General features: G+C 52.4%; 46 protein-coding genes and 1 riboswitch (2 of these 47 cut by a window edge). Of the genes, 13 read left to right on the forward strand and 33 right to left on the reverse strand.

The features are described from left to right. Positions 1-45 carry the 3' end of an AraC family transcriptional regulator gene (locus tag MKY59_RS24050; RefSeq protein WP_236415567.1) on the forward strand. It extends 732 nt beyond the left edge of the window, so the window shows 45 of its 777 coding nt (coding positions 733-777); its start codon lies beyond the left edge, outside the window; its stop codon occupies positions 43-45. A gap of 84 nt (positions 46-129) precedes the next feature. Here MKY59_RS24050 and MKY59_RS24055 read toward each other — a convergent pair whose 3' ends face one another. From MKY59_RS24055 to MKY59_RS24070, 4 genes are all read right to left on the reverse strand, one after another. After that, positions 130-1,242 (reverse strand): Ger(x)C family spore germination protein, encoded by a 1,113-nt coding sequence (locus MKY59_RS24055; protein ID WP_339274162.1) that lies wholly within the window; start codon positions 1,240-1,242, stop codon positions 130-132. Between the two features lie 5 nt (positions 1,243-1,247). Beyond that, positions 1,248-2,756 carry a spore germination protein gene (locus MKY59_RS24060; protein WP_339274164.1) on the reverse strand — a complete coding sequence of 503 codons (1,509 nt, stop codon included), beginning with the start codon at positions 2,754-2,756 and terminating at the stop codon, positions 1,248-1,250. After that, positions 2,753-3,895 (reverse strand): GerAB/ArcD/ProY family transporter, encoded by a 1,143-nt coding sequence (locus tag MKY59_RS24065; protein ID WP_339274165.1) that lies wholly within the window; start codon positions 3,893-3,895, stop codon positions 2,753-2,755. Before MKY59_RS24065 ends, MKY59_RS24060 begins: the two co-directional genes overlap by 4 nt. Before the next feature lie 190 nt (positions 3,896-4,085). Continuing rightward, the gene (locus MKY59_RS24070) at positions 4,086-5,519 is read right to left on the reverse strand and encodes a glycoside hydrolase family 1 protein (protein ID WP_339274167.1); all 1,434 of its coding nucleotides are present in this window, start codon (positions 5,517-5,519) and stop codon (positions 4,086-4,088) included. A gap of 88 nt (positions 5,520-5,607) precedes the next feature. On the opposite strand from MKY59_RS24070, the gene MKY59_RS24075 reads away from it, so the two are divergent. The 3 genes from MKY59_RS24075 to MKY59_RS24085 all read left to right on the forward strand — a co-directional run bounded on the left by MKY59_RS24075 (position 5,608) and on the right by MKY59_RS24085 (position 8,109). Then, positions 5,608-6,549 carry a YafY family protein gene (locus tag MKY59_RS24075; RefSeq protein WP_339274169.1) on the forward strand — a complete coding sequence of 314 codons (942 nt, stop codon included), beginning with the start codon at positions 5,608-5,610 and terminating at the stop codon, positions 6,547-6,549. Positions 6,550-6,612: 63 nt separating this feature from the next. Continuing rightward, complete coding sequence (locus tag MKY59_RS24080; protein WP_339274170.1) at positions 6,613-7,431, forward strand: class I SAM-dependent methyltransferase; 819 nt, start codon at positions 6,613-6,615, stop codon at positions 7,429-7,431. Between the two features lie 48 nt (positions 7,432-7,479). Beyond that, positions 7,480-8,109: a hypothetical protein gene (locus MKY59_RS24085; protein WP_339274172.1), complete on the forward strand. Its 630-nt coding sequence runs from the start codon at positions 7,480-7,482 to the stop codon at positions 8,107-8,109. 49 nt (positions 8,110-8,158) lie between these two features. Here the strand turns inward: MKY59_RS24085 and MKY59_RS24090 are convergent, their stop codons facing one another. The 3 genes from MKY59_RS24090 to MKY59_RS24100 form a co-directional block, all read right to left on the reverse strand. Further along, on the reverse strand, positions 8,159-8,953 hold the full coding sequence (locus MKY59_RS24090) for a hypothetical protein (RefSeq protein WP_339274173.1): 795 nt from the start codon (positions 8,951-8,953) through the stop codon (positions 8,159-8,161). Between the two features lie 84 nt (positions 8,954-9,037). Next, on the reverse strand, positions 9,038-9,457 hold the full coding sequence (locus MKY59_RS24095) for a hypothetical protein (RefSeq protein WP_236415558.1): 420 nt from the start codon (positions 9,455-9,457) through the stop codon (positions 9,038-9,040). Positions 9,458-9,905: 448 nt separating this feature from the next. After that, on the reverse strand, positions 9,906-11,186 hold the full coding sequence (locus tag MKY59_RS24100) for an XRE family transcriptional regulator (RefSeq protein ID WP_339274177.1): 1,281 nt from the start codon (positions 11,184-11,186) through the stop codon (positions 9,906-9,908). 177 nt (positions 11,187-11,363) lie between these two features. Between MKY59_RS24100 and fabV the strand changes: the two genes are divergently transcribed. Continuing rightward, positions 11,364-12,554, forward strand: coding sequence for an enoyl-ACP reductase FabV (gene fabV / locus MKY59_RS24105; RefSeq protein ID WP_236415556.1), 1,191 nt, complete (start codon positions 11,364-11,366; stop codon positions 12,552-12,554). 139 nt (positions 12,555-12,693) lie between these two features. Here fabV and MKY59_RS24110 read toward each other — a convergent pair whose 3' ends face one another. Together MKY59_RS24110 and MKY59_RS24115 are read right to left on the reverse strand one after the other, a co-directional pair. After that, on the reverse strand, positions 12,694-13,950 hold the full coding sequence (locus tag MKY59_RS24110; RefSeq protein ID WP_339274178.1) for a crosslink repair DNA glycosylase YcaQ family protein: 1,257 nt from the start codon (positions 13,948-13,950) through the stop codon (positions 12,694-12,696). Positions 13,951-14,464: 514 nt separating this feature from the next. Continuing rightward, on the reverse strand, positions 14,465-15,067 hold the full coding sequence (locus MKY59_RS24115; RefSeq protein ID WP_236415553.1) for a restriction endonuclease: 603 nt from the start codon (positions 15,065-15,067) through the stop codon (positions 14,465-14,467). A 259-nt stretch (positions 15,068-15,326) separates the two neighbouring features. Between MKY59_RS24115 and MKY59_RS24120 the strand changes: the two genes are divergently transcribed. After that, positions 15,327-16,586: a hypothetical protein gene (locus tag MKY59_RS24120; protein WP_339274180.1), complete on the forward strand. Its 1,260-nt coding sequence runs from the start codon at positions 15,327-15,329 to the stop codon at positions 16,584-16,586. A 423-nt stretch (positions 16,587-17,009) separates the two neighbouring features. Beyond that, entirely contained in the window at positions 17,010-17,873 is an 864-nt protein-coding gene (locus MKY59_RS24125) for a putative RNA methyltransferase (RefSeq protein ID WP_339274181.1), read from the forward strand. An 81-nt stretch (positions 17,874-17,954) separates the two neighbouring features. Here MKY59_RS24125 and msrA read toward each other — a convergent pair whose 3' ends face one another. The 5 genes from msrA to MKY59_RS24150 all read right to left on the reverse strand — a co-directional run bounded on the left by msrA (position 17,955) and on the right by MKY59_RS24150 (position 23,322). After that, positions 17,955-18,470 (reverse strand): peptide-methionine (S)-S-oxide reductase MsrA, encoded by a 516-nt coding sequence (gene msrA / locus MKY59_RS24130; protein WP_236415548.1) that lies wholly within the window; start codon positions 18,468-18,470, stop codon positions 17,955-17,957. Positions 18,471-18,720: 250 nt separating this feature from the next. Next, on the reverse strand, positions 18,721-18,978 hold the full coding sequence (locus MKY59_RS24135; protein WP_236415546.1) for a GlsB/YeaQ/YmgE family stress response membrane protein: 258 nt from the start codon (positions 18,976-18,978) through the stop codon (positions 18,721-18,723). Positions 18,979-19,154: 176 nt separating this feature from the next. Further along, positions 19,155-20,468, reverse strand: a complete 1,314-nt coding sequence (locus MKY59_RS24140) for an AAA family ATPase (protein WP_339274184.1) — start codon at positions 20,466-20,468, stop codon at positions 19,155-19,157. Next, positions 20,469-21,911 (reverse strand): RtcB family protein, encoded by a 1,443-nt coding sequence (locus tag MKY59_RS24145; protein WP_339278467.1) that lies wholly within the window; start codon positions 21,909-21,911, stop codon positions 20,469-20,471. It abuts the gene before it with no gap. Between the two features lie 592 nt (positions 21,912-22,503). Continuing rightward, positions 22,504-23,322 (reverse strand): TerC family protein, encoded by an 819-nt coding sequence (locus tag MKY59_RS24150; protein WP_236415542.1) that lies wholly within the window; start codon positions 23,320-23,322, stop codon positions 22,504-22,506. A 465-nt stretch (positions 23,323-23,787) separates the two neighbouring features. On the opposite strand from MKY59_RS24150, the gene MKY59_RS24155 reads away from it, so the two are divergent. Next, positions 23,788-24,888: a glycosyltransferase family 4 protein gene (locus MKY59_RS24155; protein WP_236415540.1), complete on the forward strand. Its 1,101-nt coding sequence runs from the start codon at positions 23,788-23,790 to the stop codon at positions 24,886-24,888. Between the two features lie 38 nt (positions 24,889-24,926). Here the strand turns inward: MKY59_RS24155 and MKY59_RS24160 are convergent, their stop codons facing one another. The 11 genes from MKY59_RS24160 to MKY59_RS24210 all read right to left on the reverse strand — a co-directional run bounded on the left by MKY59_RS24160 (position 24,927) and on the right by MKY59_RS24210 (position 40,399). Then, a complete protein-coding gene (locus tag MKY59_RS24160) occupies positions 24,927-25,310 on the reverse strand; it encodes an HIRAN domain-containing protein (RefSeq protein WP_339274187.1) in 384 nt (127 codons plus the stop codon). Positions 25,311-25,360: 50 nt separating this feature from the next. Then, positions 25,361-26,326 (reverse strand): transcriptional regulator, encoded by a 966-nt coding sequence (locus MKY59_RS24165; RefSeq protein ID WP_339274189.1) that lies wholly within the window; start codon positions 26,324-26,326, stop codon positions 25,361-25,363. A 395-nt stretch (positions 26,327-26,721) separates the two neighbouring features. Continuing rightward, positions 26,722-27,117, reverse strand: a complete 396-nt coding sequence (locus MKY59_RS24170) for a hypothetical protein (RefSeq protein ID WP_339274191.1) — start codon at positions 27,115-27,117, stop codon at positions 26,722-26,724. A gap of 278 nt (positions 27,118-27,395) precedes the next feature. Further along, the gene (locus MKY59_RS24175; RefSeq protein ID WP_339274193.1) at positions 27,396-28,031 is read right to left on the reverse strand and encodes a 50S ribosomal protein L25; all 636 of its coding nucleotides are present in this window, start codon (positions 28,029-28,031) and stop codon (positions 27,396-27,398) included. A 263-nt stretch (positions 28,032-28,294) separates the two neighbouring features. Beyond that, positions 28,295-31,195: a type I pullulanase gene (gene pulA / locus MKY59_RS24180; protein WP_339274194.1), complete on the reverse strand. Its 2,901-nt coding sequence runs from the start codon at positions 31,193-31,195 to the stop codon at positions 28,295-28,297. Between the two features lie 330 nt (positions 31,196-31,525). Beyond that, positions 31,526-33,037 (reverse strand): extracellular solute-binding protein, encoded by a 1,512-nt coding sequence (locus MKY59_RS24185; protein WP_339274196.1) that lies wholly within the window; start codon positions 33,035-33,037, stop codon positions 31,526-31,528. A 70-nt stretch (positions 33,038-33,107) separates the two neighbouring features. Beyond that, a complete protein-coding gene (locus MKY59_RS24190) occupies positions 33,108-34,211 on the reverse strand; it encodes a glycoside hydrolase family 88 protein (RefSeq protein ID WP_339274198.1) in 1,104 nt (367 codons plus the stop codon). A 23-nt stretch (positions 34,212-34,234) separates the two neighbouring features. Then, a complete protein-coding gene (locus MKY59_RS24195; RefSeq protein WP_236415525.1) occupies positions 34,235-35,737 on the reverse strand; it encodes an extracellular solute-binding protein in 1,503 nt (500 codons plus the stop codon). Positions 35,738-35,793: 56 nt separating this feature from the next. Then, positions 35,794-36,666 (reverse strand): carbohydrate ABC transporter permease, encoded by an 873-nt coding sequence (locus MKY59_RS24200; RefSeq protein WP_236415524.1) that lies wholly within the window; start codon positions 36,664-36,666, stop codon positions 35,794-35,796. Between the two features lie 45 nt (positions 36,667-36,711). Continuing rightward, the gene (locus MKY59_RS24205) at positions 36,712-37,665 is read right to left on the reverse strand and encodes an ABC transporter permease subunit (protein WP_236415522.1); all 954 of its coding nucleotides are present in this window, start codon (positions 37,663-37,665) and stop codon (positions 36,712-36,714) included. A gap of 394 nt (positions 37,666-38,059) precedes the next feature. Further along, positions 38,060-40,399, reverse strand: a complete 2,340-nt coding sequence (locus tag MKY59_RS24210; protein ID WP_236415520.1) for a helix-turn-helix domain-containing protein — start codon at positions 40,397-40,399, stop codon at positions 38,060-38,062. Positions 40,400-41,043: 644 nt separating this feature from the next. Here MKY59_RS24210 and MKY59_RS24215 point away from each other — a divergent pair. Both MKY59_RS24215 and MKY59_RS24220 read left to right on the forward strand, forming a co-directional pair. Beyond that, positions 41,044-43,170 carry a DNA mismatch repair protein MutS gene (locus tag MKY59_RS24215; protein WP_339274200.1) on the forward strand — a complete coding sequence of 709 codons (2,127 nt, stop codon included), beginning with the start codon at positions 41,044-41,046 and terminating at the stop codon, positions 43,168-43,170. A 53-nt stretch (positions 43,171-43,223) separates the two neighbouring features. After that, positions 43,224-43,463, forward strand: coding sequence for a cysteine-rich CWC family protein (locus MKY59_RS24220; protein WP_236415517.1), 240 nt, complete (start codon positions 43,224-43,226; stop codon positions 43,461-43,463). Positions 43,464-43,637: 174 nt separating this feature from the next. Here MKY59_RS24220 and MKY59_RS24225 read toward each other — a convergent pair whose 3' ends face one another. The 5 genes from MKY59_RS24225 to gcvH form a co-directional block, all read right to left on the reverse strand. Then, positions 43,638-44,783 (reverse strand): mannitol-1-phosphate 5-dehydrogenase, encoded by a 1,146-nt coding sequence (locus MKY59_RS24225; protein ID WP_339274201.1) that lies wholly within the window; start codon positions 44,781-44,783, stop codon positions 43,638-43,640. Further along, positions 44,780-45,214: a PTS sugar transporter subunit IIA gene (locus MKY59_RS24230; RefSeq protein ID WP_236415513.1), complete on the reverse strand. Its 435-nt coding sequence runs from the start codon at positions 45,212-45,214 to the stop codon at positions 44,780-44,782. Before MKY59_RS24230 ends, MKY59_RS24225 begins: the two co-directional genes overlap by 4 nt. Further along, complete coding sequence (locus tag MKY59_RS24235) at positions 45,211-47,292, reverse strand: BglG family transcription antiterminator (protein ID WP_339274203.1); 2,082 nt, start codon at positions 47,290-47,292, stop codon at positions 45,211-45,213. Before MKY59_RS24235 ends, MKY59_RS24230 begins: the two co-directional genes overlap by 4 nt. Before the next feature lie 14 nt (positions 47,293-47,306). Then, positions 47,307-48,770 (reverse strand): PTS mannitol transporter subunit IICBA, encoded by a 1,464-nt coding sequence (locus MKY59_RS24240; RefSeq protein ID WP_339274205.1) that lies wholly within the window; start codon positions 48,768-48,770, stop codon positions 47,307-47,309. Between the two features lie 449 nt (positions 48,771-49,219). After that, complete coding sequence (gene gcvH / locus MKY59_RS24245) at positions 49,220-49,612, reverse strand: glycine cleavage system protein GcvH (protein WP_236415507.1); 393 nt, start codon at positions 49,610-49,612, stop codon at positions 49,220-49,222. 333 nt (positions 49,613-49,945) lie between these two features. Next, positions 49,946-50,065, forward strand: a riboswitch (glycine riboswitch). A gap of 289 nt (positions 50,066-50,354) precedes the next feature. Between gcvH and gcvT the strand changes: the two genes are divergently transcribed. From gcvT to gcvPB, 3 genes are all read left to right on the forward strand, one after another. Beyond that, a complete protein-coding gene (gene gcvT / locus MKY59_RS24250; RefSeq protein ID WP_339274206.1) occupies positions 50,355-51,509 on the forward strand; it encodes a glycine cleavage system aminomethyltransferase GcvT in 1,155 nt (384 codons plus the stop codon). Then, positions 51,506-52,861, forward strand: coding sequence for an aminomethyl-transferring glycine dehydrogenase subunit GcvPA (gcvPA, locus tag MKY59_RS24255; protein WP_236415506.1), 1,356 nt, complete (start codon positions 51,506-51,508; stop codon positions 52,859-52,861). Before gcvT ends, gcvPA begins: the two co-directional genes overlap by 4 nt. 95 nt (positions 52,862-52,956) lie before the next feature. Continuing rightward, positions 52,957-54,432 (forward strand): aminomethyl-transferring glycine dehydrogenase subunit GcvPB, encoded by a 1,476-nt coding sequence (gene gcvPB / locus MKY59_RS24260; protein WP_339278468.1) that lies wholly within the window; start codon positions 52,957-52,959, stop codon positions 54,430-54,432. Between the two features lie 197 nt (positions 54,433-54,629). Here gcvPB and ptsP read toward each other — a convergent pair whose 3' ends face one another. The 3 genes from ptsP to ptsG form a co-directional block, all read right to left on the reverse strand. After that, complete coding sequence (ptsP, locus tag MKY59_RS24265; protein WP_339274208.1) at positions 54,630-56,336, reverse strand: phosphoenolpyruvate--protein phosphotransferase; 1,707 nt, start codon at positions 56,334-56,336, stop codon at positions 54,630-54,632. Then, positions 56,329-56,604, reverse strand: coding sequence for an HPr family phosphocarrier protein (locus MKY59_RS24270; RefSeq protein WP_236415504.1), 276 nt, complete (start codon positions 56,602-56,604; stop codon positions 56,329-56,331). Before MKY59_RS24270 ends, ptsP begins: the two co-directional genes overlap by 8 nt. 78 nt (positions 56,605-56,682) lie before the next feature. Continuing rightward, positions 56,683-57,671, reverse strand: the 3' portion of a protein-coding gene (gene ptsG / locus MKY59_RS24275) for a glucose-specific PTS transporter subunit IIBC (protein ID WP_339274210.1). The gene runs 1,066 nt beyond the window's last position; only the last 989 of its 2,055 coding nucleotides appear in the window; its start codon lies beyond the right edge, outside the window; the stop codon is at positions 56,683-56,685.

The raw sequence follows: 57,671 nt of genomic DNA on the forward strand, positions 1-57,671 counted from the left end.
TTCGGCATTACGCCCCATGAATACATGCTGCAATTGAATGCGTAACAAGACGGTCGCGCCTGTCCCAAGCAGCTTCACGGCTTCGCCAGCCGAAGCATTTTTCAAGGAAAGATTTTCAGAACAGCGATGTCATTCCACAATGCCATCCTGAATGAGATGCAAATCGACATGGACCCGAATGTCCATAGAACCGTAATGTGCATAAAATTTCTCGCTGTTCCAATGCGGAGTGCAGCTTCGCACATATTCGCCATAAGCGACGGGGTCAACATTGGCTTGTTGAAATTTGCGCACCAGTTGATTGATTTTGGTTTCGAGATGTTTCTTCATTTCGGTTTCGCGGGCTTTCATGTCCCGGCCGGAAAGCAGAAACTCGTTGCGCGCCGCTTTGATGACGGAAGCATGGATTTGCACGGAGGTTTCTATCGCAGGTGCGGCCGAATGGCCGCCCAACAAACGATGCTTCACCGACGAAGACGTTATTTTCAGCAGCGCGTAATCATCCCCGGGCGGAGTGGTCTGCCGGTTCTTCGCCGAATCGCCGATCGGGGCCAGAAACTTGCCGTTTTTCGCGTTTTCCGTTAGCAGCTTCAGGCAGAGCCCTTCTTCTTCATTGATCTGCAACGCAGCTTTGTCCCCTTTGAAAACGACCACCCCGTCCACGGCGATGCGGTCCTCTCCGATCGGCCTGAGCCGAGGCAGGTATACGTCCTGTCCCTTGCTGAAATATTGGAACAATGCCTGGTGCAGGCTAAAATGGGGACTGTTTTGAGCATTGGAATTTTGCTCGATCAGCTTTAACAGGAACAGCGGATCGTTGAATTTCATCGACTTTTTGATCAGCTCCAGCGCTTCCCCCTCGGCCACGGCCATTTGCATTCTTCGGGACACCCGGGTGTTATGGGCCAGCACCTGCAGAATGTCCGCGATTCCCCGCTCGACATATGCCTCGCCCAGCACCATGACTCTCAGTTGACCGTATTCGATCGGCTCTTTCGCCTGTGCATTCATGCGCGGCATTACGTCGAAGCTGTTGGTCGAATCGATCTCCAGCAGGTCTACCCCGCTCTTGTCCTTGTCCGTATATTCGCCGATCAGCACGCCATTGTGGATCTGGTTGTCTTTCAGGTCGTACGCGGAGGTCAGCACCAGACTGATCTCGTTAATGATGCTGGTATCCCTGCACGAACTGAGAAGCATCAGGGTGAAGGACAGCAGCAGTATTTTGCATGCACGAACCATACGTGTCACTCCTCGTCGAGTCGATTCGTTTGGCGGGATGTCCTCGGATTGTAGCGCCTCATGGACAAAGGCTTGAGATAACTCGGTCTGGTATCGGTCACCTCATAGGACGCGCGAATCAAACTGTCTGTGAGATCCTTGAAACGCAGCGGAAAGAAGGGGGCCATATACGGAGAACCCAGCGAGCGCAGCCTGGAAAGGTGCACCAGCAAAAAGCAAAGCCCGATCGCGATGCCGAGCGCACCCCAGATGGCTGCCAGCAAAATGATGGGAAAACGCAAAAAGCGGATGGCATTGGACATTTTATAGATCGGGGTCACGAAAGAAGCGAGTGCGGACAGCGAAACGATAATGATCAGCACGTTGCTGGTTAAGGCCGCCTCTACGGCCGCCTGGCCAAGAATGATGCCCCCCACCACGCCCAGCGTCTGTCCGATCCGGTTCGGCAATCTCGCTCCTGCCTCCCGCAGAAATTCAATCGTAATTTCAAGAAAAATGGCTTCGATAAAGGGAGGGAACGGCACGTTCTGCCGGGACGCAATCAGCTTGCCAAGCAGTTCCTTCGGCACCACTTCGTAATGATAGGTCATCAATGCCACGTAGAGCGCCGAAGCAAACAGGGAGAAAATGACGCCGAAGATGCGAATCAATCGAAAAAAGGACCCCAGCGCCCAAGGCAAATAATAATCCTCCGGCGAAACGAAAAAATCGAACAGCGTGGACGGTCCCGTCACGATGCTTGGCGAGCCTTCGCTGATGACGGCCACTTGGCCCTGCATGAGGGCATAGACGACGCGATCGCGGCGCTCCGTCGTCGTGAACAGCGGGAACGGGGTCAGCGAATTGTCCGTGATCAGCTGATCCAGTTGCGACGTGTCGAAGACTACGTCGAAGTCGATCCCCCTCAGTCTCTCCTCCATCCTGGATACGTTCTCGGGATGAGCGATGCCCTCGACGTACAGGATGGCCACGGTGGATCGGGATAAAGAGCCGAGCGTCATTTGTTTGATGATCAGATTCGGCGTCCGCAGCTGCATGCGAATCAAATGCAAATTCACCGGCAATGCTTCCACGAACCCCACCTTCGGGCCGATGACGCTGAATTCGTTCTCGGTGTCGTTGTCGCCCCGCACCCCGTCTTTACCGACCATCGGAACAATAATAACCTGCTCCGCCCGGGCATGTTCACGAATGATCAGATTTCCTTGAAGGAGCAGCGGTATCACCTGATCCGTCTGCTGCTCGACTTTCGTTTCCTCGATCGGGATGCAGCGCAACAGATCGTGCAGCTCCAATCCCGCACGGGAAGCAAGTTGGTCCTGCAATCCGTGAATGACCAATTCCAGCAGACGGCTGTCCACCAAGGTCTTGTAGTAACACAGCTGCAGCTCCAGACCATTTCCGTCCAATTCCATATCCTGAACGATAAAGTCGTCGGAACGGCGGCAGGAGGAGAGCAGGTCTTTGTCCTGATGCTCCGGATTCGGAGATGTCTCTTTTTGCTCCGTATTCATACGCCCTCCCCTTTCCCTGAATGAAGTGGCTCGCCCTGTCGCGGACGATCCCTGTCGCTTCGCCGGATCAATGAAACCAGAAATAACAGCGGAACGTACATCAGAATCAGCATTTCCCCTGTCAAGTCATACCAGGCCGTCAGCTTTTCGAGCATGACCGTATCCTTGACCACGAACAGCATCGTCACAAAGAGCAGTATCATCGCCTTCAATCCAAGGCTGGGCCGGATGGCGCTTTGCAGCTTCATGCAGCGGCAGGAGGCCCAAAGGCTTAAAGCGATGATCGACAACATTTTCAGCAACCAGAGGGACAGCGCCAAATATTCCATGCGCTGGATGAGCGGCAGTTCGATGATGCTGATGAGACTGAGCGTGGGCCACAAATGCTCTTTCATCTGTCCGGGGCTGAAAAACATGTAAGCAAGAACGAAAAAAACAAGGTAAACCGCCGTTGCGGTGAACAATGCCGAATACGCCCATTTCACCGAACGCTCCGGAGACTTCACGTATGGATAGATCACCAGCAGTATCCCGCAGCCGATGAATTCATGCAGCATCTGCCGCGTGGACACCCATAACGCTCCCGCATCGTGATCCAACACGGGAAGCAGATTGCGGGGATGCAGGTAGGAGGCAACCATAAAGGTCTGGGGAAAAACGAAAATCAGGATAAACAACGTGCCCCACAGACAGATGCCGGCAACCGAACGAATCCCGCCCGAGACGCAGTAATAGATCAGGATGAGAATAACCAGACCAAGCATCCACGCGTTTTGCGTTGGCAGAACCCAGAGCTGGATGATATGGACATAGGTTTGGAACGTCACGAGCGCCCCCATGATAAAGTACAGAATGAACATCCAGTTGATGAAGGCTCCCAGGTAGGAACCCCAGTATCGACGATTGATATGCACAAGAGAGGATCGGTCCGGAGATTGGCGGCCAAGCAGAACAAACATCATCTTGATGATCAGGCCGATGATGGCGGCTGCGGCCAAAATGCTGATCCAGCCGTCATTCGCCGCGCCGCGCAGCATATTGTGTTGAAAATTCATCAAACCTGCACCGACGAAGCTTACATAGAGCACGAAATATAGATGAAGCGGGGACATCGCGTAGCGATTTTCAGAAGTGTTCACAGAGATCTCCCTTTCTCAAGTGAATCGGATGGTAACGATTGCGTCATCATCATGCGTTTTTCCTTGAGATTAGGTTGGAAATAAATCGAAATTTTATGCAAAAAAGAAAGGACCGCCAGCGGCGATCCTTTTCAAACCAAACGGCCTCGCCGGATCGGAATGATCCGGCAAGGCCTGTCCAAATCACGGATTACAATTGTTCGCCGTTGGACGCGATGACGTCTTTGTACCAGTAGAAGCTTTTCTTCGGCGTTCTGCTCAGATCGCCGTTGCCGTCGTTGTCTTTGTTGACGTGAATGAATCCGTAACGCTTTTTCATCTCGCCCGTCGATGCGCTGACCAGGTCGATGCACCCCCACATCGTGTATGCGATCAGATCCACGCCGTCAGCCACCGCTTCCTTCATTTGCGTGATATGGTCGCGCAAATACCGGATGCGGTAATCGTCGTTGATGGAACCGTCCTCTTCCACAATGTCCACGGCTCCCAGGCCGTTTTCCACAACCATGAGTGGAATTTGGTAGCGGTCATAGAGATGGTTCAGCGTATATCTCAATCCTTGCGGATCGATCTGCCAGCCCCAATCGGACGCTTCCAGATACGGGTTTTTGACGCCGCCGAGCAAGTTTCCTCCGACTTTTTCCACCGATGGATCAGCACTTTCCACGAGGGACATGTAATAACTGAAGGAATAGAAGTCTACGCAGCCTTCTTTCAGCGTTTGCTCGTCCTCCGGCTGCATCTCGATCTGGATGCCTTGTTCCGCGAAGAAACGTTTGGCAAAGCCGGGATACGCTCCGCGGACTTGCACGTCTCCGCAGATCATGTTGGAGATTTGGTCTTTTTTCTGTGCAAGCAAAATATCGTCCGGGTTGCACGTGTTCGGGTAGGTCGTCATAAACGCGACCATGCAGCCGATTTTGAAGTCAGGATTGATCTCATGGCCCAGTTTCACCGCTTTGGCGCTCGCCACGAACTGATGGTGCAATGCCTGAAAACGAGTCTGCGGATCGTCGATGCCGTCCGTCAGCGTCGTTTTGCCGTCGAACAGGATGCCCGCGGCCATGTACGCGCCCATCGGCATCGTCAGGCAGTTGATTTCATTAAATGTCAGCCAATATTTGACCTGGTCTTTGTACCGGTTGAAGATCGTGTCGCAATAGCGAAGATAGCAATCAATGACTTCACGGGAAGCCCAGCCGTTATATTTTTGAGTCAGCCCAAATGGTGTTTCGTAATGGGAGATTGTAACCAATGGTTCGATGTTGTATTTTTTCAGCTCGGCAAAAACGTCGTCGTAAAATTTCAGGCCCTCTTCATTAGGCTCCAGGTCGTAACCGTTCGGATAAATCCGGGACCAGTTGATGGACATGCGGAACATTTTGAAGCCCATCTCGGCCATCAGGGCGATATCTTCTTTGTAATGGCCGTAGAAATCAACGGCCTCGTGGCTCGGATAATACGTCCCTTCTTCCAGGACAGGCGTAATGCGACGCGGCGTCGTGTGCGTACCCCCGGTCATCATGTCGGACGTGCTTGGTCCTTTGCCGCCCTGATTCCATCCGCCTTCAAACTGGTTGGCCGCCGTAGCGCCGCCCCAAAAGAATCCGTCTTTCATCTTCATCTCTGCATCCTCCTTCATGTCTGGTCAAGCCTTCAACACAAGTGTACCACTCATACCCTGACAACGTTTGTCATGGTATAATCATGATATGGAACATAATCGATTATTCAAAATGTTGCTGCTTCTGCTGGAAAAAAAGAAAACGACCGCCCCGGAGCTTGCGCGCCTGTTCGAAATATCGGTGCGCACCGTCTACCGGGATATCGACCGTTTGAGTGCCGCTGGCATTCCGGTTTATACGACGACCGGCAAACATGGCGGCATTCATTTGATGGACCACTATGTCATGGACAAATCGCTGCTCAGCGAGGACGAGCAAAATGAAATTTTGCTCGGTTTATACAGCGTCAGTGCCATTCCCCACCTGAATGGCGCCCGGATGCTGCAAAGGCTGACGGCGCTGTTCGACCACAAGCTGGACTGGATCGAATTCGAGCATTCGCCGTGGGGCAGCATTCCTGATAAAGAAATGGAGCTGTTCAATCAGGTGAAGCAGGCGATATTTGCGCGCCAACCGATTTCATTCCATTACGTGGATTCCAATGGCGAGGCAAGCATGCAAACGGCTCAGCCCGTAAAACTCGTATTCAAAAACAACACCTGGTACTTCAAAGGATTGAAGCAGCTTGAAAGCGGCACGGCCGGCGTCGAAACCTTCAAAATCAAACGGATCAGCCAGCTGCGGTTTGTCCCCGGCCTGCCTGTCCTTGATCCATTCGCTTTACCGACGGATGAAGCCATGCAAACGCCGGAGGAACTGGTCCGGATCGAGTTGCTTTTTTCGGATACTGTGGCGTACAGGGTACATGATTTCTTTGATCCGGTGTCGATCCACCCTGAACAAGACGGTACGCTGCGGGTAGTCATGCACCTGGACGAGGGCGAACGGCTGTATTCCTTTCTGATGTCCTTCGGTGCCGAAGTCACGGTTGTAGAACCAGCGAGAGTCAGGGGAGAATTGTTGAGGCGGCATCGGCGGGCCGTTCAACATTTACTGGAAGAAAGTGGCGTGGAGGGTAAGGAGGAGTGATATAATGGAACCAGCGTTGTCTTTTTTCGAATTATACCTATCTCTTGCCAAGGAGGCTTGTCCATGATCCAACACATCCGACGCAACAATGTTGAACGCTTCAAAGGATTTGGCACGCTGTACGACCAAAATCGGCCTTCCGCCCCGACGGAAGTGGTCGAAATCCTGACCGCCTATCTGGGCGGGCAGCCGCGGCTTGTCGCTGACGTTGGCTGCGGCACCGGATTGTCCTCGTGGGTTTGGCTGGACCACGCCGAGCGCATCATCGGTATCGAGCCGAGCGACGACATGCGCACCGTTGCGGAAGCCAAATGGGAAGCTGCGGGCAAGCCGGACAATCTGAGGTTTGTTGCCGGCATGTCCCACGAGCTCGGGCTTCCGGATGGAAGCGTGGACGTGCTGACATGTTCCCAGTCCTTCCACTGGATGGAGCCCGTGTCCACCCTGCGGGAATTCGCGCGTGTTCTGCGTCCCGGGGGCATTTTCGCTGCCTATGACTGCGATTGGCCGCCCGTGCTGGACTGGTCGTTGGAAACGGCCTATCAACGTCTGATCGCACAGGCCGATGATTTGGCATTCACGCTATCGGAATCGGATCACCAGGCCCACAAATGGAGTAAAGAAGGGCATTTGGAGCAGATTCAAAAGTCGGGACTCTTTCGTTATGTCCGGGAAATCGTGTTTCATCATCACGAGACCTTCACGGCCGAACGTTTCGTTAATCTCGCGCTTAGCCAAGGCGGACTGCAAACCGCATTGAAACTAGGAGCGGAAGAGCTGAACGGTTTGGCAGATGCGTTCAGGCAGCAAGCCGAAGACGTGTTTGCGGGTCAGACCCGGACCGCTCTATTCTCCTATCGCATGCGTTTGGGAGTCGTTTGATCGTTGGCACGGAAGAATGATGTACGCACCAAAGGAGAGTGATCAGACTTGCACGTTAAGACGTATGAAGATTGGATAGGCCAATGGCTGGACGCCCATTTCGATACGCCACATCGGGAAATGGTCATGTCCTATCCCGCCAAAACGGATGCTGAAGACTACGGCGTGCCGCAAGCGATGCAAGATGGCAAGGTCGACGAAGAAGGTTGGGTGCGCTGGAAAATGGTCGCCTCCACGGTCACGGCAGAGCAAGTAAGGGAAATGGAGCGTACTTGCCGCCTCGCCGCTCCCGTTCCTCCGCTGTATCTGGCTTATCTCACTACACGTTTCGTATTGAACGTAAACCTTCGGTACGATGACTTCATCGTTACTTTGCCGGACCTGCCCTCCGATCATGCTTTACGCGACGTACGGACGATGTGGATGAACTGGGAACAGCTCATACAGCATGGATATATTCCGATTGCAACGTATGAAGATGGTGCAGGCCCCGTTTGCTGCGATACGCAGAGCCCCCTTCCGGATGGGGATTATGATATTGTCTGGTTTGATCACGAGGAATTCGTAACCGAAGATGCCGGAAGCCGCACACGATTAGAAGCAATGGCCAAGCCGCTGTTTCCGTCATTCCGGGACATGCTTCTCTCCGCCAAAGGAAGTCCCGCATCGCTGAAATGATGAATTACAAACAGCCGTTCCTTGGAGAGCGGCTGTTTCATTTTTCCCGTCAGGAAGAGAACAGGCGGCTTAATTGGTCTTCCTGTGCGTTTAGTGCAAACACTACCTTGGAAGGGTCCTGCGGCGAGTACATGACCTGAATGATGTGTCCCTGCTGCACCTGCGGCAGCGCGGAGGACAAGATTTCCTTTTGCGTCGTGACGGTAAACGTTTCTCCACTGCTCTTCGTTATGCTTAGCGTGATCTGGAGTTTGATCTTGCCGGATGTAATGCTACCCAGCGGAGTTACGTCCATAATTTTGGCCATTGCCTTCTCCCCGGTGCGCGCAATCTCCATCATTTCCGGCGATACGCCCTGCTGCACCATCTTCTCGTTTAACAGTTCCTGCAAATCGTCCTGCGACAGCCGTCCCTTCAGGTCCAACCCCACCTTCCGCTCATCCTTCTCGGAGACGATCAATGGCACGAAGCTTCCCGGCTGGAATTGGGCCAATGACGTGAGCGGAACGATCGTGCGCAGCTCGGCATCATACTTCTCCCGTCCTTTGCGGGAGACGGTAAGCCGGAGCCTGACCTCCGGCTGTTCATTCACGTAGGTGCCTGTCTGCTGAATGGCGTTAATGATCCCGACCGCAGGGAGCCCCGATTTGATGCGGCGCGTCCCTAAAAACATGCTCAGCAACGACGGAATGAAAATCAGGCCAAACCCCGCATAAATCGCTGGCTTATACCACCAAGCGTCCATAATTAGGAACGGATCATCCCATAGATGTTGAGCCAGAAAAGGGGAGAAACCTACGCCGAATACAAGCAAAATACCGATTAGTCTAAAAAACGATACCACGTTATCACCTCTTAAAATCAATTCAATTCGTTGTTATATGAATTTAATGATGAATCCACTGCCTTATGTTCATTCCCTCGGCCATCAGCCCGATATCCATCCCATATAGATCAGTTCTGCCGGGTTTGCGGGATTTTTTCCTAAACCTACCCGGTCGCCAGCTCTGGGAATCTGCATTTTGGACACCAGCGTCTCCAGCGTTCGCCGATACCTGCTGCCATCCGTCTCGGTCACGTCAAGAACCAGCACAACGATGGGATCGAAGTTGATCAGCTTGCCCGTATCGGTAACGCTCACCACCGTCGCCGTTGCTGCCATGGGCAGCGAACCGCTTGCCGCCAATTGTGCCTGTCTGGCCGAATCGAGGCTCTGATTGATCGCGTTGCGATGCTGCTTCGGCACCATCCCTTTCATCAGCATGCCCGTCAATCCTTTGTTCATCAATGTATCGGCCTTTGCGATCGCATCTTCCTGTTTGTTTTTTCGTCCGAACCATCCCATCATGATCAACCCCTCGTTTGGTTTGTTCTATATAAACCACACTAATCAGTCACACAAGGCACTGCGAGTGCAGTACCATCTTCCGATCGCTGTTATCCCCAGATTTTTTGATTCCCTTATTTCAAGGGAAAAATCCGTTGATCAGTCTATGCTTCCGATGCAGCTTTCTTTCAGAAAGCTTTTAGGCGACCGCTTTGCTTCTCCAGATTGGTTCTGCCTCTACGTAAGGTATGAATGTTTTTTGCGGTTTATATAGGTTATAGTTTCATTATAAACACGCCATCCCCTGATTGGATACGGGTTCGGAAGCATACAAAAAAACCGGAAAGATCGGCCGTTTAAATCTCCGATTTCCCGGTTTTGCATACCCTCAAGGGTCGTTTCTGCAAAAAAACGATAGCTTTACCACAATCTAATGACTGTTTTAGGGAAATGTTTTGCGGTATGGAGCTTATTTTTTTCGCAGCCAATATACGAGCTTGCGATAATACGTCGCCGCCTCCTTGTACCGCCGCAGCTCCTCGTTTACGACGGCCAACCCCTCATACAGCCGCTCGAGCCGCAGCGCATGCTGCACCGACTCAAAATACGGCAGGCAGGCCAGCGCTTTCGCAAGAAACGGCTCCCGTTCGCCGTGAGCAAGCGCCAGCTGGCTCTGATAAAACGTGGCAGCCATCTGTTGATCCTGCGTGATTGCGCATTTTTGCAGCCGGTCCACGCTATGGGCCAGCATGCCCCAGTTTTTGCGGGCCAGGGCTACCTCGCAGCGATATATCCAGAGCAGCGGCGCCATCGCCTGCCGGGTCTCCTCCGGTTCCCGTCCGAGCAGTGCTTCGAATCGGTCGATCTCGTCCTGGGCCTGATCCAGCTCGCCCGTCATCGTCAGCATGACGATCCGGTTGTTGGCGATCGCCGTCACGAGATCGCCCTGATTCGCCGCGTAGACGAGATTGGCTTCCGCCATCGACAGCGCCGAGAGCGCTTCTTGCGCGAGCCCCATTGCGAAACAATACCCGCTATATGCTACGTACAGTCCAGACAAGCGGTGAAACAGCCGCCGATCGTACACCTGCCGCATGGTCAGCTCAAACGTCTGTTTAGCCTCCTCATACTGCTTGACCTGAATATAAGCTTCCATTTTGATGTTCTGCACCGACAGCCAGAACTCGCTGCCAGGTGCCACAAGGTCGCCAAGGCGCGTAGCATGCGTCAATACGTCGGTAAAAGCATGCTTGGAGCGATAATACTGCACTTTGTAATATAAAAGCGCTTTGGACAGCGGGGCGGGAAGGTCCACGTCGTCGGGCCGTCCGTATTTCTCAAGGTAAAAGTTCAAATAGGATGTATGGATGTATTCATGGGCATCCGCATCGTTCAGTTGCTGATAATAGACCGCCTTCATCAGTGCGGTGGTCAGCTCCACGACTAGTGCGTCGTCCCTGTCGTCCAGCGCATGCACCGCTTCCTCTGCAAGCATCGATGCCGGAACCGACAACTGTTCAAAGACGGCTTCGGCCCGGGCCAGCGTGCCTTCATCCTGTGCCCCGGCTTGCAGTACATAGGACGGCGGAACGCCAAGCCGCACTGCAATGGCTTCCGCCAAATCTTCGGGCAGCGGGTAGCGCTGCGCAAGAATATTCGCGAAATGGGCCTGCGTCACCAGCCCTTCCACCAGATCTTTGCGCGAAATGCCTTTTCGTTTGCTTAGAAATTCAATCCGTTCTTTTAGCATGACAGCATTCCTTTCCAACCAACTCGGGGGTCGTCCCTCTAGTTGTTATCATCCCAAATTCGCAAACCGAATGCCAGCATTCGGGCAAAATCATTCCAAACGGTTTCCGTTTCGGGCCTAATTGTTTTACAATGGAAAAGTATGTACACATGAGCTGAACATGAAAGGATGCTAATCATGATCATTAAACCAAGAACGCGTGGTTTTATTTGCACAACTTCCCATCCGGTCGGCAGCGCCGCCCAAGTACGGGAGCAGATCGAATACGTGAAGTCCCAGCCGAAGCTGAACGGGCCGCGGAACGTGCTTGTCATCGGTGCCTCCACCGGCTACGGACTGGCTTCGCGCATCGTCGCCGCATTTGGCGCGGGAGCGAACACGATCGGCATCTATCGCCCGAGCACGTCCACCGACAAACGCACCGCTTCCGCAGGCTGGTATAATTCCGCTGCATTCGAGCGCGCGGCCGAAGAAGCCGGACTGAAATCGTACAGCCTTACAGGCGATGCATTCGCCAACGAAACAAGAGAACGCGCCGTTGAATTGATCCGCAGCGAGCTGGGCCAAGTCGACCTCGTCGTATACAGCGTCGCTTCGGCACGCCGTACCGATCCGAATACCGGCGAAGTATTCAACTCCGTGCTGAAACCGATTGGTCCGTCCTATACCAACAAAACCGTCAACTTCCATACAGGGGAAGTCAGTGAGGTAACACTGGAATCTGCGACGGAAGAAGACATTCGCCAAACGGTAAAAGTCATGGGCGGCGAAGACTGGCAGCTGTGGATCGATGCCTTGCAGGAAGGCGGCGTGCTTGCCGACAACGCAACCACCATCGCGTTCTCTTATATCGGTCCGGAACTGACGCATGCTATTTACCGCGAAGGAACGATTGGCCAAGCGAAGGATCATCTCGAAGCGACGGCACGCCAATTGAACGAACGTCTTGGCGCAACCGGAGGCCGGGCGTACGTGACTGTGGCCAAAGCGCTTGTGACCCAATCCAGTTCCGCCATTCCGGTGGTGCCGCTTTACATTTCCGCGCTCTATAAAGTGATGAAAGAAAAAGGACTGCATGAAGGCTGTATCGAGCAGCTGCAGCGTCTGTTCGCAGACCGTTTGTATGCAGGCGGCGAAGTGCCAACCGATGCGGAAGGACGTATTCGCATCGACGATTGGGAGATGCGCGAGGACGTTCAGCAAGAGGTTGCCGACATCTGGAACCGCATCACGACCGACAACATCTATGAGCTGTCCGATCTGGAAGGGTACCGTAAAGAGTTTTTCCAACTGTTCGGCTTCGAAACCGAAGGCGTCGATTACGATGCAGACGTTGATCCAAACGTCGAAGTGCTGCATCAGCGCTAAGCCGACATCCTTAAATGACAAAGAGACAGTCCAGCACCAATGTATGGCGTGTGGACTGTCTTTTTGTCATTTTGCTCGGGCATAATCCTTATATACCCGGCCGCACTATGCGATTCATTTTAGGGGCCCATCTCACGTTTCAAAGCGTTTTGAGCTTGCGAAACAACCTGCTCAATCCCTTCGGGTCCGTCTTGCGGACCGTGATGGAACGTGCACCGTGCATGCCGGCGAACAGCGCCAGCCCTTCCTTGAAATCATCCAGCCACTCGTCTGCCGCGGGCGCGCCTGCTTCAATATGGAGCAGCTGAATCGCAAGCTCGCCCGTTTTCCGGTCCAATCGAGGGTCCATGCGCCCAATCAGCCGATCGCCATGAAGAATGGGCATGGCATAATATCCGTACGTCCGTTTCGACTCGGGCGTATAAATTTCCCATTTGTAATGAAAATCAAACAGATCGACGATGCGCTCTCTTCTCCACAACAAATTGTCCAGCGGCGGCAAAAAACGGACCGGACCGACCGGTTCATAGTGCGCTTCCTCCCGCTGCATCTCGCGCAGCAACGGTTCGTCCTCGGCTCGAATATAATACGGCGCGGCGACTTCCTCCACCTGCAGCGGGATCAATCTCCCGTCCCGCACCCTGGCAGCAAGTTCGGACCGACGCTCGGCCGCCGTTCGCGGAAACCAGCCGAGCCGAGGGTCTCGTCCATCGATGACGCGATAAGCATGCGCATACTTGTCCATCAGCGCCTGCTTTTGCTTTTCCGCATCCCATGTTTCGCCGAACTGCAATCCTTGCTGTTCCAGATGCGCCTCCGTAATCGCAAAATAACGTTCGGTTCCTTGTCTGGCTACAACGCGAATCGCGGCGGAATCCCGCAGCAGGTTAATCGCCAATGACGTATCTTTGGTTTTGAGCATATCAGGGCTGTCCCAATATCCGCTTACCCGCCGGGTCGCCTGAAAGGCCTTCGAAGGCAGCGGTCCTTCATCTCTCAATCGCTGCAGCACGTGGTCTGCCGCTTGGCGAACGTTTTCCAGCGAAGGAGCCAGCCGCTCCCGGTATCTGGCCCGAATCGGCTCATAGGTCGAATAGTCTTCCATCGGAATAACGCAGGCGGCATTGGCAAAATATTCGAATACTTGATGTTCCTTCAACAGCCCATGCAAAATGCCAGGCGTATAACCTGCGTCACGCGCCCCCAGCACCAAATGCTGATTTCCGGTGACGGCTGCGACAGGGTCGATTTGCACGCAGCCGAGGGAACGGATCAGGTTCATAATTTCATCCGGTTGGGACTGTCGGGATGGGGTTGGCCATGGTCCCAATAAAGACTGGGTGTGGAGCAGGAGACGCCGAACCGCAGCTTTGCTTGTATGCAGCACAGTTGTCATGGGTAAAATTCGTCCTTTCCGTACTGAATATAATTCCGGCTTAGATCACTGCCGCTTTCTATCGACATTATCATACCATTCCGATCATTTGTATCCAATTCAAGGGAGATTTTCCGGAAAGCAGCGACGGCGATCAGGCAACGGATTCGGACATTTGAATATTTCTATGTAAAGGTAAGCCTCTTGGTATATAAAAAGAAGCGCCACCATCCTGGATGATCCGCTTCTTATGTTTGACTTTATTCCGTTTTTCCTGTTTGCTCGGCATCACTCTGACATGTTGGGACAAGGCTCCGTAATCCCCATTGACTCTCCGACTTTGTTCCGGACACCAGGTTCCCGTCCGCTGTGCTTTGCGCAGTGCTTTTTGCGTTTGCGTACGCGCCATCGGTACAACACTCCCTTTGAATTGGTATGCACCAAATATACCATGTGCTGCCTTGCAAGTGAAGGTGTCATCGCCCTGCTGCTTCGAGGAAAACCCTGGACCGCAAATGAATGCCCACGGCAAGCATCACCGTTGACGAACCGTCCTTTTCCTGCGGGATTGCCACGTTTCGATCGGGACGTCGTCGTCGTCTTCAATAAGTTCCATGGCCTCATCGATCCGCCTTGATTTGAACAAAACAATCAATTCATCCAAATCCTCCCGATCCAGCAGCTTCACCCCGTTGACCGCAGCCAATGTGCGGCAAGCCTCGGTATAACGCGCTGACGTCAGCACGATCGACCGATCCGCCTCGTAATAGCGCATGGACGCATAGATTTCCTGCACGGCGCTAAGACCCACCGGATGGTTGGCACCGTACCGCTTGGCCTGGACCACGCTGCGACGGCCTTGCCTGTCCACAAATACCAGATCTGCGCCGAAATCCCGGCTGCTCGTCGTTTTATGCACTTCTCCGTAGCCCATCTGTTGGAACAGATGGAACAGGTACAGCTCGAATTCGGAACCATCCTCCATTTTATCGATATCGCGCATCGTGATCTTCCGCGGGTTGGCTTCCCGCCGTATGCGCCGTCCCCGTTGCATTCGCCGACGTATGACCCATGCCAGCAGAAGCAAAAAAACGATGCAGCCTACCAGCAGCATACTTGCCTGATCGTTCCCATTCATCAGATTTTCTCCTTGTCCGTTTCAGCCCGGCTGCAGTTCAACCACGCCTTCTCATCCGATTAATATATCAAACTTTCGTCCTGGCAGAAAGAAAATGAATGCCTTGTAACCACGAAAAACGACGATAATTCTCCAAACAACGACAATTTATTCCCGTTTCTCTACAAAAGGTTACAATCATCCCGTTGAACTCATGCAACTCGAAATGGTAGAATTCAACAGTTACATGTATTTCGATAACTGAAAGGTGGTCTATCTCTTGCATCATTCCCACAAAAGAAACACCAAAGCTTTGACGGCCTTGCTGCTCGGCAGCGCCCTGTTCTTCGGCATTACCGGAGCCGGTTCCGCTGAAGCGTTAACGAAGCCTTCGTGGACGTCCCCTTCCGTGGTGTTGTCCGAAGCCAACACGGAAGAACAGGTTTCGATCAAGGAGCTTCATGCAGTTCCCTCCAAAAATCTCGTTTATGTGCATACGTCTCAGCCCGTGACCAAAACGAGCAGCAATACAACCCTGGATTGGCAGCTGGACTCTCTTCAAGCCTATGATGCCACGAGCGGCCAGCTGAAATGGAGCACCATTTTTCATGAAAAAAGCGGGCCTTACACGATCTCGTCCAAATCCCTGTACAGCAGCACCGGCACGGCATACGTCTACATGGCATACTCCGATGGAACCAAGAAAGTGTATTCGTATAATACATCCGGCAAAACCAATTGGGTGAAGAACGTTCAGGCTCCTTCCGAGATCTACCTGCTTGACAACGACACGCTCCTGGTCAGCTCAAGCCAAGGCGTTCAAACGAACGGGACCGTTCGCTCCACCCTCTCCCTGTATGATCGAAAAGGGACGTTGACCGGCAGCAAAACGATCAACGGTGCAGTGCTGCAAGCAGGCAACCATCGCGTCGTCGTAGATGCCAGCAAACAAACCAAAGTCGGCGGTTATTGGCAGCGTGCAGCGAATCCGAAGGTCGAAATTTATGATCAAACGCTGAATCGCCTGTCCTTCTACCAGTTCCCGAGCAATGCCAACACGATTGGAGACGGCGGAGGCGAATCCCTTGCCGTACTCGAGGACGGCTCTGTCATTATGCGTGCCAATTTCGCCAATACGGGCAACAAGCTGATGGGCTTCGGAAGCGACGGCAAATTGGCATGGGGACGCAGCATTGCTGGCAACGCCTACATCCAAACGTCTGGAAAGGGTTATACCCTGCTGACCGGACAGAAGCTGGAGCTTTACACAATGAAAGGTAAAGTTACGGAACGTATTTTCAAAGATGAGCAGCCTGTTCTAATGCAGATGGTTCGCACACAGGATGGCATGTACCGACTTGATTTCGCCAAAACGGGATATATCCTCGATCCGGAAACGCTGAAAACCGTGCACACCTATACAAGCTCTACATCGCCGTTGTTCGAAAATGCAGCAACGTACATCGATAACGTGTTTTATGCGATCCGTCAGGATGCGCTGAACAAATACGTGATCACGTCCGCTTCGTCGGGCAAATAAACTTTAGAGCGCTGTTTTCCTTCTAAATAAACCGTAGAAAACATCCACACGTTAACGGAGATGGTACTGCGCTCGCAGTGGCCTAGTGGGATTTATTATTGCGGTTTATATTATAAAAGGGGACGGCGCTCTTTCATTTGCAACTTTCCTTTTTGGCAGTTCTTCGGAACATTTGTTATAATGGACAAGGTCGAATCGCTTGACTTATGCGTTAGACTGAGGCGTTGTATTGACGCCATCTTCATTGAAACTCACTTCCGCACAAGTAAGGAGCGCAGCGATCCCATGATTATTCAATTCATTCGATATCGATAACTAGGGGCATAACCTTGAACCTCGCTTTTTTTTGAATGATTGCGAAGGTTTATTTGTTATGCCCTTTTCTTCAGTTATCAAATCTGAATGAATGGGGTGCTCGTCCATATGTCCATCCAACGAAGAGAACGCAGCGCAGCCTTGCTGCGTCCACATATCCACATGCTTCATTGTCCTTTATGCCATCATGAACTGGCTGCGGTTAATGCCGACTCCGTGCTATGCACCGCAAACCATACCTTTGACTACGCCAGACAAGGGTATATCAATGTTCTGACCCGCCCGTTCAACGGCCGGTATGACAAAAGACTCTTCACCGCAAAAAGGGAAGTATGGTCCCGCACGGGTCTCTATGCTCCTTTGGTTGCCGTGCTTCGGGAGCAGCTTACGGAACACGCTCTCCGGCAGCGCGAGCCCATCCATGTTCTGGATGCCGGCGCAGGCGAAGGATCGCTTCTTCAACAGGTGACTCAACATCTGCCCGCCGTAGGCTGGGGTATGGATATCGCGAAAGAAGGCATCGCCATGGCCTCTTCGTCCTACGACGGCCAAATCTGGATGGTGGGGGACCTGGCCTGCAGTCCGTTTGCGGACCAACGGCTGGATGCTGTAATCAACATTCTGTCCCCTTCCAATTACGAGGAATTCATGCGAATCCTTCAACCGGGCGGCAGGCTCATCAAAGTTGTGCCGCGAAAGCTTTATCTAACGGAATTAAGGGAACGGCTGCATTCGGGCCGCACAGAGCGAAGCAATCCAGAACATCTGTCGCTTGAGCGCTTCAAAAAGCATTTTAAGCTCACAAGCCGAATTCCACTTACGTATACGCTTCAAGTAGACGAAGCCGTACGCGCTGCGCTCGTGCACATGACTCCGCTATCATGGCATAGCTCGGATGACCAGCTGCAGCAAGCAAGCCACGCCCTCTCGCAGATCACCATTGATGTAGAGATCTGGACAGGAGCAAAATAAACAAAAGCCGGGAGCGCTCCAGCAGGAGCCTCCCGGCTTTTGTTGCTTCACGATCAAGGCGTCGGCCTAGGATCGCTCCCCTTACTTCCAGTTGCGTTCTATGAATTCATCCCGTCCGGACATGGCCCGATCTTCCTTGTAATGTTTCTCGTTTTTTTTGTGATAATCCTGATGGTAGTCCTCCGCCGGATAAAATACGGACGCGTCGCGAATCTCGGTCACGATCGGTTGGCTGAAGCGTCCGCTTGCCGCAAGCTCCCGCTTCGAGCGTTCTGCCGATTCGCGCTGTCGCTCGTTATGCACAAAAATGGCTGTGCGATACTGGGAACCCCGATCCTGGAATTGTCCGCCATCATCGGTCGGATCAATTTGCGGCCAGTACAATTCCAATAACCGCTCATACGGGAACACCTCCGGATCAAACGTAATTTCCACAACCTCCAAATGTCCGGTTTCCCCTGTTTTGACCTGCTCATATGTCGGATGATCGACGTGACCGCCGGTATAGCCTGATATGATGCCATGAATGCCCGGCTGTTCTTCAAACGGCGTCACCATGCACCAGAAGCACCCGCCGGCAAATGTCGCCTTTTCCATGCTGTTCATCTCCCCTATTTCCATAACACACTTGATTTTCGTAAATATAAGTTTCGCCATCCCGGGCCAAAAATACAGGATTGGCCTCAATCTAACGATAACAGACTTCTCCCCGGTCTGCCAGCGTCACACAACAAAAGAAGGTTAAACGCGGCCGCTTGAAGCGGCCTCGCTTAACCTTCTTCATTCCGAGTCAATCGTCATGCAAGTGCATGCTCTTCAAGCCCGGACTCAACATTCTAACGACAGATTATCCCCGACTGCGGCCCATGGAGCGGAAAATCAGGCTCACGATCGCCACCAGCACAATGGCCCCGATCAATGCCGGAACAATGTAAAATCCGCCCATCTCAGGACCCATGTCCCCGAGAATGACTCCACCGAGCCAGCCGCCGATAAACCCGGCTACAATGTTTCCGATGACGCCGCCAGGAATGTCACGGCCTACGATCAAACCTGCCAACCATCCAATGATACCACCTACGATTAATGACCATAACCAACCCATGTCATTCACCTCAATTACAAGTTATTGTTGTGTCTGTCTACTATTAACCGTTGAGCCGAATTTTAAACACCCCCACCCCAAAAGATGGTCAGCGTTCTGCCGGATTCATGTAAACAGCATTAGTATAACCTGGATAGGCAAATTTGTTGCATCATGGCCCGTTCCCGCTTTGAAACTTAGAAAAAGCCTACCCGACCCTGGCCCGGCTGCTCCATCCAGTTGTGCTTATGGCTCTTGTCCAGTTCGCCGCGCATACCCTGAATGAGCTTTCCGATGTCCACCTGTCCATGCTGATGCCATTCCAGCGCGGCGCTGACGTACAGTTCCCCGAGTTGGGCCAGCGAAAATGTTTCGGTACGTCTCGCCGCTTCCACCGTGCCCTCCTCGTCCGCAAAGGCGTCGAATCCGCGCTGCCGCAAGTATTGCAGCCGCAGCGCTTCGTCGGGCATTGGAATTTCGTAAGCCCTGTCGAACCGACCAGCACGGTTCATGAGGCCCGGATCTATTTTTTCAGGATAATTCGTCGTTCCGATCAGAAAGATACCTTCCTTCGACGTGGCCCCGTCCAACGTGTTCAGGAAGAACGAGCGCACCTCGGCAGGCATCGAATCGATGTCTTCGATGATCAGTACCATCGGCGCGAGCCGCTTGGCGGCATCGAATACTTCGCGCACGGACTCGCTGGTCGTGTATTCCGTAATCTGCCAGTACGCTGCCGGGCCTGGAATGCTGGCCGCAATCGATTTGACCAGGGTTGTTTTCCCATTCCCGGGATGGCCATAGAGCAAGATGCCCCGTTTGTACGGAATGTCATATTTGCGGTAAAAGGTGCGGTCCGCCTCGAAGAACTGGTCCAGCGAGCGGAAAATTTCCTGTTTGATCTCCTCGGACAATACAACCTCCTCCCGCGTTACGGAACGCGTAATGGACTCGGTCTGCCGATGGATGCCGCTTCGGGCATCGGTGTACACGGTCACCTTCTTCATGTTTTGCTGGCGCTCGCGCTCACGTACGCTGCCTAGAAATTGCTTCAGATGTTCTTCGCCCGCCGCAAACACAAAGTCTTCATTGTAAATGCCGTTGCTGCGGAAAAAAGGGATTCGCACAAGCGCAACGCCCCATTTCGGATAAGCGAACACATTATTGCGAATGGAATACTGCACCCCATAAGACGGCTCGTCCCCATCATCATCGTCGTAATGGAGCGTCCGCAATTCCAAATCCTCGAAAATCCGGGCGACCAGCTCCACATCCGGGCTTTCGGAACGCAAATCTTCGTCAAGCAAGCTCCAATACTCGCTGTTCGGGTCATCGCTGGCATATAACTCGTAACGAATTCCGTATCGCTTGTACAATGCGGCAATGATGCCGCGGATCAGGCGAGCGTAAGTAGCATAACCTTCAATGCGGCCATCATGCTTTTCGTCAAAGGCATAGATGGATGAGATGGTGGTGTTGTCTTCACTTGGCTTCAAGTTCTGTATCGTCATTTATTTGGCTCCCTTCACGGCCGCAAGCGGTTTGCACTTTGCCACGACCTGTGCCAGCCCTGCGCCGGTCACACTTTCAATAATTTCGTCCACATTTTTGTATGCTTGCGGGGATTCGTCGATGATGGATTCCAGCGAACGCTGGTTCACCACAATTTCATGCTCGGTCCCCACGCCCAGCGCCGACTCGAAATCCTGGACGGTCACGAGCCGCTTCGTTGCCGAACGCGACCGCACGCGGCCTGCCCCATGGCAAATGGAATAATAGTTGTCCGCACCCTGCGGCTGGCCCACCATAATATACGAGGCGGTCCCCATCGAACCCGGAATCAGTGCGGGGTGGCCTGTGGCCAGATAAGGTTTTGGATTATCGGGATGGCCTGCCGGCAATGCCCGCGTCGCTCCTTTGCGATGCACGAATACACTGCCCGCATCCTCATGTTTTTCTTCCCACGCATAGTTATGCATCAGATCGTACAACGTGCGAAACTCGCATTTTGGGCCAAACACTTCGCGAAACGCTTCCCGGATGGAGAACGCAATCAGATGGCGGTTCACCACCGCATAATTGAGCGCGGAATACATCATGTTCACGTAATGCTTGCCCTCTGCATGTTCGAGCGGCGCAAAGACCAGCTTGGGGTCAGACGTCCCGAGCCCGTTCCGGTGCATGACTTTGGCGATGGCCGATGAACTCGTCTGGCTCACATATCCGCCCCAAGCGCGGGATCCCGAATGGATCATTACTACAATTTGGCCGTCTTTCAACCCCCATGCTTCAGCAATGTCGCGGTTTTCTTCAGCAATCTCAATCGCCTGAATTTCGGCAAAATGATTTCCTCCGCCGAGCGTGCCAAGCTGACGATGCGACCGATGCCAGGTCATATCGGGCACAAGGTTCAATACCTCCTCGTCGAAAGCAAACTTGCTGCTTTCCACATGGGTTAGGGAGGTCGATTTTTTGGGCGTATAGCTGTCCGGAATGTATTTTTTCGGCAAACCGTGAAGCCCTTTGCGTACGATGTGTTCCAAACGAAGATCGGAGTAATGCCCGCGCTGGTTCGCTTCCATCGGCAATACCTTCTCAATGGCCTTGACCAACTTCCGGCGCAGTTTCACGTCTTTCAAGTCGTCCTTGTGCAAATTGGTCATATGCACCCGCATGCCGCAGCCAATGTCACTTCCCACGATGCTGGGAGAGACGTATCCGTCCTGCGCATCCCATACTGCTGTGGTGCCAATACACGTTCCTACGCCAACATGCACGTCAGGCGTGTAGCTCATGTACGAAATGCCGGGAATTTGCAAATTGTTGTTGGCCATCTCGAACACCTTATAGTCCAGCGATGAAAAAAGCTGTTGTGCCGCATATACCGTCAGATTGCCTGCAGGCAGGTTTACCTCATGCCGGTAAGCTTTCATCGTATGGTCCGAAGATAACATATTCATATTCGTTTTATTCGTATTATTCATAAACGTTGTACAAACCCTTTCCGTTGTTTCAACATGCAGCTTCATTGGATATCCGCAGTCATGTTAAAACCTTTTGATCATGATTTTCATGTAAATCGTTCATATTGCCCGTTAACGTCCATTGGATTAAAAACACAAAAAAACCATGGACAAATTGCCCATGGCTTCTTGAAGTACATTGATGAATGACAAGGACGGCATTTCGCATGCCGCAGTCAATGATTCATCATGATATAGGTTATGTGAGGCACACCGAAACGGCCAGGAAATAACGATCCCTGATTCCAAACGATATGCCGCCATTCCTATGTCGCCCGTAAGAGGCCAAAGAGACAATGAGCAGGATATGAAATTGTAAACGTGCTGCGTTGTGTCTGGGTGAAATCATAACCCACCATCATGTCCTTCAGCCTCCCTTCATGAATTGTTATAAACCATATTAAGCTGGTGCCTTTCAGATTGTCAACCCTTTTCTTGGAAAAAGAAAAACAGGAGTTCTTCCGAACTCCTGCCTCATGCCGATTGGAACTCGTGCATGTCATGCTGCGGCTAACATTTTGCGTCACAAGCCCGCTTGTTTTTCGACCTCGCCGACCGGGTTCTCGTCTTCCTTCTCCGGAACTTTGGAAGACATGAACCAACCGAACAAAGCGATGGCGATCAACACGACATAAAACCCGAATTTCCAGATTTTATTTTCCGGAAAATGTTCATCCAACACGCCGAGAGACGGATGAGCCAACGTAATTACGGCCAGCTTGACCCCTACCCAGCCAACGATGACAAACGCGGCCACTTCCAGTCCGGGACGGGAATGAAGCAATTTGACAAAGAACGAAGCAGCAAAACGCATAATGACAAGACCAATAAACCCGCCAAGGAAGATCACGATGAACTGGCCTCCATCCAACCCCCCGATATTGGGCAGCCCGCTTGGAGGCAAGGCTACGGCCAGCGCGACAGCCGCCAGGATGGAATCAACGGCAAAAGCGATATCCGCGACCTCGACCTTAAACACGGTCATCCAGAAACCGGATTGTTTTTTGGGCTTTTTAGGAGCTTCTTCTGCCGCTTCATCGGTTTTATTGCGGCCGCTCATTATTTTTTTCACGATATGGTTAATAGAAATGTACAGCAGATACAATGCACCGATGGCCTGAACCTGCCACACGTCAACGAGGAACGAAATCAGGAACAATGAGCCCAGACGGAAAATGAAGGCGCCGAGCAAACCGTAAAACAACGCTTTTTTGCGCTTTTCCTCAGGCAAATGCTTAACCATGATTGCCAGGACCAAGGCATTATCCGCTGCCAGAAGTCCTTCCAATACAACGAGTACAATTAATACCCAACCATACTCCAACAATAATGACAAATCCAAAATGACTCCTCCTTAGGTTCTATAGGATGTACAAAAAAAAGGACCTTTACCATCGCTGGCAAAGATCCTTTTTTTGACATATAAAAAGACCTTTACCCAGCATAACAACTTGGTAAAGGTCTCGCTAACAACAAACGCTGCCAATAAAGCCGGGGATGAAATCCCGAATTGACGACTTTATTGTAAAAGCTACTCCCCTTTAACGAAGGATATGTAGTTTTCAAAGTTGAATCATTTCAATGTTTCATATAACCTGCTTTAATCATATTCATTACGACATTTGAAGTCAAGCTTTATTTGGGCAGGCCCCACGTTTTTTTTGAGAGAACGGTGAACGCGTGGAATCGGCCTCTCATTTTATTACGTACTGCGGCGCCCTTGGTTGCATGGGGTCAAAACGTCTGAAGCCGGCATATCATAGGGAGAACCTTATATTGGGAATGCGGGACAAGGAGGGACCTGCGAATGAAAATAGCGATGGTTGCACCCGAAAAGCTGCCTCTGCCCGGAAACGGATCTGTTGAAATCTGCATTCTGGCCATTGCCCGCGAACTCGCTGAACGGCACGAAGTCACCATTATTAGCCGCACGGTGCCGGGATTTCCGCAGAAAGAACAACGGCAAGGCATCACCATTCGCCGCGTTCCTGCTCCAAGCCCGGACAGTTATACCAGGGCGGTGCTCCGTGTATTGAAAAATGAAGCCTTCGACCTGATCCAGGTCGATAACCGGCCACGATCCATGGCTACCATCAAACGAAGCTTGCCCGACATTCCGGTTGTGCTTTACCTGCATTCCCTCACCTTTGCACAACCGGGGGCGTCCAGACTGGCGATGCTTCGCCAGGCGGACTTGATTGCCGTCAACAGCAGATCGCTTAAGGAGCGGCTTGGTCGCCGATTTCCTTCTTTGAAACAGCACATGCGCATCGTTCCGCTCGGAACCGATTTGAATCGATTTGCTCCTGCAAGCCGTGCCGAGAAAGAACAGCTGCGCAAACAACTAGGGGTCACCCAACCGTTTTGCGTTCTTTACGCAGGAAGACTCATACCTCGCAAAGGCGTGAACGTTCTCATTCGAGCCGTCGCCATCCTTCAGCAGAAACACCCTGTACAGCTGTTGATTGCGGGTAAAGGGCCGCCAAGTTACGTACGCAAGCTGCGGCGTTTAGCTGACAGAAAACAGGTCCAGGCAACTTTTTGCGGACAGATCGCCCATGAACGGATGGAACGATTATATCGTGCTGCCGATTGTATCGTCTGCCCATCGCAAAAACATGAAGCATTTGGCCTCGTCAACGTTGAAGCCATGGCATCCGGATTGCCCGTCATTGCATCGGACAACGGAGGTATTCGCGAGATCATCCAGACTGGAAACGAAGGATATCTGGTGTATGCCTACGACAAACCGGAATCGTTTGCCCTGCGTCTGAATCAGCTCGCATCCAACCCTGAACTCGCCCAAAGCATGGGCCAAAAAGGAAGGATTTGCGCAGTTAGCCGATACAGTTGGTCACGTACGGCCATGCACCTGGAAGCAGCGTATACCCGGCTCATTCGCGGATAGCCGCGAATGAGCTCCTTTGAATTTTTTTCAGCATGATGTTATTGCCCTCCTGTTCTGCCCTCGTGCTTTGTGCCTTGTATCTTCCGGCCCTTGATAAACGAATCCATATGGGGAATGGGCACATGCATCATTTCAATCATCTCCAGAATGATCAGGTCCTTCATGCAGAATCGCACTCTGGCACAGGTCTGTTGGTGGAATACGTCATATACCCCGCTGCCTGTCCAGCATCCATGGGGCACTTCAAGCGAGTTGTTTACGATATAACCGACAGTGCCGATCGGCGGCATGACGACTTTAATGGCTTGACGGTCCGTGCGGTTATCCGGATCCTTGACCAAAAAGAGAGTATCTCCGACATTCAACGCTTCCGTGCCATGATACTTTTCCATTCCTTGCATGGCCACAAATAATTTGATCATCATATTGCTCCTTCTGTTGTTTATTTCTCCTGTCCGGACAGGGGATTGAACTAATGATCACCCTCATAGCTTTTCAACCATTCCATCAGTTGATTCCGGATCTCTCTGCGATATTCCCGGGGCTCGAGGACCTCTGCTTCAGGTCCGTATTGGTACAACCATTGCAGAAACTCTCGACTGCTGTTTAACGTTACCTCGAACAACAAGCTGCCATCGGGCAGATCTGTCATTCGCGGACGGACAAACATCTCTTCTTCTTTTATGTAGGGAGCTATTTTTTCGGTAAATCTCACCTTGAAATGAATATGTTCGTCGCCACGGTCGACAGACCACGTATTTTTCATATATTGAATGATATTGAAATCACTCTTGTCAAAATGCTTGTTGGTCTGCAAAACATCGAGAAAACGGCTGATTCTGAACAATCTTACCCTTTGCTGCATATGACAGTAACCGATGAGATAGAAACGCTGGTCGCGCGGAATCAAATAATAGGGATCAATATCCCTGACTGTAATTTCATTGTTCGTAAGCGTATGATACTGGGTTCGAATCGTTTGCTGATCAAGGATCGCTTCAATAATGGGGATGAGCAGATTGGGATCTTTGCCTTCTTCCCGATATGCGGGAGTACCCATGCGAATAATGCCTGCAATGTTTTCCACGATTTCATTATTTTTTGATTTTGATTTGGTGTGAGCCGAAATAACCTTGTCAAATGCCGAGTCAAATCCAGCCGGCAGCTGCGAAGTATCCACCACGGACGGAAGCATGGAAAATACCATCGCCTCCTGTTCGGTAAAGTTCAAGGGATATAAGGCAAACTCGCCTATAAAACGATAACCCTTTCCATAACCCTCATTGATAATGGGGGCCACCCTGTCCAAAATCCGCAGATCTCGATAGATCGTACGAACGGTGGTGTCGCATTTCAAAGCCAATTCCTTGGCTGAAATTCCGGGATTCGCTTGTATAGCTTGAAGTATGCGCAGCAGACGAATTAATTTCTCTGTCATGCAGTTTCTCCCCTTCGATATTTTATCGGCAAGGAAAACTAGTTCCTTTAGTACTGAAATAAATCTTTAGACCCAACATCAATTTCGCAAATTCACCCTCCAGGCATAGTCCGATTGCACTTATCCCGCTATCCCAATATACCTTTCCTTACTTGCTTGCGTAAATTTTTTGCGGAGATCTCGCGTTCCTACGCCTATTAGCCTATGCGCAAAAGGGTTGAATCGACAAAAAAAGCCCCGTCTCTTGAATCAAGAAACAGGGCTTTTCGGATTTATGAATGGCTAAGCTGCAGCAGCGGGGGGAGCACGTTGATCATATGGTCACACAGCTCTGTGATATCTTCCATCTGCTCTTCATTCACGGTGCGGACAAAATGAACATCTGCTGTAATGCGTTAACCATCGGATCCCCCGTATGTATAATGAACCTCTAGCTCGACGCGCTGTCCGGGCCAACCCTCGTCCAGGATGGAACGAATCGCCGGACAAGACGCTCCCGGATCCTGAACCAGCAGCTCATATCGTAATTGTAAACGGCATCCAGGCCGGCTGTCCGGCGTTTCCAATATTTCGGCCGCAAGATCGGAGAGCGAACTCTTAAGGATCACTTCTGCTGTCACCTGCGGTCGCCCTCTCAGGCAGCATTGAAGAACAAGTTCCCTGGACATTGCAGCCATCTCGAAGATATCCTTTCTGCCTGTAACCTGGATGATTTCGTCCAAGTTGTCAAGATCATAAAGCGCGTTCTCGAACCCCACTTTCAAATTGTCGTAAATGGTTGGATCAAACATGCCATCAAACCTCTTTCTTCATTTACTCCGTGCCCTTAGCAGAAGCTCTTGTTAGATAAAGAAGGTAACCAATAAATGTCTCCATTCCAGGGCGACATATTTTATTTTACGCAAACGATCCCAATTCGTCTCCAAATTTCCCAACTCGCCGTAATATAAAAAAACATATGTCAAACCATTGTCACATTGACGAAGCCTTTTGTCATGATCAAGGCGGCAAAAAAGGCCCGGTCAGAAGACCGGGCCACAGGTTTCAAGCACCTCGAAACCATCACACATTATGCTTCTTCTATATCTTTTCCGGAAGCTGCCGATTCTGCATCAGCCTCTTCAGAGGTTGTTTCTTCCTCAACCAAAGCTTGCGGCGGCATGACTGAAGCAATGATGGAATCTGCAGGCGTCACCAGTTTAAGCCCTTTGGCAAGGGTAATGTCGGAAGCAGTCAGACGATCCCCGATTTCCAAGCCGCTAACATCCACTTCAATGGAGGACGGGAGATCGGCAGGCAAACCTTCAACCTCGAGCTGTACCTCCTGGGACTGAAATACGCCGCCCGCTTTGGAACCGGCAGCCGTCCCTTGGAAATCGAGCGGAATGCTGACCGAAACCGGTTTATTCTTCGATATTTGCAAAAAGTCCACATGCAGCAGGCGGCCGTTGCGCTCCTGCTGGTCCTTGATCAGAACAGGCACTTTTTTTCCGCCTTCCAGTTCAAGGTTGAACATTTCGGAACGACCGGTTCGGGCCACTTTGAGCATTTCTTTTTCATCGACATGTATGGCGGTTCCCTCGATTCCCGGTCCATACACTACCGCTGGAATCCGGCCGCCTTGTCTCAACAGGCGCAGCGCGGCGCCTTTTTTTTCGGTTCTGGGTGTAGCCGTCAGTTGAGCCATTTCTCCGTTGGATTTCATGATTGAACATCCTCCTTCATGGTCCATGCGCCTAAGGTTTTTCGTTTGACACACAGGTCTCTCTTTTGCACGACAATATGATCTTCGGCCATCATTCGGGCCATATCTATACTTACCCCAAAGCCACCGCATCTCAAACGTTAATCCGCTCATTTTTTCACATTAATCCATTTTTGCCAATCGGCTCCGATGTTCACGGCAAAGGCAGCCGGAGATCCTCCGGCTGCCTTTGCTCAAATACATACATGACTCTTTATGAAGCATTATGCACTGCTGAGATCATTCATTCTCCCTGCATCGCGTATCACCTGCATATGGTCGGAACCACTCTGGACGACGATCAGCACATTCTCGTCCTCGGGCGTAATATCAACGTATCGGTCGCCGCACGTATCCTTGGCCTCCCATTCATTCAGGCGAATGATCAGCCCGAGATGCTGCAGACCGGAGGCCACCCGGAAACGCGCCTCCGCCGCATCGCCGTTCCTTTCCAAGCGCACGGCGCCATCCTGCATGCCCGTGCCCCATACCCATACATCCCATCCGTCATACTGCCGATCCTGACGCTCGTACCGAAGCGTGACCAACCGCGACGTCTGCCTATGAACCGCAATGTCGATCGATCCCCGGACTCCTTCCGTCTCCGCTGTAATCCGGACATGGCCAGGTGCCAAGCCGCGAACGATCCCGGCGGAACTGACCGCGGCCGTTTCCGGATGCGAAGAGTGCCAGCGAACGCGCATTCCCGATAGAGGCTGACCGAACTGATCCAGCACCAATGCCCTCAGCCGGCTAATGCGCGTCGTATACAACACGTTTTCTCCAACAATTTCGAGCCGTTCGGCATATCGCTCTTCGACCAGCAATAGACTGTAAGCAGCGATATCTCCGTATCGGGCCGTAATGACCGCATCTCCGGCTTGGATTGCCTCGATCGTTCCATCCTCTTCGATCCGGAGCACCTCGGGGGCCGAAGACGTCCACGTCGTCTTCGCATTCGGCACTACATTGCCCAAACTGTCAAGCACGACGGCGCGTATCCTTGCCTTCTCGCCAGGGCTATACGCCTGCCGCGGAGCATTGACTTCGATCACGGCGGGTTCGGTAATGCCTGCCTGCTCCATGTCATATAACACCATCAGCGACAAACGCTCAACCAGCACAGTCCCTTGCACGCTGTCAATCGCCTCCGTGCCGGCCCGCCGGTCATTGACGACCACATGCCAAGTCCCTTCAGGCAGGGTTAACGGCTGAGGCTGGGCAGAAGCATTGTAGATGACAACGATTCGGTTCCAGCTATCCTTGTTGGCTCCGTCCTTAAGCATAAAAACAACCATTTGCCCTTCGGCCCGGAGGAATTGCAGGTGCTTCCTGATCTGATCCGCATGAATCATGCGAAAGGCAGGGTGCGTCCGGCGCAGCTGAATCAGCCCGCGATAATAGTCGAATACGGCCCTAAACCTGGATTTATTTTTCCAAACGATCGAATTCACCACATCATCGCTGCGATAGCTGTTCTGGTCGCCAAACTTCGAGCGCAGCATCTCATCTCCGGCATGCAGAAACGGAATCCCCTGCGAGGTCAGCACAATGCCTGAAGACAACAACGAACGCCGAACCATATCACATTCCAGCACATCTTCTTCATCCACCAAACGATACGGGTCTGCTGCCCTTACTGCGGATTCCGCGCTCCCGCCGCCAACCGGCTGTCCCCCTTGCCATTCGGGAAAACCAAGCTGGGGCCTCAAGTTCATCGTCGTGGCGATTTTATCCCATAGATTGAGATTGTCATGGGCCGTAACATAATTGATCGTTTCCGCTGGCGTGATCGTAAAGTCGTCGATGGCTCCCGCAACACCTGCGACGATGTCTTTCTCCTTGCCGCCGGCTCCGGTAGCGAATCCTTTGCCTGCACCGTCACTGTCCCCTTTAATGGCTCCACGAAAATGATCGTTGAACACGGCGAAGCCTTGACCGCGTTGGGCGCCTTTGAGCGTTTTTCGATTCAGCGGCGAATCCCCGCCCGTCCATGGCTCGCCATAAATCAGTATCGCCGGATCAATTCTCTCTTTCAATTCTCGCGTCAGTTCGTTCATCGTGTCCGTATCGATCAGCCCCATTAGGTCGAAACGAAATCCGTCTACATGATATTCTTCTGCCCAATGAAGCAGGGAATCCAAAATGTATTTCCGCACCATCGGCCGCTCCGTGGCCAGCTCATTGCCAACCCCTGATCCGTTACTAAGCGTCCCGTTCTCCCAATAACGGTAATAATACCCCGGTACAATCCGGTCGAAAGGTCCTTCATTCACGCTGAACGTGTGATTGTATACCACGTCAAGCACGACGCGAATGCCTTGCCTATGCAGGGATTGGACCATGGTCTTGAATTCGCGGATCCTTGTTGAAGGGTCCCGCGGGTCGGTCGAATACGATCCTTCCGGCACATTGTAATGCTGGGGATCGTAACCCCAATTGTAAGGCAGCCTTTCATGGGGACCCGCATCCGCCAGAAGCAGTTCATCCACGGTTTGGTAATCCGCGACAGGCATCAAATGCACATGGGTAATCCCCAATTCGGCGAGGTGGTCCACCCCGATGGCATTTCCGTCCCGATCCGTCAGCCCTGATGCGGCAAAGGCCAGATATTTTCCTTTAAACGGAATATCAGCTTGGGGATCGGAAGAGAAATCGCGAACGTGAAGTTCGTAAACGACGGCATCAATCGGATGCAAAAATGCGGGTCTGGCATCATTCTCCCAATCAGCAGGATTCGTTGCGTCCATATCGATAATGGCCGTGCGCTGCCCATTGGCTGTGACCGCGTGCGCATAAGGGTCCGGCGCAATGGCAACGCGCCCATCCTCGTGAACGAGTCGGTACATATAATAATGGCTGTTCCAATCCCCCTCCAAGCGCAGACTCCATATCCCTTCGGCACTTCGAGTCATGGTATGGGAAATTCCGCCCTCATGTTCGGTTACCCGTCCATCCTCACCATAAGTCCCTTGCTCATCAAAAATCAGCAGCGTAACCTGCCGAGCTGTGGGCGCCCACAGCTTAAACGTGCTTGCAGCACGGGTATAGGTTAAACCAAGATCATTGCCCTCATAACGAAATTCGGTCCATTCCAGCATCGTTCCCACCGCCTTTGTATCCATGAATTTCGGTTTCGTCCCGATGTTACGGACCGGGACGCCATTTGTCAACCTAGGACCATGCATCACATATCGGCTGAATCTCCGCTTGCCATAGCATCATCATTGGTTGAAGAGCAATCGCTTCCAGAATCAGCATATGTAAACAAGCGCCTCAGATTGACAACGTTTGTGACTTTCCTGATAAAAAAAAGAGAATGAATCTACGAAATGCACGCTCTTCTTTGTATACCCGTTCTGAGCCACGTCCATAAGCAGGAAACCAAAAACAGGCCATGCTTCACGTCTTGATGACGTGAAACACGGCCTGTTTACAGTCACTTGTTTACGGGATCATTTCCCGTTCAATTCGGCATAGGAAGCTTCCAGTTCCTGAATCAACTGGTCGCCTCCCGATTTTCTCCAGTTCGCAACCTCCTGCTCCCAGCCGGCGTCGTCGATTTTGCCCATAATGTATTTGGTCTGGGCGTCCCAGATCATCTGATCCAGCTCTTGCCCGCGCTCGGTGTAGATATCCGATGACAATGTTAACGCAGGATTCGCAATGGCATATTGCTCGTTTTCGCGCGCCATTTTGGTTCCCTTCATGCCGATGGGCAGATCAACCAGCTCGGCGACGTTATAACCTTCGATGTTAAGCAGGTTATCGCGGTACGGCTTCACCTCGCGTTGATACCCATCAAAGTCCTTGAATTCGGTTTTGCCGTCCGCCGTTTTCGTATAATGCACTCCCTCAAGCCCGCGCAATTGCAACGTGCTTAACTCTTCGTCCAGAAGCTGGTCAAGGAAGGTGAGCACCCGCTTCAACTGCTCCTCGTCCGGCACGGAAGCTTTTGGAATCACGAGCATGCCATAGTTGCCTGGCTCGCCGGCAATGCGTATGCCGTCCTTGCCCTGGAACGGAACCACGTCAATTTCTCCGTCCGCTACATTGGGGGTCAGACGCTGCTGGAAGGACTTCCCGTTCTGGGCCACGCCGTTCAGCTTCATGCCGACGAGGCCGGAGTCGATCTTTTTGTCCGCATCCGAAGGATCGAGGGCCGGAAAATCGCTGTTGATCAGCCCTTCGCTGAATAAGCGTTTGAACAGCTTCATCGTGTCCACATACTCTGGCGTCAGAAATTCGGGAGTGAGTTTGCCTGCCTCATCCACGCCCCACTTGTTTACGCCGCCAATGCTTACGGCAATGCGCGTGAGCGGGGAGGACACGCCTTCATTATACTTTTTGTACAACAACGTGCCGTAAGTATCTTCCTTGCCGTTGCCGTCCGGATCGTTTTTGCGCATCGCCAGCATGATGTCGTACCAGTCGTCCAGCGTCTTCGGAACGTCCAGCTTCAGCTTGTCGAACCAATCCTTCCGGTATACGATCGCCGTACGGCCAATGTCCCGGAAATTGGGAATGCCGTAGATTTTGCCGTCAATCTTGATATTGTCGAAGTACGCCTTCGATTGGGCAGACAGGTTTTTGTAATCCTTCAGGTAAGGGCCCAGTTCCCAGAACAATCCAGATCGGGCTGCATTAAACGTGGTTGGCACATAATTCACCCGCATGATGGTGGGCATTTCGCCGGATGCCACCATGACGTTGACTTTGTCGTCAAAAGCCGACTGCGGTATCCACTGTACATTCAGATCGGTACCCGTATATTCCTCGATCTTTTTCTCGATCCCGTTTTCCTTGGCAGGCACGTCGCCCACCTGCATCAACGAAATGTTGATGGGAAACGGGCCTTCCCCCTCGGCAGGCGCCTTTTCGCCTCCGCATCCTGCCAACAATCCGGCGGACAAGGTCAAGACCATCATCCCCGCGCCTAATCGGGACATCCGTACTCGTGGGCTCATGAACCATCTCTCCTTTGGGTTACCATATTATGAATGCGCTATCATAATTGAGTTGAAGAAGGAACCGGCCTTACGCCAGTTCCAACTCTGTCCCTGCCAAAATGAACGGAGCGACCGATTTGGGATCATTGATCCGGATCGATTCGGTCACGTAATACTCGTATGAACCGTCACGATACGGAGTACCCCCAAGCCCAGCACCTCCATTGCACTGGGTCAAGGAGAGCATGCCTTCGCGGTCTGTTTTCAAGAGATGCTGTATCAGGCCTTGGTATCCTTTTTCCGCAACCGGCTTGAATGTATCGCTGAGATAGCCTTTTCGAACGCCTTTTGCCAGCGCGTACACAAACATGGAGCTGCCCGAAGCTTCCAAATAATTGCGTTCACGGCCCGGCTGATCCAGCAGGTGCGGCCACAGGCCGGTCTGCTGGTCCTGCACGTTCACCAACGCATTTGCGATCCGCTCAAAAATGCCTACGATCTGGCCTCGCTGTTCATGATCTACCGGCAGATGATCGAGCGTGTCGACGACCGCCATGACGTACCAGCCCATCGCCCGGCTCCAGACATGCGGAGAACAGCCGGTCTCGCCCGAGCTCCAGCGCTGTTCCCGGCTTTCATCCCATGCATGGTACAGCAACCCGCTGCGCCGATCCCGCGTTTGCCGCTCGACTAACAGCAGCTGCAAGGCCGCTTTGTCGAACCACTGCCCATCCCCTGTTGCCGCGCCGTATCGGGTCATGAAAGGCGTTGCCATGTACAGGCCGTCCAGCCACATCTGGAACGGATAGATTTTTTTGTGCCAGAACCCGCCCTCGCTTGTGCGCGGTTGCCCCTTTAACTGGACCATCAGCAGATCGGCGGCTTTGCGGTATTTGGCTTCCCCCGTTTCTTCCATGAGCAGAAACAACGATTTCCCCTGATTGATCTGGTCCAGATTATATTCCTCCACTTTGTATGTGCGGATCGTTCCGTCTTCCAGAATGAAGTGGTCCATCAACTCGCGGATGTAGTCGAAGTACCGTTGTTCCCCTGTGCGAAAATAAAGCTCTTCCAGCGCTCTCAACACGCATCCGTTCTCGTAGTGCCATTTCGCATACAGCTCATGCTGGCGGTAACTTTCCATAAATTGCTCTGCCATGCGTACCGGCGTGAATTGCAACGTTTCCTTCATGGACATCCTCCGCTTCCGGCTGCTTATTGAGCTTGTTTTTTGTAATCTTCCGCGTATTCCTCACGAATTTTGTCTCCGCCCGCCTTCTTCCAGTTCTCGATCTCCTGGTTCCAGCCGTTCTCGTCGATCTTGCCCATGATGTATTTCGTCTGGGCATCCGCGATCATCTGGTCCAGATCCGCCCCGCGGTCACCATAGGTCGGGGAATAGAGCGTCAGCGCGGGATTCGGCACGGCATGCTCTGCCAGTTCCTTGGCCAGCGTCGTTCCTTTCTCGCCCAGTTCGGTATCTTTCAGCTTGGGCACGTTATAACCCTCGACGTAAGGCAGATTATCGCGATACGGCTTCACCTCGCGTTGGAACGCATCGAAATCGCTCATCTCCACTTCGTTTTCGCCAACCTTGACAAAATGTTTGTCCTCAATGCCGCGCATCAGAAGTGTGGCCATTTCAGGCTCCATCAGCTTGTCGAGGAAAGAAAGCAGGCTTCTCAACTCTTCTTCCGAACCCACGGTTGCTTTCGGGAAAGCCAAGATGCCGGAGTTGCCCGTCTGCCCCGCTACGCGATCACCATTCACACCCAAGAGTCCCGCGATGTCCACAACGCCGTCCGGCACGTTTTTGGACAGGCGCTCCTGCTGGCTCTTGCCGTTCTGGGCCACGCCGATGCGCATGCCAACAAGGCCGGAATCATACTTTTTCTCCGCTTCCGTCGAATCGAATACGGCAAAGTCCTGGTTCAGCAATTTTTCGTCGTACAGGCGTTTCAGCAGATCCAGCACCTGCTTGTATTCCGGTGTCATGAACTCGGGAGTGAAGCTGCCGTCATCCTCGACCTTCCACTTGTTCGGCGCGCCGAAGCTGACTCCGAGACGGGTCGTGAAGGAATATTGGTCCTCATTGTACTTCTTGAACAGCATCAGCCCGAACGTATTGTCCTGGCCGTCACCGTCCGGATCGGAAGTAGCCAGCGTTTTGATCGTTTCGTACCATTCGTCCGGCGTGGTCGGCACGCTCAGGTTCAGCTTGTCGAACCAGTCCTTCCGGTAAATGACCGTCGCGCGGGCAATGTCGGAGAATACCGGCACACCGTAAATTTTGCCGTCTACCTTGACGTTTTCGAAGAAGCGCTCGTTCTGGGCGGACAGGTTTTTGTAATCCTTCAGCAGCGGGCCGATTTCCCAAAAGACGTCATTGCGCATCGCATTGGTCACGGTCGGCGTGTACTGGACCTTCACGATTTTGGGCAGGTCGCTGGAGGCGATCATGACGTTGATTTTGTCGTTGTACGCCGATGCGGGAATCCACTGAATGTCCAGCTTGGTGTTTGTGTATTCCTCGATTTTCTGCTGAACCTCGTTGCCTTTGGCCGGCACGTCGCCGACTTGGGCGATGGCGATGGATATGTTCTGAACCCCGCCTTCCGCCGCCTGACCGGAGTCCGACCCGCCGCAGCCTGCCAGCAAACCGGTTACCAATGCCAGCGTGCTCAGTACAGCCACTGCTTTCTTTTTCGTTGCTTTCATAAGAAATGAATACCTCCCCTTTTTAATCGGTCCTGACGTTCGCATGCAAATTAAGGTCAACCTTTTACCGAACCCAGCATCACCCCTTTGGCAAAGTGCTTTTGCAGAAACGGATATACGATCATGATCGGCAACGTGGAAAAGACGATGACGGCCATCCGGATGGTCAGCGGCTGAATTTCCGTCTCTTCGATGCTGGTATCCCCGATCCGGCTCTGGGCCAAAATGACGATTTCGCGCAGCCACACCTGCACAGGCCACTTTTCGCTATCGTTGATGTAGATGATCGCGTTGAAGAAGCTATTCCAGTGGGCAACGGCGTAAAATAGCGAGAAGGTTGCCATCGCCGGCATCGACAAGGGAAGCACGACACGGAACAGCACGCCGACGTCGTTGCAGCCGTCGATCTTGGCCGCATCCTCCAGCTCGTCAGGAATGGCCTGGAAGAAGTTTTTGAGCACGATCAGATTGAATGCGCTGATAGCCGTAGGCAGCATGAGCGACCACAGCGTATCGGTCAGATGCAGCGATTTGACGACGAAATAGGTAGGGATCATGCCGCCGCTGAACAGCATCGTGAACAATACGCCGAGCAGGATCGCCTGGCGTCCGCGCAAATATTTGCGGGATAACGGGTAGGCCATGAGCGACGTGAACAGCAGGTTAATCAGCGTGCCGACCACGGTAATGTAGATGGATACGCCCAAACTGCGAATCAGGGTATCCGTGGAAAAAATGTACCGGTAAGCCGCCAAGGAGAACTCTTTCGGAAAGAGAATGAAACCGCCCTTGGCCACCTCATGCGGGCTCGTAAAGGATACCGCCAGAATGTAGATAAACGGGATGACGGTCACGATACCGATCAACAGCAGAAGGCCATGGTTGACGATATCGAAGATTCGGTTACCCCACGTTTTGTCCTGTTGCATGGTTAAGTTCACTCCTGTCTGGTAAAGAACGTCCAATGCTCTGCATCAGTAGACGCCTTCCTCCCCGAATTTTTTGGCGAGCCTGTTGGCACCGAGCACCAGCGCCAGTCCGACGACCGATTTAAAGAGACCTACCGCGGCGCTATAGCTGTATTGGGCCTGGGTGAGACCTTTCGTATACACGTAGGTATCGAAGACTTCGCCCACGTCCCGGTTGGTTGGCGTCAGCATCAGGAAGATCTGTTCAAAGCCCGTGTCCAGGAAATTGCCCAGACGGAGAATGAGCAAAATGATGATGGTGCTGCGGATGGCCGGCAGCGTAATGTGCCAAGTCTGGCGCCAGCGGTTGGCTCCGTCGATGCGGGCAGCTTCATAGAGCTGCGTATCCACGCCGGACAGCGCCGCAAGGAATATGATCGTGCCCCAGCCGACCTCTTTCCATATGGATTGTCCCACGATCATCGAACGGAACCAGCCCGGTTCCAGCAGGAAGGCGATTTTCTGCCCCGTCAGGCTGTAAAGCATCTCGTTGATGGCCCCGCCTTCGGTCGTGAACAACATGTAGAATACGCCGACAACGACAACCCAGGAGACGAAATGCGGCACGTATACCAGCGTCTGCACGAACCGTTTGAAGCGCTCCCGCCTAACTTCATTCAACATGAGCGCAAGCACGATCGGCAGCGGAAAGAAAAAGATCAGGTTATAAATCGCAAGCAAAAACGTATTGCGGAAAAGCATCCAGAATTGAGGTTCCCCGAAAAAACGCTGGAAGTGCTTGAACCCGACCCAGTCGCTGCCGAAGATGCCTTTGTATGGCGTATAATCCTGAAACGCCATCGTGATGCCATACATGGGTATGTATTTGAAAATAATGAAGTAAAGCACGCCGGGCAGCAGCATGATGTACAGCCACCGGTTTTTGATGATTTCCCTCCACAACAAGGTTTTGTCACTGCGGGCAGCGGGCTTTGTCCGGGCCGCCGTTTCGGCTTTCATAGTGTCTTCCTCCCCACTTTGGAAACGATTACATTTATCACTTCCTGAAATTCATGTTCTCATTGTCGGGGATAAACGGGTAACTGGCTATCATCTTGTTTTAGCTTCTTGTTTTTCCTTATGCAGCAAGGGTTTGCATCGTTTTCGGCAATGACGTTTCCAAGCGGGATGGACCGTTTTTAACCTGCATCCTCCGACCTTAACCGGCCGGGAATCATGCTGGGGAGCGGCTTGCTGCATGCTGTTATGGGGACGGAATCACCGAAAAAAGCCTGCCCGCCATGGCAGGCGTAGCAGGCTTTATATTCGTTGCAAGGACAAGCCCATTCAGGAGACAACCAGACAGGACTCCGGCAATTTCCGCGAAATCCCCAGCCGGCTTCCCGACGCAGGGTCATCTCTGCTGCTCGCGGTATTTCCCCGGCGTGGTTCCCGTAATTTTGCGAAACGTGCGGATAAACGCCGTCGGATTCGTATAATTCAACTTTTCCGCGATTTCCGAAATTTTCAGGTTGGTCGTCTGCAGCCACGTTTTGGCTTTTTCCATGCGGTATTCGGCAAGGTATTCGGTAAAATTCACGCCGGCTTCCTTCTTGAACACACGGCTCAAATATACCGGATGAAAATTCAGCTCTTCGGCGCATACCTCAAGCGACAACTCACGATCGTACCGTTCCTCGATCAACCGGATCATGCGATGGGCAATGTTCATGTATTGCGATTCTTCCCGTTCATGGCAAAAGCGGATCACAGGCTCGAACAGACGGCGGCGGAACCAACCCGTCATTTCGTCCAGCGTGGATAACTTCAATAACCGTGACATCGATGCTTTCTCGCCGAGCACCTCGGCCACGTCTCCTCCCTGCTCCTGAACGAGCTGATACACCCTGGACAGCAGCTGCACCATAATGACGGGATATTCGCTGAAATGCAGCTTTTTGTCTGCGAGCAAAGCCAAATATTGCGCAAAGTATTCGTCGGTCTTGTCCTGATCCCCTTGCTTCAATGCGGAAGCCAACTGATCTTCGATCATGCGCAGCTGGGTATAGAGCGCCGCTTCGGTCCGACCTCGCGGCTGAATATCCTCATAATGCAAAATAATGCGGCTGCCCAGGCTTACCCTTCCGCGCAGGGCCTCTCGACTCTCATGGTAAGCCTGCGGCGTATCCCCGATCGCGGTATAGGCACGGCTGATGCCGATGCTCACCGGCAATTGCAGATAGGTCACGACCCGCTCCCTTATGCCCTCTGCCTGCTGATGCATCCATGCTTTCAGCTGAGCCTCGTCCTCCAGCTTGGAGGCCAACACCGTCACCTGCGCATCATCGATCATGATCGGCGTAAATCGCATCTCGGGAGGCAGCAGCTCCTCAACCATGTTGGTCACGGCAAACAACAGCAAATCCCGATCCTGCTCTTCATACCTGGTCCCTTCCATCGTATCGATCTGCAGCGTCAACACGCCCAGCCTGGACCAATCTGTGGGAAAATCATACCGTTGCCCCTGATATCTGAAATCCTCCTCGGATATTTTGCCGGTTAACAGCTTCGTCATAAAAAATTCCTGCAAATGCACGTGCTGCCCCTTCATTTGCTCTCGCAACGTTTTCTCCGAGCTGAACAGGGTTTGCAGCTGTTCCTCAATGTACCCGAATTCATCCTGCCTGCGATTCGCCTGCGCCGAAGGGGAATCCAGGCCTTTGGTAAATTGCAGCAGCCTTGAAATGGGCGAGTACATCCGCCGACTGCCATACACGGCAACCAGGCCGGTAACACACAACATGACCAAGGTCGCCACGCCCGTAACGATCGCGATTTTTCGCGATTGGGCGGTAATTTGGTCGAGGGATACCACCGATACGTACAACCAGCCGTTTAACGGTGATTGTCTGTAACTGACAGCCATCGGCTTGCCTCCCACCTCTGCATTGAAAAAGCCCTCGGTCTCGCCGGCCAACCGAATCTTTTGATCGATTTCACGGTTCAGGAGCTCATATTTCTCTCCTTGCTCCACATCGTCCAGAAAGAAATGGCGCTCCTTGTCCAGCACGTACATATCGCCGGAGTTGGGATTGCGGCTCAAGAACGCACCCAGTTCCGCATCGGCGATGTCGATGACCAAGAACCCCTTGGGCTTGACATTGCCCGGCACCATCGGAATTTTGAATACCATGCTAACCACGTTATCCGAAGAGATCAGGCTTGGCGGGGAGACGTCTTGCCCGGTTTCGTTCATTCCTGCGGATACCGGCACGCTCTCCTTGGCCGAATGCACATTCCGCGTGACCCAAAAAAGACTGTTCGTATATGTCAAATAAGAATCGACGCGGTCGCGTATGCTGAAATCGTCCACTTTGCCAAAAGAACGCATGGAGACAACCCAGTCTTGTTCCAGATTGACCAAATAAGCCTGATCAATGCTTGTAACCGCTTGCAGGTTGTTGAACCCGGATGTGAGATCCCTGATTTCCTCAAATTCGCTGCTGTCGAGCGGCTGTTTCATCGCTTGAAGCACCAGCGGAGAATTCACGTATTGGATGGAGGACAACTGAAGGCTACTCAACACCTGCTCCATTCTCATCTGGGTCTGGTGCAAAATTTGCAGATTGCTCTCACGCACTTTCTGTTCAATGTCTTGGGAAGCAATGGAATAGGACACCGAACCGATCACGATCACCGGAAGAGCCCCAAGAATCATCGTAAAGCACAGCAATCGCAGCAAATATTTGGGCAAGTAGAGCAACCTCCTTTGTATAATATCGCTTTCATTGGATTAATTTACTATTGTTATTTTAAAACCCATCGTTATTCAAGTCCACTATTTCTTATTCATTGTTGACTTCAGAGCACTTTCCAGTTTATAGTGTAAGCATATCCTCAATCGTAAGGAGAGATTTTGATGTCGGTGAGCGTTCTTAACTAATTAGCTTCATATTCAGGATTATGGCCTTGCACTTGTGCATATGCCCAAATGGCGTATGTTTGTTTCTTGCTGCGCCAGAACCCTGTACTTAGTTAAGAACAGCGGATATCAACCATCATCTTCGGGATTGTTATGGGACCGGATCCAATGCCGCGCTGTTGTTCAGTGCGGTTTTTTTGTGTCAGAAAGGTGTGCAGCTTCCGTGCAGCTTCTTTCTGGCCGTTCAAGAAAAACTCCGCGAAACGCGGCCTCTCTTTTGTGTATGCATCTTCAGCATGCTTCACAATTGACGTTTTTCTTGTTTGGGTCCGGTTGCCCTTCTTTCCCGTACAGTATGCGGGCGGAGAATGACGTATGTTCATTCTTCGCCCTTTTTTGCGTTTCCGGGCCAAACCTTGCACCGTGATGCGAAAACGAGAGAGGATACCAAATCTATACTGAGGAGAGATTCCCTTATGAAAGAACAAACGCTGCAGCGTCTTGATTATCATCGAATTCAACAGCTCGTTTCCGGCTGTGCCCTGTCCTATCTCGGCAGAAAGCACGCCCAGGACATGAAACCGATCGCCGATGCCCGCATGATCCAAATACGACTTGGGGAGGCAGACGAAGCCGTTGCCTTGATCCGTTACGGAGCAAGTGTGCCCATCCCTTCACTCGATGGCATGGAGACCATCATGAATTTGCTTGGTACCGGATATTTGTTCAACGAACAGGATTTCGGTCATCTGGCCCAGTTTCTGCGAAGCTGCGCCCAACTGATGAAATACATGGAGGGCAAAGCGGGGGTTGCGCCTACGGTCAGCCGTTATGCGGCCTCCATGATGCAAATGGAGCAGCTGCTGGGCGAGATTGAACGCTCCATCCACGCCGGGCGCATCCAGGACCATGCCAGCAAGGAACTGGCCCGCATCCGCAAAAAAATGGCTGTCAGCAGCGAACGCATGAAACGAAAGCTGGACGCGCTGGTAAGCAAACACCGCTCGATCATGCAGGAGCATGTCATCAGCCAACGGAACGGCAGGGCAGTGCTGCCGATCAAAAAGGAGTTCCGCAAACAGGTGAAGGGCAGCGTGCTGGATGAGTCCGGCAGCGGCCAAACCGTTTACATCGAACCTGCCGAGCTGGTCGGGCTGCAAATGGAGCTGTCTTCGCTTCAGGCGGAAGAATCGCGGGAAGAGATGAAAATATTGGGCGACCTGACCGCGCTGGCCGAATCCTACAGCCACGAGATCAAGCTTAACGTGGATACGGTAGGCATACTGGATTTTCTGTTTGCCAAAGCCAAATTTGCCGCAAGCGTGGACGGCGTAGTCGTGCGAGTCAATACTGAGGGGCGCACCCGTTTGCTGCAGGCAAGACATCCGTTAATGGGCAAATCCATGGTTCCGCTGGATTTCTCCATCGGGGACAGTTACTCGTCGCTGATCATCACCGGTCCGAACACGGGCGGCAAAACGGTCGCGCTCAAAACGCTCGGCTTGCTTACGCTCATGATGCAGTCGGGTCTGCTCGTCCCTGTTGCGGAAGGCAGCGAGATGGCCGTCTTTGAAGAGATGGCGGTAGATATTGGAGACGGACAAAGCATGGAACAGGCGCTCAGCACCTTCTCCGCCCACATTCGGAACATGATCGGCATTCTGGAGCAAGCCGGCCCATCCACGCTGGTATTGATCGATGAGATGGCTTCCGGTACGGATCCCGGCGAAGGCGTCGGGTTGTCCATTGCCATGCTTGAAGAGCTTCACCGCCGGGGAGCCACCGTTGTGGCAACGACCCACTTCGGCGAGATCAAACATTTCGCTGCGGCGACGCCTGGATTCGAAAATGCGCGCATGGAATTCGATACCGTCTCCCTTCAGCCCCTTTACCGGCTGCGGATCGGAGAAGCGGGCGAAAGTTACGCCTACGCCATCGCGCAAAAGCTTGGCATGCCGGAACGCATCATCGAACGTTCCAAAGCGGTTTCTTCTCATGGAATAACGGAGAAAAAGGAACGACGAGATGTTTCTGAACAAGAAATGGATTCCATTCGCCCCCGTTCAGGAAGCCAACCAGGCGATCAGCGTTCCGTTCAGGAAGCACAACGTTTTTCTCAGCAGGGCTTGGGGCATCCGGACCCTCACGCCTCCGGGCAGACGTCCGCCTTCGCTCCAATCCCGGCGCGGTCTCAGACTGGAGCAGGGCCGCAGCATGCCAAGCGACCTTCGAAATGGGATGCCGCCGTTCCCGAGCGGACCAATGCACAGCCAGCCTCGGACTCGGATGAATCTGAATCCACTCACCGGACCAAAGCATTCAGAAAAGGCGACCGTGTATTCGCGGCCTATTTGAACGAGACGGGCACAGTGTACGAAACGGAGGACAAACGCGGAAACATCGGTGTGTTGATGCGCGGAAACAAAATCAAAATCCACAAAAAACGGCTGACGCTGCACATCGCTGCGGAAGAGCTCTATCCCGATCTGGATCACTACGATCTCGACATCGTGCTGGATACCAAAGAGAACCGAAAAAAACGTAAACAGATGGCGAGAAAACACGTGGATGGATTGATCATCGAAACGCCTCCTGAACATTGAAGCCGAAGCTGTTATACTGGGGAAAGGAACGCTATTAGAAAGAGGGGCTGCCCATGAGTTTGGAATCGGGCTCCGTGCACGACAACCTGCGCATAGCCAATGCTTTGACCTGCCCGTTGTGCGGCGAAGCCAACGGATGCACGTACGCGGCAGGCCGGCCTCATGAGGAATGCTGGTGCAAGGCCGCCGAATTTCCGGAAGGCATTCTGGATCGCATTCCGCCCGCGCAGCGCAGGAAGTCCTGCATCTGTCAGCGGTGCGTCGAAGATTATACCAAGCGTGCCAACGCATGAACGAAGCATATGCCCTTAGTCTGAATGTTTACTCGACAAGGGGAATCTCTCGCCAAGAGTGGTCTCGAAGAATTCAAGCATGACAAAAGGAGCGAATCGCCCCGATCATCCGGGGTGGTTCGCTCCTTTTGGTTTGAAATGAACTGCTCCAAGCAGTCCTCTCTTGATTGAACGTTACATTTCAGAGTGGTACTTCACGGCCTGTTGCAGCACCGGATGGGATTCGTCCAGGGATGTCACCTGGCTCAGCGCAGCAGCAACGCCTTTTTGGCGAATCAGGCCTTGAAGTTCGACGGCTTCCGGGTCCTCAGCCACGTCAAATTTGCAGGCCGCTGCCATACCCATGGCCAAATGCACGGTCTCCATTCCGTATTCGTAAGCCTGGGTAGCCGGGCGTACGAGCCGATCGTTCGGGGACAATTTGCGCAGCGGAGATCTTCCTACGCGCGAGACTTCGTCCGTAAGGTACGGATTGCGGAAACGATCCAATATTTTCGAAATATATTTCCCGTGTTCCTCGGCATCGAACCCAAACCGTTTCACAAGCACATTTCCCGTCTCCTGCAAAGCACCATGCACGATGGACCGGACCTTCTCGTCGGCAATGGCTTGCTGAATGGTGTCGTAACCGTAGACGTTGCCGATATAAGCCGCAACACAATGTCCCGTGTTTACGGTGAACAGCTTGCGCTCGATGTACGGTTCCAGATCCTCCACATACATGACACCTTCAATCGGGTTGAACGCAGGAGACATCTGTGAACGATTCACGACCCATTCATAGAAAGGCTCTACCTGAACATGCAGCGGATCCTCATGATGCTGAATCGGAACGATCCGGTCCACAGCGGAATCCGGGAAGTAAACATATTGGTCTGCCAAGCGTCGGGTGGACTCCTCCAGCAGCGAATAGACATGGTCTTTCAGCTGCGTGCTGGCACCGATCGCATTCTCGCAAGCGATGATGTGCAGCGGTTCGATCGCTCCGCCTTTGCCCAGCCGCTTTTCGAGTCCTTTGGCAATACCCGGTGCAATATGTTTCAAAATGTTAACGCCAACGGCAGTGGTGACAAGGTCCGCTTCCGCCACCGTTTCCGCAACGGTGTCCAGGTTGGTCCCGTCGATAGCATCAACATGGGTGACCGTTTCCGTGTCTTTGGATTCGTTCGCCAATTCCACCGTGTACTGTTTGCGCTGCTGCAGCGTGGACACAAGCCCTTGGTTCACGTCCGAAAAAACGACCTCATAGCCTGCACGGGAAAGGATCAGCCCGATAAAGCCCCGTCCAATGTTGCCTGCACCAAAATGTAATGCCTTCATAGTTCCATTTCGCTTTCAAGAAGAGTGATGATTTCTTCGGCCGTTTTGGCATGGCGCAGAATCTCCATATTTTCTTCTTCTGCACAAATGACCGCGATGCTGGTCAGTATTTCCATGTGGTCTCCGCCTTGCGCGGCGATGCCGATGACCATGTATGCTTTCTCGTCGCCAAAGTCAACACCTTGCGGGAATTGAATAACCGAGATGCCGGTGGACAAAATAAATCCTTTCGATTCCTTCGTGCCATGCGGAATGGCAAGCCCGTTACCGACGTACGTCGATACGATCTCTTCGCGCTCCAGCATTTTGTCGATGTACTCCGCCGTAATGTGGCCAGCATTTTTCAGCACTTGCCCGGCCATGCGAATCGCTTCATATTTATCTTGCGCCGTCGCGTTCAGGACGACTTTGTCTGTCGTTAAAATACTCATGGTTGTTGCCCTCCAATTTCGGTTTTGCTGCGATAAAATCCGACCAGTTCACGGGAAAGATAATGAATGAGATCATCCCTGTTCCCTTTTTCCAACAATTCGATCATTTCTTCCTGCAGAAGCAGGGCGCTGATTTCGCTAAGCACCTCCAGGCTTTCCTTCGACAGCTCCCAAGGGCCCAGCATCAGCAAGACGTGTCTGACGCCTTCCGGGTCGTCTTCGGACATCAGCAGCGGCTGCGTCAGTTGAAACAAGCTGATCGTTGCCCTGTAGATGCCTTCGCTGCGCGTGTGAAACAAGGCGAGCGAAGTGCCCGGAATTTTCTGGCTGCCTGCTTTTTCACGGGCCTCCAGCAATTTGGTTACTTTGTGCGGGGCTTGAAGCACGCCGCGCTCATGCTGTATTTTGCACATGGCATAGACTGTTTCATCCAATCCCAGGCCCTTATTGTCCAAAGGAAATACCTGGAACTCGCCGATGATTCGCACGATCTCTACCAGCATGGCCTCAAGTCCTGACCACTGCGTTTCGCGAACGACAGGGGAATGCCCGCTTGAAGGCGGGCTGTGTTCCCGCTGCAGCGTCGTCGTTTTGATAAAATGCCGAAGCTGTTCGCTTTCCTCGCCGGTCAATAGCGGACTGACTTTGTAGTACTGGTGCTTTTCCATCGGCAAATCCACGGTCGACAATACGAGATCGTACTGCTCCTTAGGAATTCGGACCGCTTCGTACCAAGATACGCTGTCCACAATGCGAATTTCGGGAATTTCCTTGGCGAGCCTGCTTGAGAGCATGCGCGACGATCCGATGCCGCTGGTGCATACAATGACGGCTCTGACCTCGCGCTTCAGCGTCCGCAACCGTTCAATGGAAGCTCCAAAATGCATGACCAAAAAACCGATTTCCTCATCAGGTACTTCAATGCCATGCCAAGCTTGATTCACCGCTCGTTTAACGTCCGCGAACAAGGCTTCGTAATCCTGGCGGATTTGCTGCAATAAAGGGTTGCGGATCAGCTGCCGCCCTTCGATTCGTTCCAGAACAGGCTCCATATGGGCAATCAAACCTTCGCGCAGCAGCCGGTCTTCATGAAAATCGTAATGCGTGATCTTCTCCATGCTGTCGATCAGCGAAACGACCCGGTCAAGCACAAGCAGATCATCCACCGGCAGCAGCCGGGTGGTATGCATCAATTGCCTGGCTTCGATCAGCAGGCCGTGAACGTATTTCCGCTCCGCCAAATCGAGTTCGATGCCCAGTTCACTGGCAAGAATGGTGCAGAGACGCAAAGCCATGTATTCCGGAACACTGTCTTCAGGGATCTGTACGTGCGGCATATCGTTCTCGATCGCACGGCCTTTGTTGACACGGGCCGCCATCACCGACAATTGCAGCAGCAATCTCATGTACTGGCGCTCAGGCATGTTCTCCAGCCATTCGATATCGGGCTGCCATAAGGCGTTTTCTACTTTCAATACATGATCATGCCCGATGATTTCGAGCAGCTTGCTGTTTGCCTTGGAGTTGGTGTGCTCCGATCGGGCGCCGAACAGATCCGATTCGTCCAAATGCTCCATGGCAAGTTCCACCATTGCTCGACGGATATAAGATTCGCTCCCGGTAATTTCCACGCCGTATCCACGTCTTCTCACCAGAACGAGTCCCTGCTCCTCGATCCATGATTGCAATTCATCGAGATCGTGGCTGACCGTTACGACGGTGACTTTCAAATCGGATGCGATCGCGAGCAGCTTAATGGGCTCTTGATTATCGTCCAGAAGCAGGCTGAGCGCGTAAATTTTGCGCTCTTCGGGCGTCCATTCCATCGGCTCGACTTGAAACAGCTGTTGTCTTAGCCGTGAAAGACAGGAGGGATCTGCATCTAAATAGATGCCGATCCCGGATTTTTTTTTGATTTCGACCCCGTAAGAGACCAGTTTTTCTTCCAATGCGCTAAGTTCCCTCAATATCGTTCTGGTGCTCACATTGATCCGGGCCGCGATGTCCCCGGCGGTCACTTCTTTGGTCTGCTGCAGGAGAAATTCCAAAATCTCGCGTTGCCGCTTCGAAATATTCATTGTTGTGGTTCCGTTCAGGAATTGGATTTGAGGCGTTCAACCAGTGCCTCGTATTCCGGGCTCTTCAGGAAGTTTTCAATGGAGATGTGCTCCGCGTTCGGCGCGACCGTTTTGGCCCGGTCGGTCAGCGTTTTTTGCGTAATGACGATATCCGCATCCTGCGGAATTTCGCTGATCGCCGTATTGGTGACGTTCACGTCCACACCGGCCTGCTTCATTTTCTTCCGCAAAATCGAAGCACCCATCGCGCTTGATCCCATTCCCGCGTCGCACGAGAACACGATTTTGTTGACATCTTTCTTCACTGCGGAAGCCCCGATGTCTGCCGCACGGTCTGCTTCACGGTTGTCGTTGGCTACGGTTTCGTTCGCCGTCTTGCCTTGATTTTTCATTTCTTTCATCCGGTTGGATGCAGCTTCCAAATCCTCGTCTTTTTGTTTGCCCGTTTTGAGCAGAACGGCAGCAACCAGGAAGGAAACGACCGCTGCAATGATTACGCCTGCCAACATCGGAACGTACCCGCCCTTAGGTGTCAACAAGAAATAGGCGATGATACTTCCCGGAGATGGAGCGGATACGAGTCCCGCACCCGTCAACATGAATGTCAGCGTTCCAGCGACGCCACCCGCAATAGTGGCCAGGATCAGGATCGGTCTCATCAGGATGTAAGGGAAATAAATTTCGTGAATCCCGCCAAAGAAATGGATGATGGCAGCACCTGGAGCCGAAGATTTCGCAGAACCACGGCCAAAGAAGCAATATGCCAGCAAGATACCAAGTCCGGGACCCGGATTTGATTCCAGCATAAACAGTATGGATTGACCGAGATCTCTAGCCTGATCCGTTCCCAAAGGCGTCAAAATCCCATGGTTAATGGCATTGTTCAGGAAAAGCACTTTTCCCGGCTCGATGATCAGGTTGACGAGTGGCAGCAAGCCCAGATCCATCAATCCTTGAACGCCCGCGGACAGAATTTTACTGAGCGCCTCAATCAGAGGGCCGATCCCTTTCAGGGCGATCAAGGCCAGAATTCCGCCAATAATACCGGCAGAGAAGTTGTTGACCAACATTTCAAAACCGGATTTGATCTTGCCTTCAACGGCTTTGTCAAACTGTTTGATGATCCAAGCCGCAAGCGGACCTGCGATCATTGCGCCAAGAAACATCGGAATGTCGCTGCCCACGATAACGCCTATGGTCATAATCGAACCGACGACGCCCCCGCGCGTGCCATGCACCATCGTGCCGCCCGTATAACCGATCAGCAATGGCAGCAAATATTTGATCATCGGATCAACGAGCTGCGCAAAATCGGCGTTAGGGAACCAACCCTTCGGTATGAATAAAGCCGTGATCAAGCCCCATGCGATAAATGCACCCATGTTCGGCATAACCATGCCGCTCAGGAAACGTCCGAACTTTTGCACGCCTACCCGCAGTCCTTCGGCTTTCCCGGACTTTGCGTCCACTGAACTCATATTGATAACCTCCTCAACATGTTAAACCTTGACTCGACTGAACATATCAACACGCAGTTCAGATGAATAAAGGTACAAATCTTGTATTCGTGATTTTCAAGTTCATACTAAATGAAAACGGTATCCCTTACAACGAAATGAAAATCAACTCCCGTCATGAACGTTGATGACAAGATTTAAATTGGATCTGTTTTGCGTTGTCGCAAGTTCAACAGCAACGTACCGATTCCTTCTATGTATCATGCCCAATCATAGCCCTGGCTTATTAAAACAAGAATGCATAATATAAAAAAACAGTGTTTTTTAAGAGGTACAAGAGATACACCCTTTCAGACTTTCCCCTTAAACAACGCAAAAAAGCCAAGCGGCAGCTTGGCCGCATCGGCTTTTCAAACCCATGAAATATACACTTTTATTTTCAGTAATAATACGTAAATTAGTGCAAACGATTATTCTTCGGTATGCTTCCGGTAGGCATCCGCGTCCAGCAGTCCTGACAGCGCCGCGCTCAAATCGCCGTCCACGCGGATTTCAACCATCCAGCCTTCTTCATAAGGAGAAGTGTTTACAAGCTCCGGCGCCTCTTGCAGCGCCTCGTTTACGGCCACAACGATTCCTCCCACGGGCGCAAACAGATCCGAAACCGTCTTTACGGATTCGATCGTTCCAATGCCTGCCTCCGCTTGCACATTCGAGTCAAGGTCAGGCAGTTCAACAAACACAATGTCACCCAGCTGATGCTGCGCGAATTCGGTTATGCCTATACGCACAGTATTTTCACCGACGGTTTGCACCCATTCGTGTTCTTCACTGTACAGGAAATCGTTTCTCAATTCGCTCATTTGGTTATCCGCCTCGCTTTTTCATTAGTGGAGTGCATGCGTTCCTTGACCTTCCCTTTTTCCCAAAACATAGCGTATGACATGTCGGCCATAAATGTCAATATACCTAACAATATATTCTTTTCACCCTCCAAAAAGTGACATCCTTTTTATAGGCATTCAATCATATACTGGATATGGAATCGCTACCTTGTCGGAAACACGAACATTAAAAGGGCAAAAAAAATAAATATTCGCTTTTATTCTCTATTCTTATGATATAGTTCTTGACACAAATAGCTTTAACGCGTTTTAATTGAGGTGAGAAACAACTGACAGAAGCAATATTCGCGGATGAACGTAAAGGGAGAGATCACCCCGTCCCGCTTTGGGATCGTACGTGGTGGCGCCGAAGGAGTAAACCCCCGACAAGCGGCGGGTGAATCTCTCAGGCAAAAGGACTTTTACGGGACGCAACTCTGGAGAGCATCCATTCGCCCAAGAAGGGCGTTTTGATCACCCAAGGGGAAACCTGACGCAATCTGCGACGGGGTAACTCTCAGGTACCAAGGACAGAGCCCAGGAATTCAGCATGCTGCCGCATGCCGGTTCTTTGGCCTGTCCTTTTCCTTTTTCCCCAAAAAACGAAAACAGTGCATAAGAATCCTGCATAGGGCAGCTTCCTCATGACGTATAGACCATCCCTTTTCCGCGGTTTCGTTTCACATTCGGCCCGTCTGGCGGCCTACAACGAGGTGATATGATGTCCGATTTGTTAAGAACTCCTCTCTTCCCGCATTATCAGCAATTCGAAGGCATGCGCTGCATCGATTTTGGCGGCTGGGAACTGCCCGTGCAGTTCAGCGGCATCCAGAAAGAGCATGAGGCCGTGCGCGAACGTGCAGGATTGTTTGATGTATCCCACATGGGTGAATTCATAGTCCAAGGCGAACAAGCCGAGGCCTTTTTGCAGCAAATGACAACCAATGACGTGACATCACTGGTTCCGGGGCAAGCTCAGTACACATTGATGTGTTATCCGAGTGGCGGGGTCGTCGATGACCTGCTCATCTACAAACTGGAAGAACAGCGCTATATGCTGGTCGTCAACGCCTCCAATATCGAAAAGGACTGGGCATGGCTGCAAGAGCACATCATTGCCGGTGTCGGGATGAGCAACGTATCCGAAGAGACCGCGCTTTTGGCGCTGCAAGGCCCGCTGGCTGCCGATATTCTGGCCAAAGTCACAACGGGTACGAATCTCGGCGACATCGAGCCGTTCCGGTTTGTCCGCGATGCCGACGTATGCGACGTTACGCTCCTGCTCTCGCGCACGGGTTACACGGGCGAAGATGGATTCGAGCTCTACGTCCCGGCCGATCAGGCCGCCCGGATCTGGGAAGGACTGCTGCAAGCCGGAGCACCGCACGGACTGATTCCTGCCGGACTTGGCGCAAGGGATACGCTGCGCTTTGAAGCAAGATTGCCGTTGTACGGACAGGAGCTGTCCGCGACCATTTCTCCGCTTGAAGCCGGGCTTGGCATGTTCGTGAAATGGAATGCCGGACCGTTTATCGGTCAGGAAGCGCTGCTGCAGCAAAAGAACGACGGCCCTGCTCGCAAGCTGGTCGGCATTGAAGTACTGGAGCGCGGAATTCCCCGGCCGCACTATCCGATCTATGCGGATGGCGTACAGATCGGCGAAGTGACGACCGGCACCCAATCCCCTACGCTGAAGCGCAATCTGGGGCTCGCCCTGATCGACAGCAGGCATGCTGCGCTGGGTACTCCGCTTGAGATCGGGATTCGCGGCAAAACATTGAAAGCCGAGGTCGTCAAAACCCCTTTTTACAAACGGACGCGCGCACCAAAGACACCTGATGCAAAAGAGACCATCCAAGGAGCTGATCTAACATGACCAAGCACCGTTACATCCCGATGACCGAGCAGGATCAGAACGCCATGCTGGCAACGGTTGGCGTGGATACGATCGATGACCTGTTCCGCGACATTCCCGAAGACATTCGTTTCCAGGGCGAACTGCCCATTTCTTCCCGGCTCGACGAACACGCGCTGAGTCGCCATATGGCCAAACAGGCCGGAGCTAACGCCCATTTCGATACACACGCCAGCTTTCTTGGCGCCGGCATTTACGATCATCACATTCCTTCCGTCATCAATCACGTTATCTCGCGATCCGAATTTTACACAGCTTACACACCATATCAACCGGAAATCAGCCAAGGGGAGCTGCAAGCGATCTTTGAATTCCAGTCATACATCTGTGAGTTGACCGGCATGGCCGTTGCCAATGCCAGCATGTATGACGGCGCTACAGCCTTTGCGGAAGCCGGGAATCTGGCTGCTGCGGCCACCCGCCGCAAGCAGCTGATCGTGTCCAGCACAGTGCATCCCGAGTCCCGCCAAGTCCTGAAAGCATATGCTCACGGCCTTAATCTGGAGATCGTCGAGATTGGCCACAAAGACGGCGTGACCGACTGGGATGCCCTGCAAGCCGCCGTATCCGGGGACACCGCTGCCGTCATGATTCAAAGCCCCAACTTCTTCGGAGCTCTGGAACATGTAAAACAGGCCGCAGACCTCGTGCATGCGCACAAAGGCCTGCTCGTCGTTAGCGCGAACCCGCTGTCGCTTGGCCTGCTTGAAGCTCCCGGCAAGCTTGGCGCCGACATCGTCGTCGGCGACGCGCAGCCGCTTGGCATCGCCGCTTCGCTCGGCGGACCGACTTGCGGATATTTCGCCGTATCCCAGGCTCACATGCGCCGCATTCCCGGGCGCATCGTCGGCCAGACGACCGACCGCAGCGGCAAACGCGGCTTCGTGCTGACGCTGCAAGCCCGCGAGCAGCACATTCGCCGCGAGAAGGCGACGTCCAACATCTGCTCGAATCAAGCGCTGCTTGCCCTGAGCGCCTCCGTCTACATGTCCACCATGGGCAGACAAGGCATGATCGACGTGGCCGACCTGAATGTTCAGAAGAGCCATTATGCCCGCCGGATTCTGCAAGCCATTCCGGGCGTGAGCATTGCATTTTCCACACCTACGTTTAATGAATTTGTCATTCGGCTGCCGGAAGGAACGAATATCGAAGCACTGCAGTTGAAATGGCTCAAGGAAGGTTTTATCGGCGGTTATGATCTGGGGCGTCATTATCCGGAACTGGCCGGACATCTGCTGATTGCCGTAACCGAACGCCGCAGCAAAGAAGAGATCGACGAATTCGCACGTGTACTGGAGGGATCGCTGTGACGCAGGAGACAACAACGCAAACAACGCAAACCGGAACGAAATCCGCAGTTCAGGACACAAACGGAAATAACAGGGATGCCAACACAGAAACCGCGATGAACCCCGCCGCCAACGTCACTCCCGAGCAATCGCTTATTTTTGAGTTGAGCAGCCCCGGGCGCGTCGCCTATTCCCTGCCGGAATGCGATGTGCCAAGGCAAGAGATCAAATCCCTGATTCCCCGGGAAATGCTTCGCTCCGAAGCAGCCGCATTGCCTGAGGTTTACGAAGTGGATGTCATCCGGCATTACACCGCCCTTTCCCGTCGCAACTTCGGCGTGGATAACGGCTTCTACCCGTTAGGATCGTGCACGATGAAATACAATCCAAAAATCAACGAAGACGTCGCCCGATACAGCGGCTTTGCCAAAATCCACCCCTATCAGCACGAATCCAGCATCCAAGGGGCGCTTGAACTGCTGTACACGCTGCAAAACGACCTTGCCGGCCTGACCGGCATGGATGCCGTAACCCTTCAACCTGCCGCTGGCGCGCATGGCGAATGGACGGGGCTGATGATGATCCGGGCCTATCACGAAAGCCGGGGCGAAACGCGCACCAAAGTCATCGTGCCGGATTCCTCCCACGGCACCAACCCGGCCAGCGCTACCGTTGCCGGCTTCGAGACCGTAACCATCCCTTCCCGTTCGGATGGGCTCGTCGATCTGGATGCCTTGCGCGCAGCCGTCGGCAGCGATACGGCGGCTCTGATGCTGACCAATCCGAATACGCTTGGTCTGTTCGAAAAGGACATTCAGGAAATTGCCTCGATCGTGCATGAGGCCGGCGGCTTGCTCTATTACGACGGCGCAAATTCCAATGCCATCATGGGCATCGCCCGGCCTGGCGATATGGGCTTCGACGTCGTGCATCTCAATTTGCATAAAACGATGAGCACTCCACATGGCGGCGGCGGTCCTGGAGCCGGTCCGGTTGGCGTGAAAAGTCTGCTTGTTCCGTTCCTGCCAAAACCTGTCGTCATACGCGATGATGAAGGCCGATATACGCTTGATCATGCCGGGGACCAATCGATCGGTCGGGTCAAAGCATTTTACGGCAACTTCGGCATCTTGGTACGCGCATATGCTTACATCCGCACCTACGGGCCGGAAGGCTTGCGCCGCGTTTCCGAATGCGCCGTTCTCAACGCCAATTACATGATGGCCCGGCTCGCGCCTTATTACGAGATTCCGTATCCGGGGGTGTGCAAGCATGAATTCGTCATGTCGGGACGCGGCCTCAAGCAATACGGCGTACGCACGCTTGACGTCGCCAAACGTTTGCTCGATTTCGGTTACCATCCGCCAACGGTATACTTCCCATTGAATGTGGAAGAGTGCATCATGATCGAACCGACCGAGACGGAAAGCAAGGAAACGCTTGACGGTTTCATCGATACGATGATCCGCATCGCGAAGGAAGCTGAGGAAACGCCGGAGGTCGTGCTCAATGCACCCTACGGCACGCCTGTGACCCGTCTCGACGAAACAACCGCTGCACGCAAGCCTGTGTTGAACTGCGCCTGCAGTTGATCAGGCCATAACAAAAAGCCGCACAAGGTTATCGACAACCGTGTGCGGCTTTCTTGGCCGGCATTTGCAATCGAGGAAAAAAAGCCGGCATCCGCTTTACGCAGACACCGGCATCCATATGCTGCATCGCTGCAGCCCCTTCAATCGGAAAAAGAAAAGACCCTTAAACATCGGGGAAACCCCGAACCCAGTGATGCTTAGATGCTTTTAACCAGTTCAACCACTTGCTCAGCGGTTTGCATATCCAGTGCTTTGGCAGCAAGTTCCTGCATCTCGGCACGGGACAATTTCGTGATCTGACTGCGAGCTGGCAGAATGGAGGTTGCGCTCATGCTGAACTCATCCAGTCCAAGACCAAGCAGCAACGGAATTGCCGTTTCGTCTCCAGCCATCTCTCCACACATGCCAGCCCATTTTCCTTCACGATGCGCCGCATCGATGACCATTTTGACCAAACGCAAAATAGCAGGATTGTATGGTTGGTACAGGTAAGAGACACGTTCGTTCATACGGTCAGCAGCCATGGTGTATTGAATCAGATCGTTCGTTCCGATACTGAAGAAATCAACCTCTTTGGCAAATTGATCCGCAAGAACTGCAGTCGAAGGGATTTCGACCATGATACCGAGTTGGATGCTGTCGGAAACAGCAATCCCTTCAGCTACCAGCTTGTCCTTCTCTTCGAGCAGGACGGCTTTTGCTTCACGGAACTCGCCGAGCGTGGCGATCATCGGGAACATGATGCGCAGGTTCCCGTGCACGCTGGCGCGCAGCAAAGCACGAAGCTGTGTACGGAAAATATCTTGACGGTCCAGACACAGACGAATCGCGCGGAAGCCTAAGAATGGATTCATTTCTTTCGGCAGGTCAAGGTAAGGAAGCTCCTTGTCTCCACCGATGTCGAGCGTGCGGACAACGACAGGTTTGCCTTCCATTTTTTCGAGCACCGTTTTGTACGCATTGTACTGAACGTCCTCGGAAGGAAGTTTGTCTCTGCCCATGTACAGGAACTCGGTACGGTACAGGCCTACGCCTTCGCCGCCGTTTTCCAATACGCCGGCAACATCGTTTGGCGTACCGATGTTTGCCGCCAATTCAACGTGCACGCCATCCACCGTCACGGTTGGTTCGTCACGCAATTTTCTCCACTCGGCGCGTTGTGCGTCGTATTGTTCCTGTTTGGAACGATACTCGGCGACTACGTCATCCGAAGGATTTACGAGCACATGTCCGTCCAGGCCGTCAACGATGATCAAATCACCGTGTTTGGCCTGGGTCAGGATGTCCTTGGTTCCCACAACCGCAGGAATTTCCAGGGAGCGTGCCATGATTGCCGAGTGGGACGTGCGTCCGCCAATGTTTGTGGCAAAGCCTTTAACATATTTGCGGTTCAACTGAGCCGTGTCGGAAGGCGTCAAATCCTCCGCAAGCACGATCACTTCCTCACTGATTTCGGCAGGGCTCATGAATTCGATGCCCAGCAGGTGGTTCAGCACACGCTTCGTTACGTCGCGCATGTCTGCTGCACGTTCCTGCAGGTAAGCACTTTTCATGTTTTCGAACATTTCGATAAATTGGGAAGCCGTTTCGTTCAATGCAAACTCTGCACTGACCATTTCCTCCGCAATTTTCGCTTTGACCGGATCAATCAGTTCCGGGTCGTTCAGAATGAGCAAATGCGAAGCGAAAATTTCCGCTTTTTTCTCGCCAAGCTCTTGCATCGTGCGCTCTTTGATCGCTTCGAGCTCAGCTTGGGATTTCCCCAAAGCCGAGTCGAGTTTAGCGATCTCTGCGTCAACATCGGTAATTTGACGTTTCTCTACAGAGTAATCGGGATGCTCCAAGATAAACGCCTTGGCGATGGCAATGCCCGCCGAAGCAGCGATCCCGGAAACATTAAGCATGGATTTCGCCCAGCCCTTCGTTAACCATAACGTCAGTCAGTGCTTTAAGAGCGTCAGCAGCCTCATCGCCTTCGGAGATGATCGTGATGGTGTCGCCTTGCTCCAGACCCAGGGAAAGAACGCCCAGGATGGATTTCAGGGTTACTTTTTTACCGTTAGCTTCTGCAAAGGATTCTGCGCCTTTGAATTGGTTTGCTTTATTAACCAGGGCTGTCGCCGGGCGTGCGTGGATACCGTCTTCGTCTGTAATTCTGAATGTTTGTTGCATTACAATCATCTCGCTTTCATGAATTTGATTTAGGCATTGCATTATATTTACACTTGCTTGCCATCGTTGGGACAGTTCTTATTTTATCTCAATGATTGGCTGATCGCCAACTTTGAGCACTCCACTCTTCTTGAGTGTTATCGTGGAGCCTTCTGGCAGGTTGGTGAAAATGACTGGAGAAATGATCGACGGAGCGTTTGCTTTTACATACTCCAGATCCACTTCCATAATCGGCTGACCAGCAGATACCAGGTCACCTTCCTGAACCAGTACGTTGAAACCTTGACCTTTCAGTTTCACCGTATTGACACCTATATGAACAAGCACTTCTTTGCCGCCGTCGGACATAATGCCTACAGCGTGTTTGCTTGGAAATACATTAAATACTTTACCATACACTGGGGAGGTAATCGTTCCATCATGCGGCAAAATAGCGAAACCGTCACCTGTCATTTTTTCAGAAAAGACCGGATCAGGCACGTTTGTAATATCAAGCAGTTCTCCGTTCACCGGCATGACGATATCCTCTGGTACAATGCGCTCACCTTGCTCTCCTTGCGCCTTCTCCTCTTCAGGAGTTGGTTTAATTTCTTCCGCCGGAGCTGGTGCAGGCGTGCGTCCTGCAATGATATCCTGCATCTGTGATTTAATCGTATCGGAACGCGTTCCGAAGATGGCTTGAACATTATTACCCACTTCAAGCACACCAGATGCACCCAGTTGTTTCAAACGGTCTTTTTGCACATTCGATTTCTCATTTACTTCAATCCGCAAGCGAGTAATACATGCATCCAGATGTTTAATGTTTTCCTTGCCGCCAAAGGCTTCAAGGATGTTATGCGGCAAATCGTCCGTGGAACCTGAAGAGCCACTGGATGAGGATTCAGCAGATGCTTCTTCACGTCCAGGCGTTTTGAGTTTGAACTTGCGAATGATGAATCGGAAACCGAAATAGTAGATCACAGCAAGAATCAAACCAACGATGATAACGTTCCACCATGGCGTGCGGTTTGGAATGATACCAAAGATCAGGAAGTCAATGAAACCGCCTGAGAAGGTCATCCCGA

Source organism: Paenibacillus sp. FSL W8-0426 (genome assembly GCF_037969725.1).
Taxonomy (GTDB): domain Bacteria; phylum Bacillota; class Bacilli; order Paenibacillales; family Paenibacillaceae; genus Paenibacillus; species Paenibacillus hubeiensis.

What these genes read in the sequence shown, in the direction of transcription:
- MKY59_RS24055 (WP_339274162.1), bottom strand. Translation starts at nt 1,242, where the DNA reads ATGGTTCGTGCATGCAAAATACTGCTGCTGTCCTTCACCCTGATGCTT.
- MKY59_RS24060 (WP_339274164.1), bottom strand. Translation starts at nt 2,756, where the DNA reads ATGAATACGGAGCAAAAAGAGACATCTCCGAATCCGGAGCATCAGGAC.
- MKY59_RS24070 (WP_339274167.1), bottom strand. Translation starts at nt 5,519, where the DNA reads ATGAAGATGAAAGACGGATTCTTTTGGGGCGGCGCTACGGCGGCCAAC.
- MKY59_RS24075 (WP_339274169.1), top strand. Translation starts at nt 5,608, where the DNA reads ATGGAACATAATCGATTATTCAAAATGTTGCTGCTTCTGCTGGAAAAA.
- MKY59_RS24080 (WP_339274170.1), top strand. Translation starts at nt 6,613, where the DNA reads ATGATCCAACACATCCGACGCAACAATGTTGAACGCTTCAAAGGATTT.
- MKY59_RS24095 (WP_236415558.1), bottom strand. Translation starts at nt 9,457, where the DNA reads ATGATGGGATGGTTCGGACGAAAAAACAAACAGGAAGATGCGATCGCA.
- MKY59_RS24100 (WP_339274177.1), bottom strand. Translation starts at nt 11,186, where the DNA reads ATGCTAAAAGAACGGATTGAATTTCTAAGCAAACGAAAAGGCATTTCG.
- fabV (WP_236415556.1), top strand. Translation starts at nt 11,364, where the DNA reads ATGATCATTAAACCAAGAACGCGTGGTTTTATTTGCACAACTTCCCAT.
- MKY59_RS24110 (WP_339274178.1), bottom strand. Translation starts at nt 13,950, where the DNA reads ATGACAACTGTGCTGCATACAAGCAAAGCTGCGGTTCGGCGTCTCCTG.
- MKY59_RS24115 (WP_236415553.1), bottom strand. Translation starts at nt 15,067, where the DNA reads ATGAATGGGAACGATCAGGCAAGTATGCTGCTGGTAGGCTGCATCGTT.
- MKY59_RS24125 (WP_339274181.1), top strand. Translation starts at nt 17,010, where the DNA reads ATGTCCATCCAACGAAGAGAACGCAGCGCAGCCTTGCTGCGTCCACAT.
- msrA (WP_236415548.1), bottom strand. Translation starts at nt 18,470, where the DNA reads ATGGAAAAGGCGACATTTGCCGGCGGGTGCTTCTGGTGCATGGTGACG.
- MKY59_RS24135 (WP_236415546.1), bottom strand. Translation starts at nt 18,978, where the DNA reads ATGGGTTGGTTATGGTCATTAATCGTAGGTGGTATCATTGGATGGTTG.
- MKY59_RS24140 (WP_339274184.1), bottom strand. Translation starts at nt 20,468, where the DNA reads ATGACGATACAGAACTTGAAGCCAAGTGAAGACAACACCACCATCTCA.
- MKY59_RS24145 (WP_339278467.1), bottom strand. Translation starts at nt 21,911, where the DNA reads ATGTTATCTTCGGACCATACGATGAAAGCTTACCGGCATGAGGTAAAC.
- MKY59_RS24155 (WP_236415540.1), top strand. Translation starts at nt 23,788, where the DNA reads ATGAAAATAGCGATGGTTGCACCCGAAAAGCTGCCTCTGCCCGGAAAC.
- MKY59_RS24160 (WP_339274187.1), bottom strand. Translation starts at nt 25,310, where the DNA reads ATGATCAAATTATTTGTGGCCATGCAAGGAATGGAAAAGTATCATGGC.
- MKY59_RS24165 (WP_339274189.1), bottom strand. Translation starts at nt 26,326, where the DNA reads ATGACAGAGAAATTAATTCGTCTGCTGCGCATACTTCAAGCTATACAA.
- MKY59_RS24170 (WP_339274191.1), bottom strand. Translation starts at nt 27,117, where the DNA reads ATGTTTGATCCAACCATTTACGACAATTTGAAAGTGGGGTTCGAGAAC.
- MKY59_RS24175 (WP_339274193.1), bottom strand. Translation starts at nt 28,031, where the DNA reads ATGAAATCCAACGGAGAAATGGCTCAACTGACGGCTACACCCAGAACC.
- pulA (WP_339274194.1), bottom strand. Translation starts at nt 31,195, where the DNA reads ATGGATACAAAGGCGGTGGGAACGATGCTGGAATGGACCGAATTTCGT.
- MKY59_RS24185 (WP_339274196.1), bottom strand. Translation starts at nt 33,037, where the DNA reads ATGAGCCCACGAGTACGGATGTCCCGATTAGGCGCGGGGATGATGGTC.
- MKY59_RS24190 (WP_339274198.1), bottom strand. Translation starts at nt 34,211, where the DNA reads ATGAAGGAAACGTTGCAATTCACGCCGGTACGCATGGCAGAGCAATTT.
- MKY59_RS24195 (WP_236415525.1), bottom strand. Translation starts at nt 35,737, where the DNA reads ATGAAAGCAACGAAAAAGAAAGCAGTGGCTGTACTGAGCACGCTGGCA.
- MKY59_RS24200 (WP_236415524.1), bottom strand. Translation starts at nt 36,666, where the DNA reads ATGCAACAGGACAAAACGTGGGGTAACCGAATCTTCGATATCGTCAAC.
- MKY59_RS24205 (WP_236415522.1), bottom strand. Translation starts at nt 37,665, where the DNA reads ATGAAAGCCGAAACGGCGGCCCGGACAAAGCCCGCTGCCCGCAGTGAC.
- MKY59_RS24215 (WP_339274200.1), top strand. Translation starts at nt 41,044, where the DNA reads ATGAAAGAACAAACGCTGCAGCGTCTTGATTATCATCGAATTCAACAG.
- MKY59_RS24220 (WP_236415517.1), top strand. Translation starts at nt 43,224, where the DNA reads ATGAGTTTGGAATCGGGCTCCGTGCACGACAACCTGCGCATAGCCAAT.
- MKY59_RS24225 (WP_339274201.1), bottom strand. Translation starts at nt 44,783, where the DNA reads ATGAAGGCATTACATTTTGGTGCAGGCAACATTGGACGGGGCTTTATC.
- MKY59_RS24230 (WP_236415513.1), bottom strand. Translation starts at nt 45,214, where the DNA reads ATGAGTATTTTAACGACAGACAAAGTCGTCCTGAACGCGACGGCGCAA.
- MKY59_RS24235 (WP_339274203.1), bottom strand. Translation starts at nt 47,292, where the DNA reads ATGAATATTTCGAAGCGGCAACGCGAGATTTTGGAATTTCTCCTGCAG.
- MKY59_RS24240 (WP_339274205.1), bottom strand. Translation starts at nt 48,770, where the DNA reads ATGAGTTCAGTGGACGCAAAGTCCGGGAAAGCCGAAGGACTGCGGGTA.
- gcvH (WP_236415507.1), bottom strand. Translation starts at nt 49,612, where the DNA reads ATGAGCGAATTGAGAAACGATTTCCTGTACAGTGAAGAACACGAATGG.
- gcvT (WP_339274206.1), top strand. Translation starts at nt 50,355, where the DNA reads ATGTCCGATTTGTTAAGAACTCCTCTCTTCCCGCATTATCAGCAATTC.
- gcvPA (WP_236415506.1), top strand. Translation starts at nt 51,506, where the DNA reads ATGACCAAGCACCGTTACATCCCGATGACCGAGCAGGATCAGAACGCC.
- gcvPB (WP_339278468.1), top strand. Translation starts at nt 52,957, where the DNA reads ATGAACCCCGCCGCCAACGTCACTCCCGAGCAATCGCTTATTTTTGAG.
- ptsP (WP_339274208.1), bottom strand. Translation starts at nt 56,336, where the DNA reads ATGCTTAATGTTTCCGGGATCGCTGCTTCGGCGGGCATTGCCATCGCC.
- MKY59_RS24270 (WP_236415504.1), bottom strand. Translation starts at nt 56,604, where the DNA reads ATGCAACAAACATTCAGAATTACAGACGAAGACGGTATCCACGCACGC.